General features: G+C 67.9%; 56 protein-coding genes and 1 tRNA gene (1 of these 57 running past the window's edge). 30 read left to right on the forward strand and 27 right to left on the reverse strand.

Annotation, left to right across the window (positions count from 1 at the left end; translation table 11 throughout):
- Positions 1-203 precede the first annotated feature (203 nt).
- Both ACXJKJ_RS18540 and ACXJKJ_RS18545 read right to left on the reverse strand, forming a co-directional pair.
- Positions 204-683: a peroxiredoxin gene (locus tag ACXJKJ_RS18540; RefSeq protein WP_056195593.1), complete on the reverse strand. Its 480-nt coding sequence runs from the start codon at positions 681-683 to the stop codon at positions 204-206.
- 143 nt (positions 684-826) lie between these two features.
- Positions 827-1,315: an Mth938-like domain-containing protein gene (locus tag ACXJKJ_RS18545; protein ID WP_235531919.1), complete on the reverse strand. Its 489-nt coding sequence runs from the start codon at positions 1,313-1,315 to the stop codon at positions 827-829.
- 19 nt (positions 1,316-1,334) lie between these two features.
- Between ACXJKJ_RS18545 and ACXJKJ_RS18550 the strand changes: the two genes are divergently transcribed.
- From ACXJKJ_RS18550 to speD, 6 genes are read left to right on the forward strand one after another with little or no spacing between them, the layout of a single operon-like run.
- Positions 1,335-2,561 carry a pyridoxal phosphate-dependent aminotransferase gene (locus ACXJKJ_RS18550; protein ID WP_457391531.1) on the forward strand — a complete coding sequence of 409 codons (1,227 nt, stop codon included), beginning with the start codon at positions 1,335-1,337 and terminating at the stop codon, positions 2,559-2,561.
- A 23-nt stretch (positions 2,562-2,584) separates the two neighbouring features.
- On the forward strand, positions 2,585-3,931 hold the full coding sequence (locus ACXJKJ_RS18555) for a homoserine dehydrogenase (protein ID WP_457391533.1): 1,347 nt from the start codon (positions 2,585-2,587) through the stop codon (positions 3,929-3,931).
- Positions 3,932-3,943: 12 nt separating this feature from the next.
- The gene (thrC, locus tag ACXJKJ_RS18560; protein ID WP_457391535.1) at positions 3,944-5,335 is read left to right on the forward strand and encodes a threonine synthase; all 1,392 of its coding nucleotides are present in this window, start codon (positions 3,944-3,946) and stop codon (positions 5,333-5,335) included.
- Positions 5,328-6,536: a molybdopterin molybdotransferase MoeA gene (locus ACXJKJ_RS18565; protein ID WP_457391536.1), complete on the forward strand. Its 1,209-nt coding sequence runs from the start codon at positions 5,328-5,330 to the stop codon at positions 6,534-6,536. Before thrC ends, ACXJKJ_RS18565 begins: the two co-directional genes overlap by 8 nt.
- Entirely contained in the window at positions 6,533-6,790 is a 258-nt protein-coding gene (gene moaD / locus ACXJKJ_RS18570) for a molybdopterin converting factor subunit 1 (protein WP_394326315.1), read from the forward strand. The genes ACXJKJ_RS18565 and moaD overlap by 4 nt, the downstream gene beginning before the upstream one ends.
- A 1-nt stretch (position 6,791) precedes the next feature.
- A complete protein-coding gene (speD, locus tag ACXJKJ_RS18575; protein WP_457391538.1) occupies positions 6,792-7,178 on the forward strand; it encodes an adenosylmethionine decarboxylase in 387 nt (128 codons plus the stop codon).
- Here the strand turns inward: speD and ACXJKJ_RS18580 are convergent.
- The 9 genes from ACXJKJ_RS18580 to ACXJKJ_RS18620 all read right to left on the reverse strand — a co-directional run bounded on the left by ACXJKJ_RS18580 (position 7,136) and on the right by ACXJKJ_RS18620 (position 16,655).
- Entirely contained in the window at positions 7,136-8,722 is a 1,587-nt protein-coding gene (locus tag ACXJKJ_RS18580; RefSeq protein WP_457391539.1) for a flavin monoamine oxidase family protein, read from the reverse strand. The two genes, speD and ACXJKJ_RS18580, sit on opposite strands and share 43 nt — an antisense overlap.
- 38 nt (positions 8,723-8,760) lie before the next feature.
- The gene (locus ACXJKJ_RS18585) at positions 8,761-9,018 is read right to left on the reverse strand and encodes a hypothetical protein (protein WP_056195613.1); all 258 of its coding nucleotides are present in this window, start codon (positions 9,016-9,018) and stop codon (positions 8,761-8,763) included.
- A 59-nt stretch (positions 9,019-9,077) separates the two neighbouring features.
- Entirely contained in the window at positions 9,078-10,634 is a 1,557-nt protein-coding gene (locus ACXJKJ_RS18590) for a polyamine aminopropyltransferase (RefSeq protein WP_457391541.1), read from the reverse strand.
- On the reverse strand, positions 10,631-11,575 hold the full coding sequence (locus ACXJKJ_RS18595) for a TolB family protein (protein WP_457391543.1): 945 nt from the start codon (positions 11,573-11,575) through the stop codon (positions 10,631-10,633). The genes ACXJKJ_RS18590 and ACXJKJ_RS18595 overlap by 4 nt, the downstream gene beginning before the upstream one ends.
- A 35-nt stretch (positions 11,576-11,610) precedes the next feature.
- Positions 11,611-11,958 (reverse strand): YciI family protein, encoded by a 348-nt coding sequence (locus ACXJKJ_RS18600; protein ID WP_457391545.1) that lies wholly within the window; start codon positions 11,956-11,958, stop codon positions 11,611-11,613.
- Positions 11,959-12,100: 142 nt separating this feature from the next.
- Entirely contained in the window at positions 12,101-13,438 is a 1,338-nt protein-coding gene (locus tag ACXJKJ_RS18605) for a M48 family metallopeptidase (RefSeq protein WP_082532559.1), read from the reverse strand.
- Between the two features lie 98 nt (positions 13,439-13,536).
- Positions 13,537-13,758, reverse strand: coding sequence for a DUF350 domain-containing protein (locus ACXJKJ_RS18610; RefSeq protein ID WP_056197177.1), 222 nt, complete (start codon positions 13,756-13,758; stop codon positions 13,537-13,539).
- 22 nt (positions 13,759-13,780) lie between these two features.
- Positions 13,781-15,376: a DUF4178 domain-containing protein gene (locus tag ACXJKJ_RS18615; protein ID WP_457391547.1), complete on the reverse strand. Its 1,596-nt coding sequence runs from the start codon at positions 15,374-15,376 to the stop codon at positions 13,781-13,783.
- A 250-nt stretch (positions 15,377-15,626) separates the two neighbouring features.
- Positions 15,627-16,655 carry an SPFH domain-containing protein gene (locus ACXJKJ_RS18620; RefSeq protein ID WP_056195627.1) on the reverse strand — a complete coding sequence of 343 codons (1,029 nt, stop codon included), beginning with the start codon at positions 16,653-16,655 and terminating at the stop codon, positions 15,627-15,629.
- 112 nt (positions 16,656-16,767) lie between these two features.
- Here ACXJKJ_RS18620 and ACXJKJ_RS18625 point away from each other — a divergent pair, with 112 nt between their 5' ends.
- The 3 genes from ACXJKJ_RS18625 (at position 16,768) to clpB (ending at position 20,340) form a co-directional block, all read left to right on the forward strand.
- Positions 16,768-17,241: a molybdenum cofactor biosynthesis protein MoaE gene (locus tag ACXJKJ_RS18625; RefSeq protein WP_457391548.1), complete on the forward strand. Its 474-nt coding sequence runs from the start codon at positions 16,768-16,770 to the stop codon at positions 17,239-17,241.
- Between the two features lie 82 nt (positions 17,242-17,323).
- The gene (gene crcB, locus ACXJKJ_RS18630; protein ID WP_056195632.1) at positions 17,324-17,689 is read left to right on the forward strand and encodes a fluoride efflux transporter CrcB; all 366 of its coding nucleotides are present in this window, start codon (positions 17,324-17,326) and stop codon (positions 17,687-17,689) included.
- Positions 17,690-17,748: 59 nt separating this feature from the next.
- Positions 17,749-20,340 (forward strand): ATP-dependent chaperone ClpB, encoded by a 2,592-nt coding sequence (clpB, locus tag ACXJKJ_RS18635; protein ID WP_457391550.1) that lies wholly within the window; start codon positions 17,749-17,751, stop codon positions 20,338-20,340.
- Between the two features lie 25 nt (positions 20,341-20,365).
- On the opposite strand, the gene ACXJKJ_RS18640 is transcribed toward clpB, so the two are convergent.
- The 3 genes from ACXJKJ_RS18640 to ACXJKJ_RS18650 are packed head-to-tail and all read right to left on the reverse strand — an operon-like array spanning position 20,366 to position 23,733.
- Positions 20,366-21,709, reverse strand: coding sequence for a GGDEF domain-containing protein (locus ACXJKJ_RS18640; protein WP_457391552.1), 1,344 nt, complete (start codon positions 21,707-21,709; stop codon positions 20,366-20,368).
- A 57-nt stretch (positions 21,710-21,766) separates the two neighbouring features.
- On the reverse strand, positions 21,767-22,750 hold the full coding sequence (locus tag ACXJKJ_RS18645) for a DUF2804 domain-containing protein (protein WP_457391554.1): 984 nt from the start codon (positions 22,748-22,750) through the stop codon (positions 21,767-21,769).
- Positions 22,747-23,733 (reverse strand): AraC family transcriptional regulator ligand-binding domain-containing protein, encoded by a 987-nt coding sequence (locus ACXJKJ_RS18650; RefSeq protein ID WP_457391555.1) that lies wholly within the window; start codon positions 23,731-23,733, stop codon positions 22,747-22,749. Before ACXJKJ_RS18650 ends, ACXJKJ_RS18645 begins: the two co-directional genes overlap by 4 nt.
- Positions 23,734-23,860: 127 nt before the next feature.
- Here ACXJKJ_RS18650 and ACXJKJ_RS18655 point away from each other — a divergent pair, with 127 nt between their 5' ends.
- The gene (locus ACXJKJ_RS18655) at positions 23,861-24,736 is read left to right on the forward strand and encodes a sterol desaturase family protein (RefSeq protein WP_457391557.1); all 876 of its coding nucleotides are present in this window, start codon (positions 23,861-23,863) and stop codon (positions 24,734-24,736) included.
- Here ACXJKJ_RS18655 and ACXJKJ_RS18660 read toward each other — a convergent pair.
- Together ACXJKJ_RS18660 and ACXJKJ_RS18665 are read right to left on the reverse strand one after the other, a co-directional pair.
- Positions 24,726-26,732: a S9 family peptidase gene (locus tag ACXJKJ_RS18660; protein ID WP_457391558.1), complete on the reverse strand. Its 2,007-nt coding sequence runs from the start codon at positions 26,730-26,732 to the stop codon at positions 24,726-24,728. The genes ACXJKJ_RS18655 and ACXJKJ_RS18660 overlap by 11 nt on opposite strands.
- A complete protein-coding gene (locus ACXJKJ_RS18665) occupies positions 26,729-28,711 on the reverse strand; it encodes an alpha/beta hydrolase family protein (RefSeq protein WP_457391560.1) in 1,983 nt (660 codons plus the stop codon). The genes ACXJKJ_RS18660 and ACXJKJ_RS18665 overlap by 4 nt, the downstream gene beginning before the upstream one ends.
- Positions 28,712-28,840: 129 nt before the next feature.
- On the opposite strand from ACXJKJ_RS18665, the gene nadB reads away from it, so the two are divergent.
- Both nadB and ACXJKJ_RS18675 read left to right on the forward strand, forming a co-directional pair.
- Positions 28,841-30,454, forward strand: a complete 1,614-nt coding sequence (gene nadB / locus ACXJKJ_RS18670; protein ID WP_457391562.1) for an L-aspartate oxidase — start codon at positions 28,841-28,843, stop codon at positions 30,452-30,454.
- A gap of 109 nt (positions 30,455-30,563) precedes the next feature.
- Positions 30,564-30,764 carry a putative motility protein gene (locus tag ACXJKJ_RS18675; protein WP_457391563.1) on the forward strand — a complete coding sequence of 67 codons (201 nt, stop codon included), beginning with the start codon at positions 30,564-30,566 and terminating at the stop codon, positions 30,762-30,764.
- Here ACXJKJ_RS18675 and ACXJKJ_RS18680 read toward each other — a convergent pair.
- The 4 genes from ACXJKJ_RS18680 to ACXJKJ_RS18695 form a co-directional block, all read right to left on the reverse strand.
- Positions 30,755-31,045 (reverse strand): hypothetical protein, encoded by a 291-nt coding sequence (locus ACXJKJ_RS18680; RefSeq protein WP_457325010.1) that lies wholly within the window; start codon positions 31,043-31,045, stop codon positions 30,755-30,757. The genes ACXJKJ_RS18675 and ACXJKJ_RS18680 overlap by 10 nt on opposite strands.
- Positions 31,032-31,268, reverse strand: coding sequence for a hypothetical protein (locus ACXJKJ_RS18685; RefSeq protein ID WP_457391565.1), 237 nt, complete (start codon positions 31,266-31,268; stop codon positions 31,032-31,034). Before ACXJKJ_RS18685 ends, ACXJKJ_RS18680 begins: the two co-directional genes overlap by 14 nt.
- Positions 31,265-31,453 (reverse strand): hypothetical protein, encoded by a 189-nt coding sequence (locus ACXJKJ_RS18690; RefSeq protein ID WP_457325013.1) that lies wholly within the window; start codon positions 31,451-31,453, stop codon positions 31,265-31,267. Before ACXJKJ_RS18690 ends, ACXJKJ_RS18685 begins: the two co-directional genes overlap by 4 nt.
- A gap of 241 nt (positions 31,454-31,694) precedes the next feature.
- Positions 31,695-33,590, reverse strand: a complete 1,896-nt coding sequence (locus tag ACXJKJ_RS18695) for a glycoside hydrolase (protein ID WP_457391567.1) — start codon at positions 33,588-33,590, stop codon at positions 31,695-31,697.
- Positions 33,591-33,664: 74 nt separating this feature from the next.
- On the opposite strand from ACXJKJ_RS18695, the gene ACXJKJ_RS18700 reads away from it, so the two are divergent.
- Positions 33,665-33,943, forward strand: a complete 279-nt coding sequence (locus ACXJKJ_RS18700) for a hypothetical protein (protein WP_457391569.1) — start codon at positions 33,665-33,667, stop codon at positions 33,941-33,943.
- Positions 33,944-33,993: 50 nt separating this feature from the next.
- Here the strand turns inward: ACXJKJ_RS18700 and ACXJKJ_RS18705 are convergent, their stop codons facing one another.
- From ACXJKJ_RS18705 to ACXJKJ_RS18720, 4 genes are all read right to left on the reverse strand, one after another.
- Positions 33,994-34,230 carry a hypothetical protein gene (locus ACXJKJ_RS18705; protein WP_457356012.1) on the reverse strand — a complete coding sequence of 79 codons (237 nt, stop codon included), beginning with the start codon at positions 34,228-34,230 and terminating at the stop codon, positions 33,994-33,996.
- The gene (locus tag ACXJKJ_RS18710; RefSeq protein ID WP_457391570.1) at positions 34,196-34,834 is read right to left on the reverse strand and encodes a hypothetical protein; all 639 of its coding nucleotides are present in this window, start codon (positions 34,832-34,834) and stop codon (positions 34,196-34,198) included. The genes ACXJKJ_RS18705 and ACXJKJ_RS18710 overlap by 35 nt, the downstream gene beginning before the upstream one ends.
- A gap of 451 nt (positions 34,835-35,285) precedes the next feature.
- Positions 35,286-35,362, reverse strand: a tRNA-Arg gene (locus tag ACXJKJ_RS18715).
- A 16-nt stretch (positions 35,363-35,378) separates the two neighbouring features.
- The gene (locus tag ACXJKJ_RS18720) at positions 35,379-37,376 is read right to left on the reverse strand and encodes an OPT family oligopeptide transporter (protein WP_457391571.1); all 1,998 of its coding nucleotides are present in this window, start codon (positions 37,374-37,376) and stop codon (positions 35,379-35,381) included.
- Between the two features lie 233 nt (positions 37,377-37,609).
- Between ACXJKJ_RS18720 and ACXJKJ_RS18725 the strand changes: the two genes are divergently transcribed.
- The gene (locus ACXJKJ_RS18725; RefSeq protein ID WP_056195669.1) at positions 37,610-38,002 is read left to right on the forward strand and encodes a hypothetical protein; all 393 of its coding nucleotides are present in this window, start codon (positions 37,610-37,612) and stop codon (positions 38,000-38,002) included.
- A 30-nt stretch (positions 38,003-38,032) separates the two neighbouring features.
- On the opposite strand, the gene arr is transcribed toward ACXJKJ_RS18725, so the two are convergent.
- Together arr and ACXJKJ_RS18735 are read right to left on the reverse strand one after the other, a co-directional pair.
- On the reverse strand, positions 38,033-38,449 hold the full coding sequence (gene arr / locus ACXJKJ_RS18730) for an NAD(+)--rifampin ADP-ribosyltransferase (protein ID WP_457391573.1): 417 nt from the start codon (positions 38,447-38,449) through the stop codon (positions 38,033-38,035).
- A gap of 61 nt (positions 38,450-38,510) precedes the next feature.
- Positions 38,511-39,770 (reverse strand): MFS transporter, encoded by a 1,260-nt coding sequence (locus tag ACXJKJ_RS18735; RefSeq protein ID WP_457391574.1) that lies wholly within the window; start codon positions 39,768-39,770, stop codon positions 38,511-38,513.
- Positions 39,771-39,839: 69 nt separating this feature from the next.
- On the opposite strand from ACXJKJ_RS18735, the gene ACXJKJ_RS18740 reads away from it, so the two are divergent.
- The 6 genes from ACXJKJ_RS18740 to ACXJKJ_RS18765 all read left to right on the forward strand — a co-directional run bounded on the left by ACXJKJ_RS18740 (position 39,840) and on the right by ACXJKJ_RS18765 (position 44,261).
- Positions 39,840-40,649, forward strand: coding sequence for an AraC family transcriptional regulator (locus ACXJKJ_RS18740; protein ID WP_056195678.1), 810 nt, complete (start codon positions 39,840-39,842; stop codon positions 40,647-40,649).
- 105 nt (positions 40,650-40,754) lie between these two features.
- Positions 40,755-41,597 carry a cysteine hydrolase family protein gene (locus tag ACXJKJ_RS18745; RefSeq protein WP_457391576.1) on the forward strand — a complete coding sequence of 281 codons (843 nt, stop codon included), beginning with the start codon at positions 40,755-40,757 and terminating at the stop codon, positions 41,595-41,597.
- Positions 41,594-42,790: a nicotinate phosphoribosyltransferase gene (gene pncB / locus ACXJKJ_RS18750; RefSeq protein WP_457391577.1), complete on the forward strand. Its 1,197-nt coding sequence runs from the start codon at positions 41,594-41,596 to the stop codon at positions 42,788-42,790. The genes ACXJKJ_RS18745 and pncB overlap by 4 nt, the downstream gene beginning before the upstream one ends.
- The gene (locus tag ACXJKJ_RS18755) at positions 42,787-42,978 is read left to right on the forward strand and encodes a hypothetical protein (protein ID WP_457356005.1); all 192 of its coding nucleotides are present in this window, start codon (positions 42,787-42,789) and stop codon (positions 42,976-42,978) included. The genes pncB and ACXJKJ_RS18755 overlap by 4 nt, the downstream gene beginning before the upstream one ends.
- On the forward strand, positions 42,975-44,006 hold the full coding sequence (locus tag ACXJKJ_RS18760) for a bifunctional nicotinamide-nucleotide adenylyltransferase/Nudix hydroxylase (protein ID WP_457391578.1): 1,032 nt from the start codon (positions 42,975-42,977) through the stop codon (positions 44,004-44,006). Before ACXJKJ_RS18755 ends, ACXJKJ_RS18760 begins: the two co-directional genes overlap by 4 nt.
- Positions 44,007-44,042: 36 nt before the next feature.
- On the forward strand, positions 44,043-44,261 hold the full coding sequence (locus ACXJKJ_RS18765; RefSeq protein ID WP_056195694.1) for a hypothetical protein: 219 nt from the start codon (positions 44,043-44,045) through the stop codon (positions 44,259-44,261).
- Between the two features lie 4 nt (positions 44,262-44,265).
- On the opposite strand, the gene ACXJKJ_RS18770 is transcribed toward ACXJKJ_RS18765, so the two are convergent.
- The gene (locus ACXJKJ_RS18770; protein WP_157281403.1) at positions 44,266-44,955 is read right to left on the reverse strand and encodes an N-acyl amino acid synthase FeeM domain-containing protein; all 690 of its coding nucleotides are present in this window, start codon (positions 44,953-44,955) and stop codon (positions 44,266-44,268) included.
- A gap of 460 nt (positions 44,956-45,415) precedes the next feature.
- Here ACXJKJ_RS18770 and ACXJKJ_RS18775 point away from each other — a divergent pair, with 460 nt between their 5' ends.
- The 10 genes from ACXJKJ_RS18775 to ACXJKJ_RS18820 form a co-directional block, all read left to right on the forward strand.
- The gene (locus ACXJKJ_RS18775) at positions 45,416-47,476 is read left to right on the forward strand and encodes an SPFH domain-containing protein (RefSeq protein ID WP_457391579.1); all 2,061 of its coding nucleotides are present in this window, start codon (positions 45,416-45,418) and stop codon (positions 47,474-47,476) included.
- A 13-nt stretch (positions 47,477-47,489) separates the two neighbouring features.
- Complete coding sequence (locus ACXJKJ_RS18780) at positions 47,490-48,773, forward strand: sensor histidine kinase (protein WP_457391580.1); 1,284 nt, start codon at positions 47,490-47,492, stop codon at positions 48,771-48,773.
- Positions 48,770-49,456, forward strand: a complete 687-nt coding sequence (locus ACXJKJ_RS18785; RefSeq protein ID WP_457391582.1) for a response regulator — start codon at positions 48,770-48,772, stop codon at positions 49,454-49,456. Before ACXJKJ_RS18780 ends, ACXJKJ_RS18785 begins: the two co-directional genes overlap by 4 nt.
- An 81-nt stretch (positions 49,457-49,537) precedes the next feature.
- Positions 49,538-50,032: a (2Fe-2S)-binding protein gene (locus ACXJKJ_RS18790; RefSeq protein ID WP_119042024.1), complete on the forward strand. Its 495-nt coding sequence runs from the start codon at positions 49,538-49,540 to the stop codon at positions 50,030-50,032.
- Positions 50,033-50,103: 71 nt separating this feature from the next.
- Entirely contained in the window at positions 50,104-52,251 is a 2,148-nt protein-coding gene (locus ACXJKJ_RS18795) for a molybdopterin cofactor-binding domain-containing protein (RefSeq protein ID WP_457391584.1), read from the forward strand.
- The gene (soxX, locus tag ACXJKJ_RS18800) at positions 52,251-52,616 is read left to right on the forward strand and encodes a sulfur oxidation c-type cytochrome SoxX (RefSeq protein WP_457355998.1); all 366 of its coding nucleotides are present in this window, start codon (positions 52,251-52,253) and stop codon (positions 52,614-52,616) included. The genes ACXJKJ_RS18795 and soxX overlap by 1 nt, the downstream gene beginning before the upstream one ends.
- Positions 52,613-53,023, forward strand: coding sequence for a thiosulfate oxidation carrier protein SoxY (locus ACXJKJ_RS18805; protein WP_457391585.1), 411 nt, complete (start codon positions 52,613-52,615; stop codon positions 53,021-53,023). Before soxX ends, ACXJKJ_RS18805 begins: the two co-directional genes overlap by 4 nt.
- Entirely contained in the window at positions 53,023-53,349 is a 327-nt protein-coding gene (locus tag ACXJKJ_RS18810) for a thiosulfate oxidation carrier complex protein SoxZ (protein ID WP_457324072.1), read from the forward strand. The genes ACXJKJ_RS18805 and ACXJKJ_RS18810 overlap by 1 nt, the downstream gene beginning before the upstream one ends.
- Positions 53,350-53,432: 83 nt before the next feature.
- A complete protein-coding gene (soxA, locus tag ACXJKJ_RS18815; protein ID WP_457355997.1) occupies positions 53,433-54,125 on the forward strand; it encodes a sulfur oxidation c-type cytochrome SoxA in 693 nt (230 codons plus the stop codon).
- Positions 54,126-54,169: 44 nt separating this feature from the next.
- Positions 54,170-54,911, forward strand: partial view of a hypothetical protein gene (locus ACXJKJ_RS18820; RefSeq protein ID WP_457391587.1) — the 5' portion only. The gene runs 56 nt beyond the window's last position; the window shows 742 of its 798 coding nt (coding positions 1-742); its start codon is at positions 54,170-54,172; its stop codon lies beyond the right edge, outside the window.

Consider the following 54,911-nt stretch of genomic DNA (forward strand, 5'->3'; position numbering starts at 1 on the left):
GTGGCATTTACGGCGGATGGGCGACAAGTGAACCCCACGCGATCCAGGCTCCAGAAAGCAAAAAGCCGCACAGGATGAGTGCGGCTTTGCAGTCTGTGACAAGGATTCGACCCGGGGCATGAGCTGATTATGCACATACCGCGGGGGCCCGCGATGTCAGCAAACAACGCGTTTTTCGCGCGTCATGTGGCGCCTTGTGCGGCTTAGGCGGCTTCCTTCTTGAGGCCCTTCACGGCCTTCAGCACCTCGTCGACGTGGCCGGCGACCTTGATGCCGCGCCATTCGCCCACCAGGATGCCGTTCGGGGCGATCAGGAAGGTCGAGCGCTCGATGCCCTTGACCTTCTTGCCGTACATGATCTTGTTCTTGACCACGCCGAACATGTGGCAGAGCTTTTCTTCCGTGTCGGCGATCAGCTCGAAGGGCAGCTCCAGGGCCTGCTTGAACTTCTCGTGCGAGGCCATGTTGTCGCGCGAAACACCGAGCACCACCGCGCCGGCCTTCACGAAGTCCTTGTGGCGGTCGCGGAATTGCATCGCCTCGGTGGTACAACCGGGCGTGTTGTCCTTCGGGTAGAAATACAGCACGACCGACTTGCCCAGGAAGGCATTGGCAGTGAACTTCACGCCGCCGGTGGCTTGAGCCTCAATTTCCGGCAGGGGTTTGTTGAGCGCAGGCGTCATTGGGGGGTGCAGCAGGAGTTGTGCTCACGGGGTCCCCGGTTCGTGATCGCTCTGTGAAGCCTTTCACAAAAACAATCTACGCGGGCGCCCGCAAGCAATAGCCCGTGATTATAAAGCCTCCCCGGTCTCCCGACCGGCGGAGGTCATCCCTCAATGAGCAATGCTGCCAGAACGTTGCGGCCTTCACTGGCAAGCACGTTGTAAGTGCGGCAAGCGGCTGCGTTGTCCATGACTTCGAAGCCGATGCGCGCTTCAACCAGCCCACGCCACAGGGCCGGGCTCGGGAAACGCAACCGGGCGCCGCTGCCGAAGACGACCAGTTCGGGGTTCAAGGCCTTGATCGCTTCGAAATGTGCAGGCTGAAGTTCCTCGAAGCGCGAAGGCGCCCAGGCAGCCACGTCGCCTTTCCAGGGGACCAGGACACTCGCCGTGTGCGGCCGGCCGTTGACCCAGACCCCCTGGGCGTCATGGCGCGAAATGCTGTTGCCGCCTTGCGGCTCGTCAAGCTGGAACTTCATCGGGAAAAGGTGCGAAAAGCCGGGCGCGAGTGTCGCGCAGAACGGCAGGCCGCATGCCCGGGCCTTGCTTAAACTCCAAGATCCCCCTTTTTGCACCTTCTTGCACTGCAGCATTGCTGCGCCGGAGCCCCTTTTGAAGCCCATCGCCAAGTCCAGCAAGCTCGCCAGCGTCAGCTATGACATCCGCGGCCCCGTGCTGGACAAGGCGCGCCAGATGGAGGAAGAGGGCCAGAAGATCATCAAGCTGAACATCGGCAACACGGCGGTGTTCGGCCTGACGCCGCCGGACGAGATCGTGCAGGACATGATCCGCAACCTCGGCGACGCCGGCGGCTACACCGACAGCAAGGGCCTGTTCGCGCCGCGCAAGGCGGTGGTGCACTACACGCAGCAGCAGGGCGTCAAGGGTGTGACGGTGGACGATGTCTACCTGGGCAACGGCGCCTCCGAGCTGATCCAGATGGCGATCAACGCCCTGGTCAACGATGGTGACGAGATCCTGATCCCGGCGCCCGATTTCCCGCTCTACACCGCCGTCGTCGGCTTGTCGGGCGGCAGGCCGGTGCACTACCGCTGTGACGAGGGCGCCGGCTGGCTGCCCGACCTGGCCGACATCGAGGCCAAGATCAGCCTGCGCACCCGCGGCATCATGGTCTGCAACCCGAACAATCCGACCGGCGCGCTGTATCCGGACGACCTGCTGCTGGGCATCATTGAACTGGCTCGCAAGTACCAACTCGTCATCTTTGCCGACGAGATCTACGACAAGACGCTTTACGACGGCAACACGCACACCAGCATGGCGTCCCTGGCCGACGACGTGCTCTTCATCACCTTCAACGGCCTGTCCAAGAACTACCGTGCCTGCGGCTACCGTGCCGGCTGGATGATCGTCAGCGGCGAGAAGCGCCATGCCCGCGACTACATCGAGGGCCTGAACATGCTGGCGTCCCTCCGCCTGTGCTCCAACACGCCGGGTCAATTGGCGATCCAGACGGCCCTGGGCGGCTACCAAAGCATCAAGGACCTGGTCGCGCCGACCGGGCGCCTGTGCCACCAGCGCGACCTGGCCTATGAGCTGCTGACGCAGATCCCGGGCGTCAGCGTCGTCAAGCCCAAAGCGGCCCTCTACATGTTCCCGAGGCTGGACCCCAAGGTCTATCCAATAGCCGACGACCAGCAGTTCGCCTACGAGCTGCTCGCCGAGGAGAAGGTGCTGATCGTCCAGGGCACCGGTTTCAATTGGCCCGAGCATGACCACTTCCGCCTCGTCTTTTTGCCCAATGTGGATGATCTGCGTGAGGCCATTGGCCGCATCGACCGTTTCCTGGCCGGCTACCGCCGCCGCCACACTTCCTGATTTCCTGTCCTGAGAGCCCTGCGATGAAAGCGATTCAAGTTGGCCTGATCGGCCTCGGCACCGTCGGTGCCGGCACCTTCCACGTCTTGCAGCGCAACCAGGCCGAGATTCGCGGCCGCGCCGGCCGGGGCATCGAGATCGCGATGGTGTCCGCCCGCAACGCCGAGCGCGCCAAGGCCTATCAGGCCATCGTCGGTGACGGCGTGCCCTGCGTCGGCGACGCGCAGCAGCTCGTCAACAACCCGGCCATCGACATCGTCGTCGAGCTGATCGGCGGCATCGAGCCGGCCCGCAGCCTCGTGCTGCAGGCGATTGCCAACGGCAAGCATGTCGTCACCGCCAACAAGGCCCTGCTGGCCCTGCATGGCACGGAGATCTTCGAGGCCGCCCGCGAGAAGGGCGTCGTCGTCGCCTTCGAGGCGGCCGTGGCCGGCGGCATCCCCATCATCAAGGCGCTGCGCGAAGGCCTGACGGCCAACCGCATCGAGTGGATCGCCGGCATCATCAACGGCACCACCAACTTCATCCTGTCGGAGATGCGCGGCAAGGGCCTGGACTTCGCCACCGTGCTGAAGGAAGCGCAACGCCTGGGCTATGCCGAGAGCGACCCGACCTTCGACATCGAAGGCGTGGATGCGGCCCACAAGCTGACCCTGATGAGCGCCATCGCCTTCGGCGTGCCGGTGCAGTTCGACAAGGCCCACGTCGAGGGCATCAGCAGCCTGCAGGCCACCGACATCAAGTACGCCGAGCAGCTCGGCTACCGCATCAAGCTCTTGGGCATCACGCGTCGCCGCATGGATGGAAATGGGGTCCCTGCCGGGACCAGCGGCATCGAACTGCGCGTGCATCCCACGCTGATTCCGTCCAGCCGCCTGATTGCCAATGTCGAAGGCGCGATGAATGCCGTCGTCGTGCAGGCCGATGCCGTCGGCACGACGCTGTACTACGGCAAGGGTGCCGGCGCGGAGCCGACCGCGTCGGCCGTCGTCGCGGACCTGGTGGACGTGACCCGCCTGCACACGGCCGATCCCGACCACCGCGTGCCGCACCTGGCCTTCCAGCCCGACGCGATGAGCGACACACCCATCCTCGAGATGGCCGACGTGCACACGGCCTTCTACCTGCGCCTGGTTGTGGCCGACCAGCCGGGCGTGCTGTCGCGCATCACCACCATCCTGGCCGAGCACGACATCTCCATCGATGCCGTGCTGCAGCGCGAGTCGGGCGAAGGCGAGCGCCAGACCGACCTCATCATCCTGACCCACGACACGGTGGAAGGCCGCATGAACGAAGCCCTGGCCAAGATGCAGGGCCTGCCGACCGTGCTCGCTCCCATCGTCCGCATCCGCAAGGAAGAGCTCGCCTGAGCCTGAACTGACATGAAGTACATCTCCACCCGCGGCGACCAGACCGAGCGCGGCTTCTCCGACATCCTGCTCGAAGGCCTCGCTCCCGACGGCGGCCTTTACCTGCCCAAGGCCTATCCCAAAGTCGACGCCGCAACGCTGATGCGCTGGCGCGGCCTGGCCTATGCCGACCTGGCCTTCGAGATCCTGTCGCTCTATATCGACGACATCCCCGCCGACGACCTGCGCGCCATCACGCGCAAGGTCTACACAGCCGAAGTGTTCGGCACCGAGCAGATCACGCCGCTCACCTGGCTGGGCGACCACATCGCGCTGCAAGGCCTGTCCAACGGCCCGACGCTGGCCTTCAAGGACATGGCCATGCAACTGCTGGGTGCGCTGTTCGAGTACGAACTCGGCCGTCGCGGCGAGACGCTCAACATCCTGGGCGCGACGTCGGGCGACACCGGCAGCGCCGCCGAGTACGCGATGCGCGGCAAGAAGGGCGTCAAGGTCTTCATGCTCAGCCCCAACGGCCGCATGAGCCCCTTCCAGCAGGCGCAGATGTTCAGCCTGCAAGACGAGAACATCCACAACATCGCCGTCGACGGCGTGTTCGACGACTGCCAGGACATCGTCAAGGCCGTGTCCAACGACCTCGCCTTCAAGCGCGAGCACCGCATTGGCACGGTCAACTCCATCAACTGGGCGCGCCTGCTGGCCCAGGTCGTCTACTACTTCGCCGGCTATTTCCAGGCGACGAAGAGCAACGCCGAGAAGATCAGCTTCACGGTGCCGAGCGGCAACTTCGGCAACGTCTGTGCCGGCCACGTGGCGCGCATGATGGGCCTGCCCATCAAGCAGTTGGTCGTCGCGACCAACGAGAACGATGTGCTGGACGAATTCTTCCGCACCGGCGCCTACCGCCCGCGCAGCACGGCCGACACTCACGAGACGTCCAGCCCGTCGATGGACATCTCCAAGGCGAGCAATTTCGAGCGCTTCGTCTTCGACCTGCTCGGCCGCGACGGTGGTCGCGTGAAGCAGCACTTCGGCGCCAGCCAGTTCGAGCTGGGCGGCGGCGAGCATGCCGACATCGCCGGCTTCGGCTTCGTGTCCGGCCGCAGCACGCATGCCGACCGTGTGGCAACCATCCGCCGCTGCCATGCCGAGCACGGCGTCATCATCGACCCGCACACCGCCGACGGCCTCAAGGTGGCGCTGGAGAAGCGCGATCCCAACGTCACGATGCTGGTGCTGGAGACGGCCCTGCCGGCCAAGTTCGCGGCAACCATCCACGAGGCCCTGGCCATCGAGCCGCCGCGGCCCGCCGGGCTGGAAGGCATCGAAGAACTCCCCAAGCGCGTGAAGGTCATGCCGGCCGATGTGGGCCAGGTGAAGGCCTACATTCACGCCAATGTCTGAAGCCCCCAGGAAGCCGCTGATCCCGCTGGACGAGGCGCTGGCCGCGCTGCTGGCGCAGGTCCAGCCGCTGGCTGAACGCGAAACGCTGGCGACGAGCGCTGCCGTAGGCCGCGTGCTGGCTGCGAACCTGATCTCGCCGGTGGACGTGCCACCGGCCGACAACTCGGCGATGGACGGCTATGCGCTGCGCGCATCCGATGCGGGCCAGGCATTGCCTGTCACGCAGCGCATTCCCGCTGGCAGCGTGCCCGCACCGCTGCCACCCGGCGAGGCGGCGCGCATCTTCACGGGCGCCCATGTGCCACCGGGTGCGGACACCGTCGTCATGCAGGAGTTCACCGAGCTGGTGGGCGACAAGGTCAGCATGACCCAGCCCATCACCGCAGGTGCCAATGTGCGGCTGCGTGGCGAGGACGTGCGCGTTGGCGCCGTCGTGCTGCCCGCCGGCACACGGCTGGACGCGGTTGCCGTGGGCCTGGCCGCCACGGCCGGTGCCGCCGAGCTGACCGTGACCCGCCGCCCGCGCGTGGCGCTGTTCTCGACCGGCGATGAACTCGTCATGCCCGGCGAGCCGCTGCCGCCCGGTGCCATCTACAACTCCAACCGCTTCACGCTGCGGACCCTGCTCGAAAGCCTGGGCTGCGAGGTCATCGACCTTGGCATCGTGCCCGACCGCCTCGATGCAACCCGCGCCGCGCTGCGCGAAGCCGCATCCCGGGCCGACGTCATCCTGACCTCGGGGGGCGTGTCCGTCGGCGAGGAAGATCATCTGCGCCCCGCCGTGCAGGCTGAGGGCCAGCTAGACCTGTGGGCCATCGCCATCAAGCCCGGCAAGCCCTTCGCCTATGGCCGCGTGGGTGAGGCGCATTTCATCGGTCTGCCCGGCAACCCGGTTTCCAGCCTGGTGACCTTCCTGGTCCTCGTGCGACCCTTCCTGCTGAAGTTGCAAGGCGCTGCGCGCCTGACGCCGCGGGGCTATCGGCTGGCGGCCGGCTTTGACTGGCCCAAGCCCGACAAACGCCGCGAGTTTCTGCGGGTGCGTCTGGACGAAGAGGGCGGCCTGGCGATGTTCTCCAACCAGAGCAGCGGCGTCTTGACCTCGGCGTTCTGGGCCGACGGCCTGCTCGACAACCCCGCCGGCCAGGCCTTCAAGGCCGGCGACGCGGTGCGCTTCATTCCGTTCGCGGAGCTGCTGGCGTGAGCATCACGGTCCGACTGCGGTTCTTTGCGTCGCTGCGCGAGAAGCTGGGCGAGGGCGAAGCGATCACCTTGCCTGAGGGCAGCACCGTCGCCGTGGCGCGCGAGTCGCTGCAGGCACGTGGTGGCATCCATGCTGAGGCTCTGGCATGTGGTCGCGCAGTGCGCGCAGCGTTGAACCAGAAGATGTGCGCCGAATCCGCCGTACTGTCGGACGGCGACGAGCTGGCCTTCTTTCCTCCCGTCACTGGAGGCTGACGTGCAGGGCCTGCATCTGACGGCCGACCTGCACGGCGTCGACCCGGCGCTGGCGGTCATGCGCGACGCCGACGCGCTCGCCGCGCTGTGCCGCGACGCAGTGACCCGTTCAGGGCTCACCGGCGTCGCCGAACTCTTCCACCGCTTCGCACCCAAGGACGAGCAGAGCGGCGTCACCGGCGTCGTGTTGCTGGCTGAATCGCATCTGGCCGTGCACACCTGGCCCGAGCTGGGCGGTGTGACGCTGGACGTCTATGTCTGCAACTACGGCGCCGACAACAGCGCCAAGGCCGAGGCCCTGCTCGATGCCTTGCTGAAGGCGTTCGCGCCGCGCGCGACGGCAGTTCAAAGGCTGAGCCGCGCGGCCGCCTCAATGCCCGCGGTGTAGGCCTCCTCGAACACCGAGTACCCCGCCAGGTCGCTGTGTGCGAACACGACGCGGCCGCGCTGGGCGTTCAGCGCGGCCAGCTCGGCCGAGCCACGCAGGCCAGGTGCGGGGATGCTCATCGCATGGCCGAAGCGGCAGAGGTCGATGCGCTCGAGCTTGGCCGGCAGGTCCGGGTGGGTCTGGGCCAGCTCCTGGGTGACGATCCCGGCCCAGTGCTGCCAGGGCTGCTTCAGCAGCTCGCCACGCTGGCTTTCGGGCAGGGCTAGGTAGGCCGTCAGCACCGGCGGGCGCGGCGTCGGATCGCGCGACTGGTGACGCGCGTCGACATAGCCCAGGGCCGCGCTGCCATAGCGCACGTTGTCCCAGGAGGGTGGCGCGCCGGGGCGTTGCAGCAGCGGCTCGCGAAGCGCGATGCTGGCCGTCAGCCAGGGGGCGTGGGCCTGCTTCAGCGAGCGCAGGGCGTCAGGCGGCGCGGCCAGCAGCCGGGCCGACACGAACAAGGGCGCGGCCATGACGACGGCGCGGGCGGTCCAGCGTTCGGGCGCGCCGGTCGCCTCGTTCCAGGCCAGCAGTTCGACGCCCTGGCGCTGCTCGGTCACGCGCAACACCGTGCGGCCCAGGTGGATGCGCTCGCGCAGCGGCGCGGCGATGTGGGCGCTGAGCCAGCCATTGCCTTCGGCCCATGTCAGCACCGGCTCGCGCTCGGCCGCCTCGTCACCGGGCGCATGGAAGCCATGGCGGCTGGCGAAATAGTGCAGACCGGCCCAGGCCGAGACGGTGCTGTCCCCGGCGCCGAAGTCGTCGCGGCAGCAGTAGTCGAGATACCAGCGAAGCCGGGTGTCATTCAGGCCGGCGGTGTCCAGCCAGGTGGCGAAGGTCTGGGCGTCGAGTTCGGCATGCCCGATGCGCCAGCGCGCACGGTGGCTGGGCATGGCAAAGCCGAGTTCACGCTGCGCCTGGGTGACCAGCACCGAGAAGCGCCGGTACTGCGCCAGCGACGCGGCGCCCTCCGGCGGCGGCAGCAGGCCCTCGCGCCATTCGCCGTCGATGAAGAGGCGCTCCTGCGGGCTGTGGCAGAGGTGGCGCTCGTCCCAGACCGTGCGGCCGAGTTGTTCACGGGCCAGGCCCAGCTCGTGGAGCAGTTCGTTGACTTCACGCGCCTGGGCGCCGGGCAGCGGCAGGTAGTGAGCGCCGAGGGGGCAGGGCGCGCCGGCCAGCACGTGGCCACGGCTGTTGCCGCCGGCCTGGTCTTCGAGGTCGAGCAGGGCGAAGTCGTCGATGCCGCGCCGGGCCAGCGCACGCGCGCAGGCCAGGCCGGCGACGCCAGCGCCGACGATGAGCACGCCCGTGGTCTTCAGCGGCCCGTCGGCCTTCGGTCTTTCGCCCCGCAGCCGATGGCCGCGCTCGGGATGGGTGCCGACCCAGCCGCCCTGCAGGGCCGGCGCGTCGGGCGTGCAGCCGCCGGCCAGCAGGCCGAGCAGCAGCGCCCGGCGGGAGGGGCCGGTGGTTTCGACGCGGGGAAAAGAGGGCTGGGGCGGGCGCAAGGGCGGCAGGGTAGCAGCCTGCGCCGTCGCCTCGCCCGTCAGCTCGCCACGGGCTTCACATCGTCGCCATCACTGTTTGAGCGCCATTCGCGCAGCTCTTCGGCCAATACCGGGTGGTGGTCGGCCGCGGCGCGCTGCATCAGCGCCTCGACATTGGCTTCGGTCACATGCTCGTGGCCGACGCCGTGGACGAGGTTGTCATAGATGCTGTCAATATTCCTGGCATCGGTGCCGGGCGGCGTCGAGGGCAGGTCGACCTGGGCCAGGGCTTCGGGCTTCAGGGTGGCAGTCTGCATGGGTGGCTCCTGCGCCAGCGTCTTTTGCCGGCGAGCCGATCTTCCGGCAAAAGGCGCGCCTAGTGAACCTGCCCCCACTCGGTTTCAAACTCTTGCACCAGCACCTGGTTGCTGAGGCGATTCACCTCGGTCGGCACGCGCGCCATGTCGGGCGGAAAGTCGAGGAGGGCGGGCAGGCTCTGCAGGCTGAGGAAGCGCAGGCCGGGCGGGAAGGCCGCTGGCTGCCGGAAGGGCCGCCGCGAGGCCAGCACAAAGCCCCATTCGCCAAAGCTCGGCACATGCGCGTGGTAGGGCGTGGCGGTAAGTCCGACCGATTCCAGTGTCGTGACGACGGTCCAGAAACTGCGCCGCGCGATCAGCGGCGAGGTGGTCTGCACGACGGCGTAACCGGCGGCGCTGAGGTGCTGGTCGACGAGCTCGTAGAAGCTCGCCGTGTAGAGCTTGCCGAGGGCGAAATTGGACGGGTCGGGGAAGTCGATGACGATGACGTCGAAAACCTCGGCGTGCTGTTCCAGCCAGCCGAAGGCATCGGCATTGACGATGCGCAGCTTGGGCGACGAAAGCGAATGGCCGTTGAGCGCCGCGAGCTTCGGCGTAGACGTGAACAGGCCGGTCATCAATGGGTCCAGCTCCACCAGCGTCACCTGCTCGACGCTCGAGTACTTCAGGATCTCGCGCACGGCCATGCCGTCGCCGCCGCCGAGCACCAGCACGCGCTTCGGGGCCCCCTGGGCCGCCATGGCGGGATGCACGAGGGCCTCGTGATAGCGGTACTCGTCGCGCGAGTGGAATTGCAGGTTGCCGTTGAGGAAGAGCCGCGTGCCGCCGCCGCCATCGGTGACGACGATGCGCTGGTAGGCGCTGCTCTGCTTGAAGACGATGTGCTCGCCGTAGAAGCGTTCCTCGGACCAGCGCGTCAGCGCATCGGCGCCGAGCAGGGCGGCCAGCAGCAGCACGGCCGACAGCCCGCAGGCGATGGCCTGGCTGCGGCGCGCGCGCAGCTCGGCGCGAAAGATCCACAGTGCCCAGACCGCGACGGCCACGTTCAGCAGGCCGAAGGCGATGCCCGTGCGCACCAGGCCGAGCTGGGGCACCAGCACCAGCGGGAAGGCCAGGGCCACGAGCAGGGCGCCGAGGTAGTCGAAGGTCAGCACCTGCGAGACCAGGTCTTTCAGGCCGTAGCGCGCGCTGAAGTGGCGCTTCAGGATGCGCATGACGAGCGGGATCTCCAGCCCGACCAGGGCGCCGACGAGCAGCACCAGCGCGTAGAGCAGGGTCTTGAAGGCCGCACCTTCACCCGGCGGCAGCAGGCTGTGCACGGCGAACAGGCCCGCCGGCATCAGGCCGCCGATGACGCCCACGAGCAGCTCCACCTGCAGGAAGACGCCGACGAGCTGGCGTTCGACGAAGCGCGACAGCCAGGAGCCCAGGCCCATGGCGAAGAGATAGACGCCGATGACGGTGGAGAACTGCAGCACCGAGTCGCCAAGCAGATAGCTGGCCAGCGCGCCGGCCGCCAGCTCGTAGACCAGGCCGCAGGCGGCGATGACGAAGACGCTGGCGAGCAGCAGCAGCTCGGCCAGTGAAGCGCGAGCGGTGGGCTGCTGCTCGGTCACGGCTTGAGCAGCACCGAGAAGGCCAGCCGCTTGCCGTCCGGGCTGGCGGCGATGTTGCGGATGGCGCCGCCCAGGTCGGCGAGTTCGGCAAAGGCCTGGAAGCTGCCGCCCAGCTTGCCATCCCAGCGCAGCAACAGATTGCCGCGCGCCATCAGCATCGAGCCATCGGGCAGGGCCACGAAGTACTGGCTGCGGTTGGCGTCTTTTTCGCCCTCCGGGCCGACGGGCGTCTCCACCAGCACCTGCGGCGCCTTGTCAGCTGCGCCCATCGCACAGATGCGCCAGTGGGCCGGGTCAGTCTGGTCGACGAAGAGGGCGCGCTTGCCGTCGGCCGTGCGGCCCAGCGACCGGCCGGGCTTGGCGGTCAGCAGCGTCTGCTGGCCGGTGGTGCGGCTGATGAGTACAGCCCGGTGGTTGTTGCGCTCCGGCACGTCGTCGACGATGAAGGCGGCCAACTGGTCGGGGTTGACCCAGGCGTGGTAGCCGATGCGCTTGGTCGGTACGACCGGCGCGACGGGTTTGCCGTCCCAGCCGAAGAGCCACAGCGAGGGCTCGTTCATCTCGATGCCGTAGGCCGGGTCCGCGGTGACGACGCGGATGGCCGAGAAGCCGTTGCCGTCGACCAGCGGCGTCGGCGAGTAGAGGTTCTCGGTCGTCGCGGTGACGGCCACGGTCGTGCCCTTGGCAAGGTCGTGGCGGTAGATGTTGTTGGAACCGGTGCGGCCCGAGGTGTAGACGACGGCCGAGCCGTCGTGGGTGAAGGCCGGCTGGAAGTTGTTGCCCTTGCCGGGCGTGATGTTGCGGGTGTCGCTGACCTTGCCCGTGGCGACGTCGAGCCGTGCGACGAAAATGGCCACGTCGGGTGGTGCATCGGCGGCCGAAACGGGCAGGGCGATCGCGAGGAGCAGGGCCTGGGCGAGGCCGCGGACGGAGAAGGTCATGGCTGGCCAGTGCAGTCGTTCAGCGGGCCGCGAGTCTAGAACGACACCGGCTGAGGCAGGGCCTTGCTCCAGTAGAAGATATCCCAGCCGGCGCGCAAACCGCCGGTGGTGAAGGGGTCGGTGGCGATCAGAGCCTCGACGGCGGCCTTGTCCGGTGCACGCACCACCCACAGGCCGCCAACTGGTGTTGCCTCAGGTGATTCGCGCAGTGAGCCGGCTGCACGCACCTGGGCGGCGTTCGCGGCTACCCATTCCAGATGAGCCTGCAGCAGTTGGCGCCGCAATTCGCCGGCGCCTGGCTTGTCGTGAAAGCGGATGGCGAACAGCGTCCAGTCCTCGAGGGCGTTGGCGGTCAGTGCGGCGAAGTCATGGGTCGATGGCATTGCAGTTGTCTTTGTATTGAGGCCATCCGACTCCAGTTCATCTGGCCGGCCCGCGCTGGCGATGTGCTTGCGGTTCAATACCGCAAGCATCGCCGTCCCCTCGGGAGACCGGCCAAGGTACTCCTTGGACGAGGGCTTCACGTCACGGCGTGCCCATCGCTTCGCGGTAGCGCATCGCATCCAGGATGCGGTTGCGCGTGGTCGGGTGGTGGAAGAACACGAACTCCTCCAGCGCACCGGCGTCGGCCTTGCGGTACTCCACCAGTCGCAGCTGCGCCTCGGCAAAGCCGTGCGGCTCGCGCGACAGGTTCAGGCCGAAGCGGTCGGCCTCGATCTCCTGGACGCGGGTGATGGTGTGGTTGATGGGCATGGCGAGCGTGAAGAAGATCGAGAACACGGCCACCAGCATCGGCAGGCCGGCCACGTCGTCGATGCGACTCACGCCGGTGGCGGTGGCAAAGCGCGCCAGCAGGCGCTTCATGGCCCAGGCCGCGACGGCGAAGCCGACGAAGAGCAGCGGCGTCAGCATCGCGATGTTCTTGGCCATGTGGTTCATCACATAGTGGCCCAGCTCATGGCTCATGACGGCGCGGATCTCGGCCTCGGAGGTGCGGCGCAGCAGGTTGTCGTTCAGTCGCACGGCGGCCGAGCCCAGCATGCCGGACACATTGGCGCTGATGCGCGTCGTCTGCCGGGAGGCGTCGAAGACGTAGACGTTGTCCACCGGCACGCCGTTGGCGTGGGCCATCTGCAGCACGGCCGTCTTGACGGGGCCGTCCTCGACCGGCTTGTAGGTGTTGAAGAGCGGCTGGATGAGGACGGGCGAGATGGCGATCAGCACGATGAGGGCGGCAATGCCAGCGGCTGTGCCCCAGATCCACCAGCGCTCGCCGGCACGACGGATTACGGCGTACAGCCCGGCGACAACGATGCCCATCATCAGCATGTCGAGGCCTTGTGAGAGAGCCGCCTCGCCCAGCCAGGCCAGCAGGGTCTGCGTCGACATGCCATAGGCCTGTTCGCGCCACCAGCCGCTGTAGAGGGCCAGTGGCAGGGTGATGACGGCCGAGGCGAGCACATAGGTCGCGCCGAACAGCATGTCGCGCCGCACCGGCCCGCCGCCGACGCGCAGGGCCCGGTCGCGCAGGCGCGCCGCGCGGCGCCCGCTCATCAGGATGGCCGCAACGACGAGGCCGAACAGCATCTCCCAGAGCTGCAGCCAGTAGCCGCCGGTGTAGTAGGCATCGGACTTGGCGACCACGTCGGCGGGCAGCCGGTCCATATAGGCCTGGGTGGCGGCCTCGGCATCGCGCGGCAGGGCGGCGCGCCAGGCATCGTCGACGGGGCGGATCTTGAAGCCCGAGGCCTGGGCGGTGGCATCGGCCTTCTGAGCTTGAGCTTGGGCCTGCGCGGCATCGTCTGCGGCGTGGGCCAGCGTGAGGCTGAGCGCCAGGGTGGCTGCGGTCAACCATGTCTTCATCAAGGCCTCCTGATTTGAAGCGGCGCGCGATTGTGGCGACGCTCACCGCACCCGGAGGCGCCGTGCGACAGGCTGCGTGCAGGGCAGGATGGACGGCTTCAGCCGTGGATGGCCGCCGCGACGATGTTGCCGATGGAAATGCACATCGCGCCAACGACGATGGCCAGCGCGATGTTCTTGTGCTCGACGATCTCTTCCCACAGCTTGTAGGGCGTGATCTTGTCGACGATGACGAAGGAGACCCAGAAGATGACGACGCCGATGATGGCGTACATCATGGAGCCGAGGACGATTTCGGGCTTGAGCCAGTCGAGGGTCATGGTGCTCTCCAATGAGTTGAGTTCATTTGTGGCCGCCGCCACCGCTGCTGTAGCCGCCGTAGCTGCCGCCGCTGTTGCCGATATAGGCGCCGCTGCCGCGCGAACTGGCGCGGCACTGGCGGTACTCATTGCTGTTCTCGCCAAAGCTGGTCTTGTACTGCTGGCAATCGTCGCTGGAGCAGGCACGCATCAGCGCGAACAACAGCACGATGACGAACAGGCCGATGATGATGTTGCGCAGCAGGTTGCCGCCGCTCTTGAAGGCGGAAGTGTCACGCGCGAACTGGACGGCCGGTGCAACCAGGTTGAAGGCTGTCTTCACGGCGTCGGCCGGCACCGGGCTGCCGCCGCTCCAGGTGATCTCGGGACCCTGCTGCTCGCGGCTCAGCAGGAATTGGCCGTCGCGGGTGATGTAGTCGGTGACCTGGACGCGGTCTTCCAGCTTCACGGGCCAGTAGAACTCACCCAGTACATGGGTCGTCTTGGCGCCGTAAACCCAGCGCTGCGCATAGTCGCGCCCCTGCCAGCTGGCGCCGCTGCGGCCCGAGGTGGGCGCGCCGGTGAGCGTGCGCACCAGGCTCCAGCCCTCGCGGGTGTCGACGAGGAAGGCGAAACCGGCCAGCCGGTTGTAGAGCAGATATTCGCGCCAGAAGCTCTGCTCGTCGTCGGCGTCCTCGGGGATGTCGCAGCGCTCCTGGTAGCCGACGACCGTCCAGGCTTCGGGTTTGCCGTCGACAGCCAGCGTGCCGGTACGGCCCAGCGGAATCAGCGGCGGCAGGCCGCGATCCTGCGGGGTGAAGCCGAGTGCCTTGGACTCACCCTCCGGAAGCTCGACGACGGCATTGCACTGGGCACAGACCATGCTCTTGGTCTGCGTGAGCTTGGGCTCCAGCGGTGCGCCGCAACTTGGGCAGCCGATGGCCCGGCCCTTGAACTTGGCCTCCGCGACCGACTCGCCCTCGGTCGTGGTGCGCAGGCCTTCCAGTGCCATGTCGGCGAGAAGTACATTGCGGCCAACGGACCAGCTCGGCGATTGGCCCTCGCGGTATTCCAGGCTGCCGACCTCGCCCTTGTCGTTGCGCAGCTCAATGACGCGGCCCGGCTTGGGCGGCCGTGGCAACTCGCCTTCGGCCGCACGCAGTGCCGCCTCGACGATGGCGGCCACCTGCCAGCGCTGGCCGGCCAGCGTCAGCGGCTGGCCGAGGGCGGGGGCTTCGGGCGGAGCTTCAGCGAGTGGCGCTTCCAGGCTGAGGACGAACTGGCCGTTGTCCTCGCTGAGCCAGGCCACGCGGGGTGCGTCGGCACCGGTGTCGAAGAACAGATGCCATTCGTTCCAGTTGCCCAGCTCCGAGCCACGCTGCACGCGTCCGACGACGGCAAAGCTGCGGCCCATCCAGCGGCCGGTCGTGCCGAGCTGCAGCGGTGAATAGTCTTCGAAGATCTCGGCGCTCTGGCCGATCTGGCTCAGCGCTTCACCGTCGCGCAGCAAGGTGCTGCGACAGAAGCCGCAGACGGCACTCGCAGAAGCCGCGCTCGCGAACTCGACCGGCGCGCCGCAGTTGGGGCAGGCGGCGCGCCAGCGACGCTGGGCGGCTGGCGCCTGAGGGCCTGTGGACACTACGGAAGTAGGCCGCGAAGGCCATCCGCCCGGGGCCAATCAAGGCGTACCGCGCCGCCCGCACTGATGTGCGGGCAAGCGGTGCAACGCGGAGTGGCCCCGGGCGGATGGCCTTCCCTGCGGGTTGCGGCCAGAAAACCCGCGCGCGGCGTTGCGAAGCCTCGCTTGGGGCCTACCCAAGCCTCGTTTCGCGCCTTGCTCGCGGGCTTTCTGGCCACAACGCGGTCTGCTGCCGTAGTGTTCACAGGCCCTAGCCAAGCTTCTTCAGCAGATCAGCCTTCTTGGCGGCGAATTCCTCGTCGGTCAGGATGCCCTTGGCCTTGAGGTCGCCGAGCTTTTCCAGCAGCGAGACGATGTCTTCGGGTTTGCTGGCCGCCGGTGCGGGCGCTGCGGTGCCGACGCCCGCCAGGCCCTGGCCCAGCGTCTGCGCGAGCGTCTGGCCCAGGGCCACGCCGGCGCCCAGGCCCACGGCCTGGCCGGCAATGCCACCGCCGTCGCCGCCGCCCTTGGCCATTTCGGGCAGGGCTTGCGCGGCCTGGTACTGCATGAACTGGCCCATGTTCTGGCCAATGATGCCCATGCCGATGCGCTGGTCGAGGATCTTCTGCAGCTCCTCGGGCAGGGACACGTTCTGCATCGTCACCGAGATCAGCTCCAGACCGATGGCCGAGAAGGACTCGGCAGTTGCGTTCTTCAGCGCGGCAGCGAACTCGACTTGGTTGGCGGCCAGGTCCAGGAAGGGCGTGCCGCTGCTGGCGACGGCGTCGCTGATGTGCTGCAGCATCAGGCCACGCAGCTGGCCGTCCAGGTCCTGCACCGTGTAGCGCTCGCGCGTGCCGGAGATCTGGCTGTGGAAGACCTTGGGGTCCAGGATGCGGTAGGCATAGTTGCCGAAGGCGCGCAGGCGCACGGCGCCGAAGTCCTTGTCGCGGATGGCGACCGGCTGGCTGGTGCCCCAGCGCTGGTCGATCTGCTGGCGGGTGCTGAAGAAGTAGACGTCGCTCTTGAAGGGGGACTCGAACAGCTTGTCCCAGTTCTTCAGATAGGTCAGCACCGGCAGCGTCTGGGTCGTCAGTTTGTGGGTGCCGGGGCCGAAGACGTCGGCCACTTGACCCTCGTTGACGAAGACCGCGACCTGGGATTCACGCACGACGAGCTGGCCGCCGTTCTGAATTTCCATGCCGGACATCGGGAAGCGCCAGGCCAGCACGCCATCGCCGTCCTCCGTCCACTGGATGACGTCTATGAACTGTTTCTTGATGAAATCCATCAGGGCCATGTCGATTCCTGGCTGCGTGAGAAGAAATGAGGGGCAAGTATCCGGCGGCGGGCTCAGACTTCAACGGCCAAACATGTGAATCTCACCGCGCGCCAGGGCGAGAATCTCTGCCATGCCCAGAGTTTGCATCCAGTCCGAGGACTTTGACGTCGGCGCCGAAACCTCCGCCCTGCGGATGGGGGATGGCGGCGTCGGTGCCGTCGTCGCCTTCGTCGGCACCGTGCGCGAGCACAGCAGCGGCGCGGCAGTGTCGGCGATGGAGCTGGAACACTACCCGGGCATGACGGAGGCGGCCATCGAGGCCATGGTCGACGCGGCCATGGCCCGCTTCGACATTCGCGCCGCCAAGGTCATCCACCGCGTCGGCACCCTGCAGGCCCGCGACCAGATCGTGCTGGTGCTCGTCACCAGCGCCCACCGAGGGCAGGCCTTCCAGGCCTGCGAATTCCTGATGGACTATTTGAAGACCCAGGCGCCGTTCTGGAAGAAGGAGCACACGCCGGACGGCGCCCACTGGGTGGATGCCCGGGTGGCGGACGACGAGGCGCTGGCGCGCTGGGGGATCGTCGGGGGGAATGCGGCGTGAGCCGCGTAGCGCCGGGCCGCCCCAAGCAAGCGGCCGTTCCCTCGGGGGACCGGCCGACGTATTCGTCGGACGAGGGGCAGACATGAACGCGTTGGCGGTTTCGATAGGCGCGGCTTTGGGCGCGCTGACTCGCTGGCAGGCCGGCCTGCTGTTCAACACCCGTTGGGCCGGTTTCCCGCTCGGCACGCTGCTGGTCAACCTCGTGGGGGGCCTGTTGATCGGCGTTGCGCTGGAGTGGCTGGGCCGCCATCCGAACGAATTGCTGAAACTTTTGCTGGTGACGGGCTTCCTCGGCGGGCTGACGACGTTTTCTGCCTTTTCGGGCGAGTCGCTGGCCTTGTTGCGGCATGGCGAGCTGGGCATGGCTGCTGCCCATACCCTGGCCCACGTGCTGGGAGCGCTTTTTGCCGCGTGGCTGGGGATGCGTCTCGTGCAGGCCTTGATCTAGCTCAACTTGAAAAGCGCCGGCTGGCGCCCACTTGGCTTGGCAACCGGAGGATTCCCACCATGCGTGCCGACAAGTTCACCACCCGTTTCCAGGAGGCCCTGGGTGAGGCCCAGAGCCTGGCCCTGGCCCGCGACAACCCCTACATCGAACCCGTCCACGTGCTGGCGGCCATGCTGGCCCAGGACGAAGGCCCGCGCGCTTTGATGGAACGCGCCGGCGTCAATGCCGGCGGCCTGCGTACGGCGCTGGATGGCCTGATGGCTGGCCTGCCCCAGGTCAGTGGCTCGGGCCAGACTGTGCAGGCCGGGCGCGATCTCGTTTCCCTGTTGCAGGCGGCCGAGAAGGAGGCCACCAAGCGCGGCGACCAGTTCATCGCCAGCGAGATGTTCCTGCTGGCGCTGACCGAAGCCAAGACCGACCTGGCTGGCGTCGTGCGCGGTCATGGTCTCACCCGCCGATCGCTGGAGTCGGCCATCGAGGCGGTTCGCGGCGGCCAGAAGGTCGAGTCGGCCGAGGCCGAAGGCCAGCGTGAGGCGCTGAAGAAATACACGCTGGACCTGACAGAACGCGCCCGCATGGGCAAGCTGGACCCGGTCATCGGCCGCGACGAGGAAATCCGCCGCACGATCCAGGTTTTGCAGCGCCGCAGCAAGAACAACCCCGTGCTGATCGGCGAGCCAGGCGTGGGCAAGACCGCCATCGTCGAGGGCCTGGCGCAGCGCATCATCAATGGCGAGGTGCCCGAGTCGCTGAAGGGCAAGCGCGTGCTGGTGCTGGACATGGCCCTGCTGCTGGCCGGCGCCAAGTACCGCGGCGACTTCGAGGAGCGCCTCAAGGGCGTGCTGAAGGAGGTCAGCCAGGACGCCGGCCAGACCATCCTCTTCATCGACGAGATCCACACCATGGTGGGCGCCGGCAAGTCCGAGGGCTCCATCGATGCCGGCAACATGCTCAAGCCCGCTCTTGCGCGTGGCGAGYTGCATTGCATCGGCGCGACGACGCTGGACGAATACCGCAAATACGTCGAGAAGGACGCGGCCCTGGAGCGCCGTTTCCAGAAGGTGCTGGTCGACGAGCCGACGGTGGAGGCCACCATCGCCATCCTGCGCGGCCTGCAGGAGAAGTACGAGGTCCACCACGGCGTRGAGATCACCGACCCGGCCATCATTGCCGCGGCGGAGCTGAGCCACCGCTACATCACCGACCGCTTCCTGCCCGACAAGGCCATCGACCTCATCGACGAGGCCGCGGCCAAGATCAAGATCGAGATCGACTCCAAGCCCGAGGCCATGGACCGGCTCGACCGCCGCATGATCCAGCTCAAGATCGAGCGCGAGGCGGTCAAGAAGGAAAAGGACGAGGGCTCGATCAAGCGCCTGGGCCTCATCGAGGACGAGCTGCTGAAGCTGCAGCGCGAGTACAACGACCTGGAAGAGATCTGGACCGCCGAGAAGGCGCAGGCGCAGGGTTCGGCCCATGTGAAGGAAGAGATCGACCGCACCCGCCAGCAGATCGAGGACTGGAAGCGCAAGGGCGACTTCAACCGGGTCGCCGAGCTGCAGTACGGCCGCCTGCCCGAGCTGGAGAAGCAGTTGGGCGACGCCCAGGCCAAGGAGGCCGGCAAGGCCGGCACCRACAGGCCGCAACTGCTGCGCACGCTGGTGGGTGCCGAGGAGATCGCCGAGGTCGTGGCGCGCTCTACCGGCATTCCGGTCTCCAAGCTGATGCAGGGCGAGCGCGAGAAGCTGCTGCAAATGGAAGCCAAGCTGCACGATCGCGTCATCGGCCAGGACGAGGCCATCCAGGCCGTGTCCGACGCCATCCGTCGTTCACGCGCCGGCCTGAGCGACCCGAACCGGCCGCTGGGCAGCTTCCTGTTCCTGGGTCCCACGGGCGTCGGCAAGACCGAGCTGTGCAAAGCGCTGGCCGGCTTCCTGTTCGACAGCGACGACCACATGGTGCGCATCGACATGAGCGAGTTCATGGAGAAGCACTCGGTGAGCCGCCTSATYGGCGCGCCGCCSGGCTATGTCGGCTACGAGGAAGGCGGCACGTTGACCGAGGCCGTGCGCCGCAAGCCCTACTCCGTGCTGCTGCTCGACGAGGTCGAGAAAGCCCACCCGGACGTGTTCAATGTGCTCTTGCAAGTGCTGGACGACGGCCGCCTGACCGATGGCCAGGGCCGCACGGTGGACTTCAAGAACACCGTCATTGTGATGACGTCCAACCTCGGCTCGCAGCACATCATGGCGCTGTCGGGTGAGAAGGACGAGGTCATCCGCGAGGCCGTCTGGGGCGAGGTCAAGACACACTTCCGGCCCGAGTTCCTGAACCGCATCGACGAGACGGTCATCTTCCACGCGCTAGGCGCCGACCACATCAAGTCCATCGCCCGCATCCAACTGCGGCTGCTCGAGGCGCGCCTGGAAAAGATGGAGATGAAGCTGGACATCAGCGAGGCGGCGCTGAACGAACTGGCCAAGGTCGGCTTCGACCCCGTCTTCGGCGCCCGGCCGCTGAAGCGCGCCATCCAGCAGCGCGTCGAGAATCCGCTGTCCAAGCTCATCCTCCAGGGGCGCTTCGGCCCGAAGGATGTGATCCCGGTGCAGGTCGAAGGCGGCGAGTTCTCGTTCGGGCGCGTCGTGCACTGAGCGGCGTGCGCGCCGCCCACCACGCTTAAAGCGTGGTGACGGCGTCGTGCGTGGTGTCGAGTTCGACGCGGTTGCGACCGGCGGCCTTGGCGCGGTAGAGGGCCGCGTCGGCCCGCTTGAAGGCGCGGTGGGTCGACGCTCCGGGCGGTGCCAGCGCAACGCCGAAACTCGCGGTGATGCCGAAACGGCCCTTGGTGTCGAAGTTGCCGTGTTGCACGGCATCACGCAGCTTCTCCGCCAGCCGCACCGCGTCGTCGGCATGGCGGCCCTGGCAGGCAACAAGGAACTCCTCGCCGCCCCAGCGGCCGATGACGTCACTGGTGCGCAGATTGGCCGACACGATGGCGGCCATGCGGCGCAGCACCTCGTCGCCGACGGGGTGGCCCCAGCGGTCGTTGATGTGCTTGAAGTGGTCGATGTCGAGCAGCACCAGCGCCACGCCGGCCGATTCGGCCTCGAAGTCCTCCAGCGCTGACTCCAGCCCGCGCCGGTTGAGCACCCCGGTCAACTCATCGATGGTGGCCAGGCGGCGCAGCTTGTCCTGCTCGACGCGCAGCAGCCGGGTGCGTGCCGTCAATGCGTCGATTTCGCGCTGCTGGCGCAGATGGCTGCGCCGCAGCGCGCGCCAATGCCGGCCCACAACGGTGCCGGCCGCCAACAGCCAGGCGCAGAGCAGGCCGAGGTAAAGGGTGTCGCGGGCGATCCAAGGCCCCTTGAGCGTGAGATGGCGCAGCTCGAGCTCATGGCTCTGGCCGGCGAGGCTGTCCGCCACGTCGATCGACAGGCTCGTCACATTCTCAACGCTGGGCCGGTTGAACTCGCGCGGCAGGTCGAACTGCGTGATCCACCACTCGGGCACGGTCAGCTCGGCGAGTTCGAGGGTGACCGGCTTGGTGACATCGCGCCCCCTCAGGTTGATCGACTGCATGCGGGAGCTGTTGCCGTCGGTCAGCTTGGAGAAGCGCGGGTCGAAATTGCGCAGGGCCACGCGCAGATGAGCGGCTTTGCCCTGATAGGCCAGGTCCAGTTCCAGGTTGTCGAATCCGCTCAGGTTTCTGCCGCGGGCCGGGTCATCGCCGCTCAGCACGAGGGTGATGCCACAGGCTTGTGAAGGGCTGTTGGCGGCAAAGCGGCAAACCCAGCGGCGGTGTTCGTAATCGACCCACTGCACGGGGGGCTCGCCCGACGCATCGCCCGTGGTGATCAGGAACAGGTTGCTCACAGCACCGGGGGCCGCGAGATCGATGCTGCGCTCGGGCAGCCAGGCCTGGGCCAGCACCAGTGCCACGGTCAGCGCAATGCCAGCCGCGAGGTTGCGTGTGGATGAGGAGGCGTGGAGCACGTAGGTGGGCGGCTGGAGATGCGCCATGACTGTATCGACCCGCCCCGGTATTTGAACCGACCTGCGGAGCCCGAGCGTGACGTATCACCAGCGGGAGCGGTGGTCCTCGGTCACACCCAGCAGGCCGTCGATGCGGCGCGCCGGTGCGCCGGCGCCTGCTCGTACTGTGCCGGCAAAGCAGCCGATGGGTTGCATGTAGTGGCTGGCAGCGACGAGGAGCTCGCGGTTCTCGGCACGCGCACCTTCGGGCGTGAAGACCAGGTCGAGCAGGCTGTCGTCGGTGTGCACCCGCCACGGTCGCAGCGGCTGGGTGGGGTCGAAATCGAACTGGGCATCGGCCAGCGCGATCGGCATGCCGTCCAGCCACAACACGTTTTCCCGCCCACCGAAATAGCCCTGCTGCAGGTTGAAGCCGACGTCGGCGCGGTGGGCGCTGGCCCAGCGCCAGGCGGTGTCGCGGGCGAGCAGGCCGTTGGACGCGTCGACCGCCGCCCAGGCGCCATCCAGGCCGAAATGATGGCCCTCGGCCTCGGCCCAGCCTTGCACGGGCAGGGCCGTGGTCTTTTGCGTCGCATGGACGATGCCGCCGTCGACCGGGCCGATGGCCAGTAGCGGCGGCGCCATGCGGCCGAGGTCCAGGCGGGCCTGGATGCGCAGCGCGCGCGTGGCGACCGTGAGGCGCAGGCTGTCGTCCGGCTCGTGCCAGAGCGTCAGCCGTGCGCCTGGGCCGCGGAACCAGGCGCGGGCGCCGGCGAGCGGCGCGTCGGACACGCTCGCCTGCAATCCCGGCAGGCCGTCCTGGCGCCAGTTGGCCAGCAAGGTGCGGCGACGGCGGTCGAAGAGGTAGGCGAAAGCCGTGCAGGTCCAGCCGAGGTGGACGATGGCGACCCCGATGAAGAGCTGCTCATTGCCCAGGCCGACGTAATGCCAGCGCTTGTGATGCAGCCTGTGCCAGAGCCAGGAGCGGCGCTCGCGCAAGGGTGACCAATCGATGCGCGCGATGCGGCCGACATAGCGGCCGTGCGCGGGGGCGCCGCCAATGACGACGGCTCGGGGAGCAAGATTCATCGTGAATGCTGTCTGCGCCACTGCAGCGGTGCCTGGCCCGTCCACTGCCGGAAGGCGCGCGTGAAGGCGCTTTGTTCGGAATAGCCGAGCAGCAGGGCCACTTCGGCCAACTCGACGCCGGGGTCGCGCAGATAGGCTTCGGCGAGTTGCTGGCGAGTCTGCGACAGCAAGGCCTGGAAGCTCTGGCCCTGTTCGGCCAGCCGCCGCTGCAGGCTGCGCGGGCTCATCTGCAGGCTGAGCGCCAGATCAGGCAGCTGCGTGCGGCCCGAGCGGATCAGCCCGACGAGCGCCTGGCGCCAGACGCCGACCGGCTCGCTGACGGCAGCCACCTCCTGCAGCAGGCGTTCGGCTTGATCGTCGAGCAGCGCCAGCAGGGCCGCGTCGGCGCCGCGCAAGGGCAGGGCGAGGTCGCGCAGCGCCAGCACAAGGCGTGTGCTGGGCTGATCGAAGCGCACCGGGCCGCCGAAGAAGTCCTCGTAGGGCCGCACATCGGCCGGGCGGCGGTTGACGAAGTCCACCGCCAGTGCGCGCACCGGCTTGCCCGTGAACTCACGCGTCAGTTGCACCAGGGCCGCGATGGCAGTCTCGTCGACCAGGGCGCCGGGGCGGCCGCGCTCCACGCCCCATTCGATGCAGATGCCCTCGGGGCAGGGGTGAACCTGGGCGATGTTCACGTCATAGACCGAGCGGTGATAGCGCTCCAGCCGCAACAGGGCCTCGCCCAAGGTACCGCAGGCCAGCGCCGCGAAGCCGACGACGCCGAAGTGCCGCGGCGCGATGCCGCGGGCCAGGCGCAGCGGAAACGTGGATTTCGGGCCGGGGTCGAGGTCACGTGCCCGCTCGAGCAGCGCCTGCCAGCGGCGCAGTGCGACAAAGGTCTCGACCGGCGCCGGCGGTGTGCCAAGGGCTTCGGCGCGGCCGAGCGCGCCCATGTGCTCGAAGAGCAACTGGACATAACTGGCGGCGACACGGGTCTCATCCACGGCCGGTCGATGATGCAGCAGTGCCGGCCACCGTCCTCTGCGTGATCTCCCCAGGCGTGGCGTGATCCGTCAAAAACCCGGGTTTTGCCGTCAAGAAAGCCTGGCCGTTTCGGATCAACATGGCGGCATGGACTGGCTGCTCGACCTCTACCACTGCCACGGCGACTGGCGCGACCTGACGCTGGTCATGTTGTCACCCGTCTTCGGCGTCTTCATCGCGATGGAGGCCTGGCGCTTTCGCAGGACGGGCGTCTTCGACCTCTGGGACACCTTCGACAGCATGAACAGCGGCGGCAGCTACCTGGTTGCCGACCTGGTGCTGCTYGTCGTGCTGGTGTTGCCGGCCATGGGTTGGGTCTACGACCACCGCCTGTTCACCATCGACGTCACCGTCTGGCGCTTCGTCGGCCTGTTCTTCCTCGTCGAGTTCCTCTATTACTGGTTCCACCGCGGCAGCCACCGCATCCGCTGGTTCTGGTGTGCCCATGTCGTGCATCACGGTTCGGAGAAGATGAACTTCGGCACCGCGCTGCGCCAGAGCTGGTTCTATCCGATTGCGGGCAACTGGCTGTTCTACCTGCCGGCCGTCTGGTTCGGCTTCGAGCCGCGCTGGGTGCTGTTCGCGCTGTCGCTCAACCTGGGCTACCAGTTCTTCGTGCACACYGGCTGGGTGGGCAAGATGCCGGCGTGGTTCGAGTTCATCTTCAACACGCCGTCCCACCACCGCGCCCACCACGGCCGCAACCCGCAATACATCGACAAGAACTTCGGCGGCACGCTGATCGTCTTCGACCGCCTCTTTGGCACTTTCGTGCCCGAGGAGGCGGCGGTGGACTACGGCCTGGAGCACCCCTTCTATACGCACAACCTGTTCTGGCTGAATGCGCACGAGTGGCGGGCGATGTTCCACGACATGCGTCAGGAGAAGAGCTGGGGCATGCGCCTGGCCCACCTGTGGAAGCCGCCGGAATGGCGGCGGCATTCCAACGGGTTCAAGGGCTAGTCGGGCCCAGGTACTTGGCCAGGAAGGCCTCCATGCGCTCGGCGAAATCGACGCGGTTCTTGAGCACCGCAAAGCCATGGCCTTCGCCGGGGTAGGTCACCCAGGCCGGCTCATTGCCGGCCTCGCGCATCGCCTTTCGCAGCCGCTCGCCATGGGCCAGCGGCACGCGCAGGTCGGCTTCGCCGAAGGCCAGCAGCACGGGCGCCTTGATGCGGGCCGCCTGCTTGACGGGTGAATGAGCGGCGATGAGGGCGGCGTCCTTCTCCGGGTCGCCCACCATGTCGCGCAGCTGGAACTGGCGGCCCCACTCCGGGATGTCATCGCGGACCCACCAGGACCCCGCCACATACAGATCCAGGTCGGTCACGGCCACCCAGGCCACGCCGCAGCGGTAGAGCTCGGGGTCCTTGATCAGGCCCATCAGCGTGCTGTAGCCGCCGTAGCTGGCGCCGGCGATGCAGGCCTTGTCGCTGGCGATCTTCTGTTCCTGCGCCCAGCGCAGAGCGTCCGCCACGTCGTCCTGCATGGCCTGGCCGAACTGGCGGAAGCCGGCGCGGAAATGGTCCCGGCCGTAACCGGTGCTGCCGCGAAACTCCGGCTCGATCACGGCGTAGCCTCGCGAGGCCAGGAATTGCGCATAGGCATGCCAACCCCAGGCATTGCCGCGCACCCAGGGTCCACCGTGTACGAGAACGACGGCCGGCAGCGGACCTGTGGCCTCGGCGTTCTTCGTGACCCAGACAGGCAAATCGCGGCCATCGCGTGCCTTGATGCGGTGCAGGTCCATCTGTGCCATCTCGGACGGCTCGATCGCGTTGCGCATGCGGCCCACGGGGCGCCAGACTGATTCGCCCGCGGGCGGCTGGGCCTGGTAGAGCCACAACTGGCCGGGCTCGCGGTCGCTGTAGGAGCGCACCAGCGCCACGACATCGGCCTGGCCGCAGCGTCGGCAACTGATGCTGTTGACGCGGCCCGGCATGCGCTCGTCCGCCGCCTTTTGCAGCGCCTGCATGGCGGCGTTCTGCCAGACCGTCGTCTCGGCGTCGGTCGTGACACGCACGCCCAGGGCAGTGCCCGCGGCGTCATTGAGCACACGACCGTTGAAGTCGAAACCCGGTGTCACGACCAGGGGCTTGGGGTCTGGCGCGTGACGTTCGAAGTCGTACAGGCTCAGCACCGTTTCGCTGCCGCGCTGGGTGTGCGTCACATAGAGCCGGCCGGCATCGTCGACGGCGTTGATGCCGAACGGCGCGTTCAGCAGATCGCTCTCGTACAAGGGCTGCCAGTCCTGGCGGCCCGGGCCGCGCCACAGGGCGCCTCGCCGGCCGTCGCGGCGCGTCAGCGCGACGCGCAGCTCGCCGCGGCTGTCGGTCACCCAGCCCACGGTGTCGGGTGGGGCGTTCACGCCGGTCAGCCGCGTGCGGCCGGTGCGGGTGTTGAGCCACAGCGGCGTTTCCAGGTGGCGCTCGTCGGGCGTGAACTCGGCCAGCAACACCTCTTCGTTGACCTCGTTCGGTTGTGGCCGTGGCACGGCCAGCAGGCGGTGGTTCCAGTCCAGCAGACGATCCTGCCGGCTGCCGTCAGTGAAGAATGGCCGCCCCATGCGCCGCACCAACTGTCGGATCTGGTTGCCGTCGGGGTTGATTGCAAACAAGCCAGGCGCGCCATTGGGGCGGCCGCTGCCATCGGACAGGTCCGTGACGCTGAAGACCAGGCGGTCATCGTTGACCCAGTAGGCCTGCGAGATGTCACCATCATTGAACTGCGCGGTGCGCATCGGCTTGCCGCCAGGGTTGAGGTCGAAGACCCCGAGGCCGACGCGCGGCCCGCCGAAGGTGCTCCTCACGGCGAGCTTGCGGCCCGACGGCGACAGCACGGCCTCGACGATGGTGGGGTCCTTGAAGAAGGCCTCGGCCGGCGGCGGCGCGGCCAGGACCGGGTTCGCCGAGGCGAGCGCGGCCAGCAGGATCAGTGGAGCGAGCAGGCGCTGCTTCATGGCTGGTCCAAATGCTTGGCGAGAAAGGTCTCCACCCTGCGGGCGAAGTCCAATCGGTTCTCGGGCTTGCCGAAGCCATGGCCTTCTTCGGGGTAGCTGACCCATTCCGGCGGATTGCCGGCCGCCTTCAGGGCGTCGCGCATGCGCTTGCCATGCACGATGGGCACGCGCAGGTCTGCCTCGCCGTAGGCCAGCAGCACCGGCGCCTTGATGCGCGAGGCCAGCTTCACCGGTGAGTTGGCGGCCAGCATGGCGGCATCCTGCTTGGGGTCGCCGACCATTTCGGGAAGGGTCAGCTTGCGGGCGATGCTGCTGTCATCGCTCACCCACCACGACCCCTGCACCATCAGCTCCAGGTCCGTCACGGCCACCCATGCCACGCCGCAGCGGTAGAGGTCGGGTTCCCTGGCCAGGCCCATCAGCGTGCTGTAGCCGCCGTAGCTGGCGCCGATGATGCAGGCCTTCTCGTTGGCCAACCCTTCCTTCTGCGCCCAGCGCAGCGCGTCGGTCACGTCGTCCTGCATGGCCTGGCCCCATTGCTTGAAGCCGGCGCGCAGGTGCTCCTCGCCGTAGCCGGCGCTGCCGCGGAACTCCGGCTCGATGACGACGTAGCCGCGCGAGGCCAGGAACTGCCCCCATTTGTCCCATTCCCAGACATGGCCCCGCACCCAAGGCCCGCCGTGCACCAGCACAACGGCCGGGCGCGGCCCCTTGGCATCGTCGGCGCGCGTGATCCACACCGGCAGTTCGCGTCCGTCACGGGCCTTGATGGTCTTGAAATCCATCGTCGCCATCTGCTCGGGGGTGACCGCCTCGCGCACCCGGCCGATGGAGCGCCAGTGGGGCTCTCCGTCGGGCGGTTTACCCAGGTAGAGCCAGACCTTGCCGGGGTCGTGATCGCCGTAGGACTTGATGATGGCCACCATGTCCTGCTGGCCGCAGCGAAGGCAGCTGATGCGGTTGATGAAGCCCGGCAGGCGCTTGTCGGCCTGCTGCTGGAACTTGGCCATGCGTTCATCCAGCCAGACTGTCGCCTCGCTGTCCACCAGCGCCCGCACGCCCAGCACGGTGCCGCCTTCGGTGATCAGGTGGCCGGCGAAATCGAAGCCAGGCGTTGCCACGATGGCGGCCTGAGCGGGCGCTTTCGTTTGGACGTCGTAGCGCGCCAACACGCCTTGCGGGCTTCCTTTGGGCACGTGCGTGACGTAGAGCGTGCCTTTGCTGTCGACGTCGTGGAGCCTGAAGGGCTGCTTCAGCACCGTCGTGTCGTAGAGCTGCTCCCATTGCGTGCTGCCCGGCTTGAGCCAGTAAGCCTGCAGGCGGTCGTTCGTGAAGCTCACTGCTGCGCGGGGCGCGCCGCTGGCGTCGACCAGCCACTGCTGGATGTTGTCGGCCGGTGCCTGAACGGCGACGTCGCGCGTCATGCCCGTGCGAGTGTTCAGCCACAACAGCGCCTGGGTGCGGCGCGAGTAGGAGGTCACCAGCACTTCTTCATTGGGTTCACCGGGCCGTGGCTCGGGCACCAGGCGCAGGCTGTGGCTCCAGTCCAGCAAGCTGTAGTCAGGCTCCCCCTTGTTGATCCCGAAGCGGTTGTCGCGCTCGATGAGCTTTCGCAGCCCGGTGCCGTCCGCGTTCACGGCGAACAGGCCCGGCGGCCGCCAGTTCTCGCCACTCAGGTCCGTGAGGCTGAAGACGAGCCGGTCATCGTTGACCCAATGGACCTGAGTGACATCCTCCTTGCCGAATTGCACGGCTCGCGTCAGCTTGCCACCGGGGGCCAGTTCCAGCACGACGAGGCCGACGCGCTTGGCGCCTTTGGCGGTCGTGATGGCCAGCCGCTTGCCCGAGGGCGACAGCGCGATTTCGCCGATGTCCGGATCGCCAAAGAACACCTCGGCCGGCGGTGGGGCCGCCCGCGCGGCGCTGACGAACAGCAAAAGGCCGGCAACGACGCCGGCCCAGCACTTCAATATCTCCATATCGCTCCCTGCACTGCTTCGTTGACAGCGGCGCGCAGCATAGGGGAGGGCGTGGCGTAGGCAGCCTGCGTGTGATGGCAATCCTCACCAAGGCGCGGGAGTGCCGGCGCTGCATGACAATGCCCGGCCATGACTGCTGCCCCTCCAGACGACGCGCCCGTCGTCATCATCGGCGCCGGCCTGGCCGGCCTCACCGTGGCCCTGCATCTCGCCGACAGCGTGCCCGTCGTCATCCTCGCCAAGCGGGAGCTGACCGAGGCGGCCACCGCGTGGGCCCAGGGCGGCATCGTTGGCGTGCTGGGCAGCGACGATTCCATCGAAAGCCATGTGCGCGACACCCAGGACGCTGGCGCAGGCCTCGTCGACGAAGCCGCCGCCCGCTTCATCGCCGAGCGCAGCGCTGCGGCCGTGGGCTGGCTGGTGGACCAGGGCGTGCCCTTCACGACCGACGACACCGGCCCGATGGGCCTGCACCTGACGCGTGAGGGCGGGCACGCCGTGCGCCGCATCGCCCACGCGGCCGACGCCACCGGCAAGGCCATCCACGACCAGCTGCTGGAGTTGGCCCGCAAGCACCCCAACATCACGCTGCGCGAGCGCTGGATGGCGCTGGACCTGATCACCTCACGCCATGTGCAGCGCGACGAACCTACCCGCGTCTACGGCACCTACGCACTGGATATCGACACCCAGCGCGTGGAGACGCTGGCGGCACGCGCCGTCGTGCTGGCCACTGGCGGTGCCGGCAAGGTCTACCGCTACACCACCAACCCCGACACCTCGACCGGCGATGGCATCGCCATGGCCTGGCGCGCCGGCTGCCGGGTCGCGAACATGGAATTCATCCAGTTCCACCCGACCTGCCTGTATCACCCGCAGGAGCGCAGCTTCCTCATCACCGAGGCCTTGCGCGGCGAGGGGGCCTACCTGAAGCTGCCTGAACATCTCGGGGGCACCCGCTTCATGGCCGCCCACGACGAGCGCATGGAGCTGGCGCCGCGCGACATCGTCGCCCGCGCCATCGACTTCGAGATGAAAAAGCACGGCCTGGACCATGTGTGGCTGGACGCCACCCACCTGGGAGAAGCCTTCCTCATCGAGCATTTCCCGACCATCCACGCCCGCTGCCTCAAGCTCGGCATCGACATCGCCAGGCAGCCTATTCCCGTCGTGCCGGCTGTGCACTTCACCTGCGGTGGTGCTGTGACCGACCTGCTCGGCCGCTGCGACCTGCCGGGCCTGTATGCCGTGGGCGAAACCGGCTATACCGGCCTGCACGGCGCCAACCGCCTGGCCAGCAACTCGCTGCTGGAATGCGTGGTGCTGGGCCAGACCTGTGCGGCCGACATCCTGTCGCACCCGCTCCCCGACGGGGCTCGCATCCCAGCCTGGGACGAGAGCCAGGTCGAGAACGCCGACGAGCAGGTCGTCATCGCCCACAACTGGGACGAACTGCGCCTGTTGATGTGGAACTACGTCGGCATCGTGCGCACCACCAAGCGCCTGGAGCGCGCGTTGCACCGCATCAAGCTGCTGCGCGGCGAGATTGATGACTACTACGGGAGCTTCCGAGTCACGCGCGACCTGCTGGAGCTGCGCAACCTCGTCGAATGCGCCGAGCTGATCGTGCGCTCGGCCTTGATGCGCCACGAGAGCCGCGGCCTGCACTTCAGCCGCGACTACCCGCGCACGCTGCCGGTGAGCTTCCCGACGGTGTTGATCAGCAAACGGCGCCGACGCTAGCACCGAGCGCGGATATGCCGGGCCTCAGCTCTTCACCATACAAGCTCGCCGTCGTGGCAGGCTGCTCGTTCCGACTCAAGTTCTGATCAGGCCTGCCGATACATGCGAGATGGACATCGCCAACTCCACCAGCGTCAACATCGCGTCGAGCAATACCCAAGGGGCAGCCGATGCGGTCGGCCTCCTGGTGCTGCGCAAGGCGATCGACATTCAGGCGGCTGGTGCCATGGCCCTGCTCAGCGCGCTGCCGCAGCAGCCGGCACTGGCGACCGAAGGCACGCTGGGGCGCAACGTGAACGTTTACGCCTGAGTAAGACCGGGGCGCGGTTCACGCGCCCAGAATCCCCCGACCACCGCGCATCGCCCCTCTGCCCCAACGCGAGACCCGGCGCCGGCATAGGGCATCGTGACAGGCGTGGGCGAATTGAAGGCGGCAGCCAATCGGGCGCCGAAGAGCGGGCCGGTGGCGATGGCCATCACCAGGTTCCCGTCGCCATCGCGGGCGCTGATCCTGCCGGCGGCGCTGTCGAAGGCCCAATGGCTGACGCCGGCCTCGGCGCCAAGATGGCGGTTCGCATCAAGCAATCCCATGATCGTCTCCTGCTCTGGCGGCGAACTCGGCGACGGTGTCTTGCCACTCGTTCCAGCCGCCTTCCTTCACCTCGATGGCGCACAGAAATTCCATCTCGAAGCGCTTGGCCTGAGCCTCACGCCTGAGCCTGGCTCGCTCTTCGACCCGCTTGGCCCGGGCCGCGAAACGCCGCGGCATCTTCTCTAGCAGCGCGGCGAAGCCGACAGGTTTGTTGATCATCAAAGCACCGTCCTCCGCGGGTCCAGTTCGGTGCCTTCCCAGGCCTCTTCATCGGTCGTCGGCTGCGCGGCGAGGTGCGGCGCGTATTCGGCTTCCCATGCGCGCAACTGGCTGATGGTGATGCGCAGCAGCGAGGCGCTGGCCCAGAGCGCGTCATCCGGGGCAAGTGGGGTGGATTGAGATTGCATGGCGGCTCCTGTTTTCGATGGAGCCAGTCTCGGAGCCCGCCGGCCGCGGGGGTATCGCCCTTTGGGGGTGCTGAGGGGGGATGGGCGGGCGGGCATCCCCCGTCGTATCCCTCCAAAGGGGGATGGCGGTCGACTCGAAAGCCACGGCCTCAGATGCGAGAAAGGCGCCTAGGCTGTTGATTTCGCTAGGGATTCGTGGGCCTACGGCACCGGAGCCTGCGTCTGCGCCCGGGAAGGTGTCTCAGCCAGGGTTCAGTGCCGTCGCGGGCGGGCAGAAAGTCCTGGGCAGCACCGAGCGCCCGCTGAGTCTGACGCAGTTCGGCTGCAGGCCCTGCCAGGCCCGGCTGCCGAAGTTGGCTGTCACGGCCCTGCCGTCTGCGTAGCTGACCTGCTGCACGCTGTGGTCGTCCGTGAGCCACGCGAAGGCCGTGAGCGCCACGGGTGCCGACACGCCGTGCACGGCCTGGAAGTCRTCATGCGCCGCCTTCAGCCAGGCGGCGGCACTGGCGAGGTCGCGCCGGTCAAGGTTCCACAGAGTCGGCACGCCATACAGCAACGAACGAGCGTAGCGGCGCGCTTCCTGGCCCACCACCTTGGTCAGGCTGAGTTCCCAACGATCCACGGTCACCAACGCGTCGTGATAGACCGCATCGAACAGGGGCAGGCGATCAGCGGGTTCGAACAGGGCGTGTGCTTCGTCAGCAGTGGGCGTGAAACGGCCGAAATAGATCGGAGGACGGTCTGGCGGCCAATAGCCGTTGAAGCGCTTGTCGCTGAGCAGGGGCCAGAACGCCGCCACGTGGGCTTGCCCCGTGCCGTGCGAATAATGCGTGACGTCGGCGCTCCAGGCCGTCACATTTTCCGAGCCAAGCACAAGGCCGAACTTGCGCATGCCCAGTTCCAGGCGGGCCAGGACGTTGCGGCGATCCTGCGCCTTGGTCATGCGGTGCTCGGGGCTGAAGTCGTCGTAGAAGTTGCCGAAGCCGTCCACGTCGACGAAGACCTGGCTCGCGCCGTCACGGATGTGCCCCTCGTAGCGCTGCGCCGGGACAAAGCCCGCCGGGTGCCGTGCGATGGCTTCGCTGGACATCTGGCACCCTCGGCTGGCGAAGCCCGGCACGACGGCGCCCTGCTTGTCGCGCAGGCAGCCCGACGGGTAGAGCCCAGGGCCCCAGACCGCGGCCGGCATGTCTGCAGTGTCGTCAGGCTGGCCGTTGTCGAAGGCGTCGTAGGGCCCCGCCAGGTAGCCCAGGCCATGGGCCTTCTTCAGGTAGGCCGGCCGGACCAGGTGCTTGTGCGTCTTCGGGTCCTGGTCATAGCTGATCACGAGCTTGGCGATGCCCAGCGCCTTCAAGTCATCCAGGAAAGCGAGATCGCGGCCATCGCCCCAGACGTACAGATGCGGGGCGCCAAACAGGCGGTCCAGTTCAGGCACCTGCTTGTCGGCAAAGGATCGCAACCGACCCTGCTGCCGCAGGTAGTCTCTGTAGAACAGCGCCGGTGCGAGCGGGTTGGGTGCACCGAGCTCGATCATCAGGTCCAGCGTGCTGGCGCCGTCGGCGAAGTCATGTCTCAGGCTGGCCTGCAGCCCGTTCGAGTTCTGCAGGCAAAGCTCGGACTGAAAGCCGTCGTCCAGCGCGTAGGTGATGGCCCGCGTGCCTGTGAGGTGGGTCCACGCCGGGAAGGACAACAGGGTGGTGCCGCCGAAGCACTGCGGGCGGTTGAAGACAGAGCGCCAGTAGGCATCGTTGACGCCGAAGGCCATGCCCTGCCCATCCGGCACGATCCAGGTTCCTGACGAGACTTCTGGCATGGACGCCTGCCAGCGCGTGCCGTGCTGCCCGGTGACCGACACCTTGAGCGCCCGGCCTTGTGTACTGAGGCGCACCTGCTGGCCTTCGCCGGTTGTCCAGGCCCAGGCCCCCGGGCTTGTGGTGACCGGGCTGTCATGCGCTTGCGCCTGGGGCTTGAGCAGGGGGATCGGTGCGGCATCGCCGTCGCGGGCTTCGATACGCAAGGTGGCGCTGTCGACGAGGTAGGTGACCGAGCCGGCGTGGACCTCGATCACGGCCGCCTGCGCGATGGTCGACAGAATGGCCAGCAGCAGACCGCCGAGGCCCAAGGCGCGGGACGTCATGGATTCAGATGGCTTTGTGCAGTGCGGGCGATTGTCGTAGCCACCGCCGCGTACGGAGCGGTTCGGACTTCCGCTTGTCGATTTCTGCCGTCTCGGATCGTCGTGAGGTTGTGGCGGCAGAAGCCGCAGCGACTCCCGGGCCGATGCCCCTGGCCATCAACGAAGGAATCCTTATGCGCAACGGTCTTGTTCCCGTGTCGCCGTGCCGGTGGGTCCATCTTCATGTCGCGATCGTCGTGTGTGCCGTGGTCGCCGCGTTGATCCAGTCAATCTGCGCCGTGGCGCCCATGGAAATGCAGGGTGCAACGGCTTCGACCCCTTCTAGAGACGCGCCGCAGCGCAGCGACACCTGAGTGTCGGCTGAACTGGGCACGGTGCGCAGGCAAGCCGTTGAATCATTCGGTCAGAGGACAGTTCCATGAGAAGGATCGTGTCGGTCGCTGACGGCATCGCCGGGCGCGGTGGGCGAGCGATAGCCCTGCAGGCCGAGCTCGGCGATATAGCGTCCATCCAGCGCCTGTTCGACGCAGCACAGCAGGCGTTCGGGGCGCCTGACATCGTGGTCGTCAACGCGGGCGTGGTGGTCATCAAGCCGGCGCGCCCAATCAACCCCCTTCGGCATCGAGATCAAGGAGGTCATTGACCGCCGCGTCCTGGGCATCGGCACTGCTCTTCAAGTCCAAGGCTGATTGACGCTTGTCGAGTAGCGAGACTGCGCCCGAAACGATCAGCGCCAGCATCGCAATTCCGAAGGAGAAACATCCACCGATGAAAAGCAGCACGGCGTGCGATTCAAGGTGGCGGAAATTCGCGCCGGCGTAGTACGCCGCATAGCCTGCGGCCAGTGCCATGCTGGCTAGACCGCTTCCGGTCATGACAATGGCCACGAGAAGCAGGAACCAGCAGACAAGCATTCCGGCGAGGGGAACCCGCCGCGCGCTGTGGATATCGACAACCTTCTCAGAGAACGTGATTGATGCGACGAGGATGGCGACCAGAATTGTCAAAAAACTCTTTGCCAAGTCCTTCGACTCCGCGTAGTCCTTTTCCAGAAACAACTTCGCGTTGCGCTCGATGCAGTCAGCGAACTTGGCATCCGTCGACTGCAAGACCTGGTCCGAGCCATCCACGCAGATGGTCAAGGAGCCGGGCGCTTGGAACCACGGGAGGGTCAATTGCCTGGCAGCGAAGATCGCTAAGACAGCAATACCAACGACTAAGAACCAGCGAATTGATTTGGTCATGGCTCCGTGTACAGGCGCAGGGAGGCATTGGATCGCCCTCAAGCAGTCGCACGTTCGCACGCAGGTCCAACCGAGCGAATCATCAGATGTGAGGAGGAAGATCGTTCGCATATCGGACGGTCACGCTTTTCCGTTCGACAGCTTGGCCCAAGGCGCGACGCCGAGCCGGCCGATGCATCGAAGCCGACGGCGAATTGCATCAGATGGCCGCCGGCATACTTAAAGAAGCGACGGGAAGGCGAGGATAAAAGCGACTCAATGGGTCGAGGTCATCGCGCTTGCCGTGGCCCGCCGCTGCCAAAAGCAAACATGCTCCGTCTCTCGCGGCCCGGTCCGCGATGCCATTAGTCCCGTGCCACTCGGTCAACCGCCACCTGACACGAAAAAAGCGCCTAAGCCCTTGTGGAACTTAGGCGCCTGATCGGCAGTGAGTTCTCGTGAACTCTTGATTTGGCCTGCCCGGAGGGACTCGAACCCCCGACCTGCTGCTTAGAAGGCAGCTGCTCTATCCAGTTGAGCTACGGGCAGACAGAACAGGTGATTATCAGATCAGCACGCCGATGATCGCGTCGCCGATGCCCATCAGGGCGGCGCCGGAGATCAGCCCGGCGCAGATGGGCTCCATGCCTTCGACCCAGATGCGGTGGCCGCGGGAGTCGGCGGGGGCGTTCTTGTACTTCTTGGCCATGTACCAGAACATCAGCGCGCCGACGAACATCATGAACGTGGCTTGCGGCGGCAGCGTGACGCCCAGGCCGATGGCCACGGCCGACAGGCCCGATTTGCCCTTGGTGACGATGCGCGCCACTTCGATGGCAATGGCCGCCATGGCCGCGACGGCCATGGAGATCAGCGCGGAGGTGGGCAGGCTTTTCAGCCCCTTGGCGATGATGTCGGCCACGCCCTTCCACTGCAGCGCGGCAGGGAAGCCGAACTGGTCGGACACCATGTTCGCCGCGCTGGCAGCGCCGTTGGCATCAGGCTTGATGAACAGCAGGAAGAACAGCGGCACGCAGACCAGCACGCCGGCCAGGTTGCCGATGATGTGGCCGATGGCCTGGTGGCGCGGCTTGCCGCCGAGCATGTAGCCGGGCTTGATGTCGGACAGCAGGTTGGCCGCGTTGGAGGCGATCTCGGCCGTCATGCCCGCAGGCAGCAGGTTGGAACCGGGGTTGGTGCGGTCCAGCGCGCCCATCGTGAACTGCGTGATCTTGGACAGGGACCCGGTCGGCGTCCACGACGTCAGCGCCATGGAGTTGGTGCAGATCACGGTCAGCACGAAGATCAGCGGCAGCGACACGATGGCCAGCCACAGCGGCACGCCGAAGAAGGCGTGCGTGGCGTAGCAGCCCATCAGGCTGACCACAGGCACGCCGATCCAGCTGATCCACAGCGGCACCTCGATGTCCTTGAGCAGGTCGCTCTTGGGCTCGGCCTTGGCCGCCACTTGTGCAGGCGTCTTGCGCTTGAACGCACTCGTGAAGATCTCGGGCTTGGCCAGCAGCGACACCAGCGCGCCCACGACCATCATCGTCACGCCCCACCACAGCGACCATTGGTTGACGATCTCGACGCGGTTCAGCGGGATGAGCACGCCATTGGCACCCAGGCGAGGTGCAATGTCACCGGCCTGGATCATCAGCGGCGCCAGGACGACGAAGTTGACGATCACGCCGACAAAACAGCTCGCCGCCACCGCGAGGCCCATCAGGCCCCCGGTGCCGATCAGCGCGGCGTCCACCACCAGGCGCAGGCCCAGGGTGCGGAAGTCGGTGCCCAGGATGCTCGGGATGAAGCCATGCGCCTTGACGGCCCAGGCGTAGTAGTAGTCGTCGATGCGCTCGTGCAGATGCCAGGGCTCCGCCATGCCGGCCCACTTGTCCATGGCCAGCAGCTTGAACTGGATCAGCTTCATCCAGCCTTCGCCGCAGATGCCCTGCAGCAGCGCCGCGCCGCCGGCCACCCAGCCCAGCAGCTTGGCCTTGAACATGCCCTCGCTGCCCTTGCCGTGGTACAGCGAGTCGAGCACCACGCCGCAGGCACGGCCTTCCGGGAAGGGGGCCTGGTCTTCATTGATGAAGCGGCGCTTCAGCGGGAAGGCCAGCAGCACGCCCACCAGCGACACCAGGAACATCCAGATGGCGATCTGCCACCACAGCGGCACATGGCCCGTCACCAGCATGTAGGCCGGCAGGCTGGAGATCAGCGCCGTGGTCACATAGCCCGACGCCGTGGCGATGGACTGGGTGCAGTTGTTCTCGAGGATGGTGTAGTCCTGGGCCAGGCCGGCTGCGTGCAGCGCGCGGAACAGCGCAAAGGCCAGGATGACCGAAGTGAGGCCAACGCCGAGGGAAATGCCCGTCTTGGCACCGATGTACAGGCCGGTGGAGGAGAGCACACCGCCGAGCAGGAAACCGGTGATACCGGAGCGCAGCGAAAGCTGGGCCATGTCGCCGCGGAAGACGTTCTTGAACCACCACTCGTCCTTTTGGGCGCGTGACATGGTGGCGATCTGCTCGTCGGTCAGGTGTTGGAGTGCCATGAGATCAGGGCGGCGCTTGTGACGCGGCCTGGTTAAAGCAAAGCTGGCGATTGTCCCGGCCGACCGCTCGGTCGGACTTTGGGATATGCCCTGGGTCGAAGCCCCTGGATGCGGGGGCTCAAAAAAATACCGCCACGGCAAGGCCAGCGGCGGCGCATCGGTCAGAAGCGGGCGCATTTTGCCAGCTTTCCCGAACCGGGCCGCGCCACAATGCGGCGGCTCCAGGCATTGGCATGACAGCTCCCATTTCTCCCCTGATCCACGCACTGCGCCTGCTCAAGGCCGAACTGGCGCAGGCGCGCCATTCGCCGTCGCAACGCCAGGCAACGGCCGGGGCCTCGGCTGGCTTGGTCAATCGGGCCGCGCCACCCGCGGCCGTGACGGCATTGCAGGGGCTGACCGCCAAGCTCAAGGCCGCCCGAGCTCAAGGCGGTGCCATCCCTCGCGCCAAGGCCTTGCGCCTGTTCGTCGAGGCTGCGTTGCTCGATGAACTCGGCGGCGAGCTGCAACTGGATCCGGCGCTGGAAGGCCTGGTGGAGCGCACCTGCCGGGCCATCGAGCAGGATGCCGGCAGCGCGGCCTTGTTGGACGAAGCCTTGCAGGAGCTTCAGGCCCTGGTTGACTGAGCCTCACCGGCTGGGCCGCAGGGCCTATTGCTATTCCTGGATGGCCTCGATGCCGAGTTCGCGCATCCGCTGCACATGCGCCAGCATGGTTTGCAGCTGCTCGGGGGAGTGGCCCTGCCATTGCATGACTTCGCCCGTCACCCGCAGCCCCGCCTTGCAGCGGTAGGACTTGGTTGGATTGCCGGGGAACTTGCGGTCAGTCAGGTTGGGGTCGTCTTCGATGGGGCCGGTGGGCTCCACGATGTAGATGCGGCCGCGGTCCTCGCCCACGGCCAGCTCTGCGCCCCAGATCGCGGCTTCCAGCGTCGCGGACAGATAGACGTAGTTCGCCTTCTTGCGCTGGCCGTAGTTGGACACGTAGCCAGGCTGGATCAGGTCACCGGCCTGCAGGTCGGCCTTGGTGCCGTGGTAATACGGTGGAGGGCTTGGAGCGTCGGTGCTTGTCATCGGGCCGTTAGGGGCGAGGGCGCGACAGTGCCCATGACAGAGGCAATCTCGTGAAGCCCCGTCACGCCTGGGCCGGCACCGCCGCCGTCCTGCGGCTCAGGCCCAGCCCCACCAGGCCTGCCGACGCAATGCCCATCATCAACGCCGCCGCCGAGCCCGCGAACACGCCGCGCGGCATGCCCTGGTCCAGGATGGCCCCGAACACGGGTGCGGCAATCGCAAAGCCGATGTCGAGGCCCGAATACACGGTGCCATAGACCCGGCCGGTCGCTCCCGGCGGCGAGGCGCGCTTGATCAGCATGTCGCGCGACGGGCCGGCCAGGCCAGTGCCAAAACCCGCCAGCGCAGCCACGATGGCCGCCAGCCCGCCGTGCAGCCAGCCGGTCGCCGTCAGCAGCAGCAATGCGGCGGCAAAGGCCATGGCAAACGCAATCGTGCGCTCCAGCCGCTCGGCCTTGGCGACCAGGAAGCCGCCGCAGACCATGCCCGCCGCGCCGGCCAGCATGTAGCCGGTGACGACATAGGCCGTCAGTGCCAGCGGCAGGCCGTAGATCTGGTGCAGGGCCGGGCTGGCAAAGCTCTGGATGGCCGACAGCGCCGCCGTGCTCCAGAAGAAGAAGGAAAAGCACAGCCACACCGAGGGCAGCTTCAGGAAAGCCATGGGGTGCTCGGCCTTGACGCCGGCCGCCGGCTTCGCGTGTCCCCACGACCCTTGGCGGTCGTCTATTGCCGAGCGCTGCCAGAACAGCAGGGCCATCACCGAAAGCGCAACGAGGGCGGTGCCGACATAGGCGAAACGCCAGTTGCCCGTCGCCTCGGCAATGCCGATGGAGAACACCGGCGCGAAGGCCCAGCCGAGGTTGCCGCTGATGCCGTGCACCGAGAAGGCGTGGCCCAGGCGTGGTTGCGACACGCGCTTGTTCAGGATGGTGAAGTCGGCCGGGTGGAAGGGGGCGTTGCCGACGCCGGCGAGTGCTGCCGCCAGCATCAGCCCGCCAAAGCCCTGGGCCAGGCCCGCAGCGATGGAGGCGAGAAAGAAGCTCGCCATCGCCGCGAACAGCACCGGCCGCGCACCGATGCGGTCGACGATGAAGCCCGACAGCGCCTGCCCGGCGCCCGAGATGACGAAGAAGGTCGTCACCAGCAGGCCCAGTTCCGAATAGCTCAGGCCAAAAGCCTGGATGAAGGCCGGGAACAGCGGCGGCAGCAGCATGTGGAAGAAGTGCGACGTGCCGTGGGCGACACCGATGGTCGAGATCGTCGTGACGTCGCGCCGGCGCTGCAGGCCGGCGTCGAGGGAAGAGGCGAGGGCGGTATCCATGCCCTCAATGTAGGCAGGGCAGCGTCGGCGTTGTTACGATGGTTCGTCAACTTCTGTCGAAATTCAGCCATGGCCAGCCGTCGCAGCTTTCCTGCCTTCTCGCCCGAGCTCTTCGCGCCGACGCCCGAGCGGCCGCTGCGCGCCAAATCGCGGCTGCTGGAGCACCTGGCCGACATCCAGCCGCACCGGCACGACTGGGCCCAGCTCGTGTTCTCGATGACGGGCGCCGTGCGCGTGAACACCGAGGCGTCGACCTACATCGTGCCGCCGTCGCGGGCGGTGTGGATTCCGCCTGGCGTCGTCCACGCGGTCACGGCCATCGAGCAGTGCGACCTGCGCACCCTCTACCTCGGCCCCGAGCTGCTGGCGGGCGAGGCCTGGCAGGTGGGGCGGGTGCTGGAGGTGTCGCCGCTGCTGCGCGAGCTGGTGCTGGCCCTGCCCGCCATGCCCGATCCCGCACCCCCGGAGAGCCGCGACGACGCCGAGCGCCGCGGCGCCATGGAGCGGCTGGTGCTCAGTGAACTCCAGCGCGCCCGCCCATTGGCCCTGGGCGTTGCCCTGCCTCAGGACGCGCGGCTGCGCAAGCTCTGCGAGGCCATGCTGCGCGAGCCCGGCCGCCACGCCGGCCTGGACGAATGGGCCGCCGAGGCGGGCGCCAGCCCGCGCACGCTCAGCCGGCTGTTCCGCGAGCAACTCGGCACCAGCTTCGCGCAATGGCGCTCGCAACTGCTGCTGGCCCACGCGCTGACCCTGGCGGCGCGCGGCCGGCCCATGAGCCATATCGCCAGCGAGCTCGGCTATGCCAGTGCCAGCGCCTTCACGGCCATGGTGACGCGCACGGTGGGCATGCCACCAAGCCGGTTCTTTGCAGAGGCGTGATCAGGCGTTCCGCCCGCACCCCACCCGTCGCAGCGCCGGCCGGAATTCATCCATGAGTCGATAGAGTTGCGCCGGCCTGGAGGCACACAACAACAGGACACGCCCATGAAGACGCATCTGCTGCTGATCGACCCTCAGAACGATTTCTGCGACCTGCCGGTGGACTGGCTGCCGCGCTCGCCCGTGACGGGAGAACTCATCCAGCCCGCGCTGCCGGTGGCCGGTGCTCACGCCGACCTGCAGCGCGCCGCTGGCCTGGTGGAGCGCCTACGCGGCCAGATCGACGCCATCACCGTGACGCTGGATTCGCATCACCGCATCGACATCGCCCACCCTGGCTTCTGGCAGGAAACGGCCAGCGGCCGCCACCCCGGGCCTTTCACGCCCATCACGGCCGCCCAGGTCCGAGGCGGCGAGTACCAGCCGCGCGACGCGGCCCACCTCGACCGCGCGCTGGCCTATCTGGATGCGCTGGAGGCCGCCGGCCGCTACACGCTGATGGTCTGGCCGGTGCACTGCCAGATGGGCAGCTGGGGCCATGGCGTGCACGCCGGCCTGCAGGCTGCGCTGGACGCCTGGGCGGACAGGCAAGGGCGCTCGGTGGCCGTCGTCACCAAGGGCGAGAACCCCTGGACCGAGCACTACAGCGCGCTGCAGGCCGAGGTGCCCGACCCATCCGACGAAAGCACCGCGCTGAACCAGGCGCTGCTGGCCGAGCTGGACCGCTTCGACCGCGTGCTGATCGCCGGYGAGGCCGGCAGCCACTGCGTGAGAGCCACCGTCGAACACCTGGCCGACCATCTGCCGTCGCGGCAGTTGGCCAAACTGGTGCTGCTGACCGATTGCATCAGCCCCGTGGCGGGCTTCGAGGCCCAGCAGGCCGGCTTCCTGGCCGCGATGCGGGCACGCGGGTTGCAGTTGTCCACCAGCACGGATATCCAGGCATGAGCACCCCCGTCATCACCAGCCTGCTGGACACCGACCTCTACAAGTTCACGATGTGGCAGGCGCTGCTGCATCGCCACCCGCAGACGCAGGCCGAGTACCGCTTCGTCTGCCGCAACCAGCCCGGCTACCCGCTGGCCGAGCTGAAGGCCGACGTCGAGCGCGAGCTGCAGGCGCTATGTTCCCTGAGCTTTCGCGCCGATGAGCTGGCCTATGTGAAGGGCCTGCGCTTCATCAAGAGCGACTTTGTCGACTTCCTGCGCATCTTCCGGTTCCAGCGCGATTTCGTCGAAGTGACGACGGACGGCGCGCAGCTCAACATCGTCGCGCGCGGCCCGCAGGTGCATGTGATGGGTTTCGAGATTCCGATACTGGCCATCGTCAACGAGCTCTATTTCCGCCGGCTGGATACGCCCGAGGTCCGCGCCGAAGGACAGCGCCGGCTGAACGCCAAGATCGCCACGCTGCAGGCCTTTGCCGCGGAGCCCCTGCCGCAGCGCCACCCCTTCGACCTGTTCGACTTCGGCCTGCGCCGCCGTTTCTCCGGCGCCTGGCAGCGCGAGGTAGTGACCCGGCTGCGCGACGCCTTGCCCCAGCATTTCAAGGGCAGCTCCAACGTGCTGCTGGCCAAGGAGCTGGGCCTGGTGCCCATCGGCACCATGGCGCACGAATACCTGCAAACCTACCAGGCCCTGGGCACCGTGCGCTTGCGCGACCACCAGAAGGCGGCGCTGGAGGACTGGGTGCAGGAATACCGCGGCGACCTCGGCACGGCGCTGACCGACGTCGTCGGCATGGACGCCTTCCTGGCCGACTTCGATCTCTACTTCGCCAAGCTCTTCGACGGCCTGCGCCATGACAGCGGCGACCCGGTCGCCTGGGGCGAGAAGGYCCTGGCCCACTACGCCAGGCTGCGCATCGACCCGCACACCAAGCGCCTGGTGTTCAGCGACGGCCTGACCGTGACCAAGGCCATCGAGCTGTACCGCCGCTTCGCCGATCGCGTGCAGCTGGGCTTTGGCATCGGCACCCACCTCAGCAACGACCTGGGGCCCACGCCGCTGAACATCGTCATGAAACTGACCCACGCCAACGGCCAGCCCGTGGCCAAGCTCAGCGACAGCCCCGGCAAGACGCTCTGCGACGACGAGACCTTCCTCGCCTATCTGCGACAAGTGTTTGGCATCAAGCCATGATCAAGCTCACCCTCGTCCCGGTGCTGGACGAACTGCTCAAGCTGCTCATTGAACGCGTCACCCGCATGGTCCAGCGCCGCGGATACAAGCGCCGCCAGGCGCCACCGCTGATCCGGCTGCGCGCGGGCGCTTTCGGCCAGGGGCGGCAGATGCCCATTGCGGCGGTTTTTCCCGGAGTGCTGTCATGACCTCTGCCGCCGTCGTCATCGGCCGCTTCCAACCGGTTCACAACGGCCACGTCAGCTTGTTGCGCGCGGCACTGGCCGAGGCGCCCCGCGTCATCGTGCTGCTCGGCTCGGCCCACCAGGCGCGTTCACCGCGCCATGCCTTCAGCTGGACCGAGCGCGCCGAGATGCTGCGCCTGGCCCTGACCGACGCCGAGCGTGAACGCGTGGAGGTCGTGCCGCTGCGCGACCTCTACGACGAGGCGCGCTGGGTGCAGGCCGTGCGTGCGGCCGTGCAGGAGCGCGTGGGCGACGCCGACGTCACGCTGGTCGGCCACTTCAAGGATGCCACCAGCGACTACCTGCGCCGCTTCTCGCCCTGGCGCCTGCTGAGCCTGCCGCGCCAGCACCGCGTGGACGCCACCGACCTGCGCGCCGCGCTGTTCGAGGCCGGGCTCGAGGCCCTGGACGGCGTGCTGGCCAGCTGGGTCGATCAGGTGCCGCCGGGTACGCGCAGCTTCGTGCAGGCCTGGGCGCATCTGCCCTACCTGGCGGCGCTGCGGCGCGAATGGGCCATGCTGAAGGCCTACCGGCAGGCCTGGGCGGCGGCGCCGTATGCGCCGGTCTTCGTCACCGTGGACCTGGTGCTGCGCTGCGCCGACCATGTGCTGCTGATCCAGCGTGCCAAGGACCCCGGCCAGGGGCTTTGGGCCCTGCCGGGTGGCTTCGTCGAGCCGCGTGACACGCTCCACCAGTCCGCCGTGCGCGAACTCGAAGAGGAAACCGGCTTGCGACTGCTGCCCGAGACGCTGGCGGGCGCGCTGCAGGGCGTGGCCGTCTTCGACCACCCCGACCGCAGCCAGCGCGGTCGCACGATCTCGCACGCCCACCACTTCGATCTGGGGGATCGCGAGTTGCCCGAGGTGCTGGGCGCAGATGACGCGGCCCAGGCACGCTGGGTGCCGGTGGCTGAACTGGTGGCGATGGAAGAGCAGTTCTTCGACGACCACTTCCACATGCTGGACCGCTTCCTGAGCTTGCTGCCGGCATGACGATTGCCGGAGGCTGCTCACAGCCAAGGAACAGCCATGAACAACCCTTTGCGCCACGTGGGGCAGACGGCGCGCCCGGAGGATCCGCAGGCGCCTGCCGCTCAGCCCGGCGATGCCGCCGCCCAGTCGCTTCCGCAGCATCCGACGGAGAAATCGGACCCGGCTGATGCGCAGCTGCCGACGCCCGCCGGGAAGAAGGACATCCCCGACCTCAAGCCCGGCGAGCCGCCACCGGAATCCAGCGCAGGGTCGTAAGTCCTCAGGACAGCCGGGCCAGCATCATGGCTTCGGTGGCTTCGTCCCAGGCCAGCGGGTAGAGGCTGCGCGCCGAGGCCAGGGAGTCCGGGTGGCCGCCCCACAGCGAAATCTGCTCGCGGATGTCGGCGAAGGCAATGCTCATCAGCACGGCCGGCGCGTCAACACGCGGATTGTGGCGTTCCGCGGTGTAGGGCACGAGGCCCAGGCAACGCCGGTAGAAGCCCACGTGGCGCGGGTTGACCTCGATGACGAGGCGCGCGCAGCGGGCACGGCGGTGGGCGTGCAGATAGCCCAGGTGGAAGATCTGTGCCAGCACGCGCTTGGGGTCATGGGAATGCCTGTCAACGGCCAGGCCGCCGAACTCGCAGAGCTTGTCGCCCGCGGCGCGCCATTCGTCCAACTCTTGCTTGAACAACAGATCGGCGTGAAGGCCGCCGCTGCCGTCGAAGCGCACGGACAGGGTGCCGACGATCTGATCGCCGTCGCGCGCGGTGCAGACGATGTCGCCATCCTGGTTGCGGCTGCTGTAGCGCTCGCGTGAGATGACCAGCCCGCGGTCGCCATAGCGGCGCTCGACAAGGCCCAGGGCCTCGCCATCGAGCGCGCCGAAGTCGCTGTTCAAAGCCAGTGCGGCAGCGCCCGAGAAACTGGGCGACGACGCACTGTGCCGCGTTTGCATGGCAGGGGTCATGGACTGCATCCTTCTTTCCGCGCCGAACGCGCGAGCGGCGCAGTCTAGGAAGGACACCCCCCAAATGGGGGGAGTCTCACAGACCGATACACCGGTCGCATTCAGGGCATGAGATTTCTCACGGGGTACCGGTTGCAAGCCGTGCCCTTTGTTAGCGCATGTTTCTCGCTGGTGCGGCGTCGTCCTACAGCGCGGCCTTCGCGCCGGGGCTAACGTTGCGTTCGTCTGCTTCTCCCTCCCTGAGCAGACCGCTGGCAGCCTCGCAGGCGTGCAAGTGATTGCCCCGGCCACTGGCCGGGGCATTTTTTTGGGTGCTACGTGTTTGGGTCCCTGTTGGCACCGGCCGCCTGACGGCCCTGCGTAGCGCTCGCCCGGTCGAACTGACCGAGGAAGGGCGCCCTTATGCGGCGCTAACGCCGCCCCGCACACAGTGGAGGCCTCTTCACCACTCGTGCTCCTCATGGACGCCCTGTTCACCCTGTTCGCCCATCCCCTGCTGACGGCCGCCGGCCTGCTTGGCATCGTGGCGCTGGTCTTCTACAAGCGCACGCTGCGCCTGTTCGGCTTCGTCATCGTGCCCGACGACTCCATCGGCACGGTGACCAAAAACTTCGTTCTGTTCGGCCGCCACCGCGAGCTGCCGCCCGGCCGCATCGTCGCCCTCTACGGTGAAGCCGGCCTGCAGGCCGACACGCTCGCCCCGGGCCTGCACCTGGGCCTGTGGCCCTGGCAGTACGAGATCGAGCTGGTCAAGTTCACCGTCATTCCCGATGACGCCGTCGGCCTCGTCGAGGCCTGCGATGGCCTGCCCATGCCCGACGGCCGCGTGCTGGCCCGCCATGTCGACTGCGACCACTTCCAGGATGCCCGCACCTTCCTCGCCGCTGGCGAGCGCGGCCTGCAGATGGCCGTTGTGCCCCCGGGCGCCTGGCGCATCAACACGCTGCTGTTCACCGTGCACCTGGAGCGCATGACCGTCATCGAGCCCGGCAAGATCGGCATCGTCGAGGCCCGCGACGGCAAGCCGCTGGCCGGCGGCCGCGTCATCGGCCGCACGGTGGCCTGYGACAGCTTCCAGGACGCCCGCGCCTTCATGGCCGGCGGCGGCGAGCGTGGCCCGCAGATGACCGTCATCCCGCAAGGCAAGTACCGCATCAACCCGCGCTTCTTCAAGGTCGTGCAGGTGCCGGTCACCGACGTGCCCGACAACAAGGTCGGCATCGTGACGACCCGCGAGGGCACGTCCCTCACCACCGGCGAGATCGCCGGACCGGAAGTGCCCGGCCACAACCTGTTCCAGGAGCCGCATGCCTTCGTCAACGCCGGTGGCACCAAGGGCCTGCAGGAGCAGGTGCTGCTGGCCGGCCGCTACTTCATCAACCCGATGTTCGCCACTGTCGAGATCATCGACATGACCGAGGTGCCCATTGCCTCGGTGGGCGTCGTCGTCGCCTTCGTCGGCAAGCCCGGCGTGGACGTGACGGGCGAGGGCTTCCGCCATGCCAACATGGTCCGTCGTGGCGAGAAGGGCGTGTGGGTGGACGTGCTCGACCCCGGCAAGTACGCCATCAACACCTACACCCACAAGGTGCGGGTCGTACCCACGGCCAATGTGGTGCTGAACTGGGCCACCGGCAAGACCGAGGCCCACCGCCTGGACGCCAACCTGTCCACCATCACCGTGCGCTCGGCCGACGGCTTCACCTTCAACCTGGACGTGAGCCAGATCATTCACATCCCGCGCAACGACGCGCCCAAGGTCATCGCCCGCTTCGGCAGCATGGAGGCCCTGGTCACGCAGGTGCTGGAGCCCACCATCGGCAACTACTTCCGCAATGCCGCGCAGAACTCGGACGTCATCGACTTCCTGAAGAAGCGCAGCGAGCGCCAGGCCGAGGCCAAGGCCGCCATCGCCGTGGCGTTGAAGGCCTATGACGTCGGTGCGGTGGAGACGCTGATCGGCGACATCGTGCCGCCGGCCGAGCTGATGAAGACGCTGACCGACCGCAAGCTCGCCGAGCAGGAGAAGGTCRCCTTCACGACGCAGATGGAGGCCCAGGGCGTGCGCCAGCAGCTCGAGCAGGCCACAGCCCTGGCCCGCACCCAGGCCCAGGTGGTGGATGCCGAGCGCAAGGTCGCCATCGCCGAGTTCAGCGCGCAGGCGGCGGTGAAGACGGCCGATGGCGCGGCGCGCTCGAAGAAGATCACGGCGGAAGCCGATGCCGAGGTTACGCGCGTGACCGGCCAGGCCGAGGCCGGCCGCACGCTGGCCATCGGCGAGGCCGAGGCCGAGGTCATCCGCCAGAAGATCGGCTCCATGGAATCGGGCAACTACGCCATCGTGCAGGTCGCCCAGGCCCTGGCTGGCGCCGGCGTGCAACTGGTGCCCGAGGTCGTGGTGGGTGGTGGTCAGGGCGCGGGRCAGGGCGGCACCCTGGTGGACGTGCTGCTGGCTGGCCTGGTGAAAGATCGCCTCGACAAGCCGGTGCGGCCGCAGGTCGAGGTGGTGGAGGCCTCCTAAACTCCGCCGCCTCATGATCCCTCGTCCCGTTGTCCAATTCCTGCCCTGGATCGCCGTCGGCTCGCTGATGGGCCTGGCCTGGGCGGGCTGGCGGCTGCGCCTGGCCTGGCAGGGCCTGCAGGCTGCCCAGCGCGCCGCTCAGCTCGAGCGCGCGCTGCGCGAGTTCGGCGACTTGATGCGTGACGCTGACCTTCCCGAGGTCCATGTCCACGAACTGTTGCAGGCGCTGGCCGGCAACACCGGCCTGGCCACGGCGGCACTGCTGCGGCCGTCGCCCGGCGCGCAGGACATCGTCGTCGGCGAGCCGGATGCGAATGCGCTGGCCGGCCTGCAGCTGTGCGCCGATGGCGGCCGGGCGCTGGGCCCCGGCACCGACCATCACGCCGAGGAGCCTGACCTCTATCTGCCGCTGCGCGGCCGCGATACGGCCCTGGGCGCCGTCACGCTGCGCGGGCTGGGCACCGAGGCCTTGGCCGTGGACCAGCTTGCGCACGCCCAGGCCCTGTGCGACCAGATGGGCCTGGCCCTGCAGCGCCGCCGTGTGCAGGATGAGGCCCGGCAATCGGCCGAACTGGCCGAGACCCAGTCCACCCGCAACGCCATGCTGGCCGCGATCTCGCACGACTACCGCACGCCGCTGGCCACCATCATGGGTTCGGCTTCTGCCCTGCAGACCCAGGGGGACCGGTTGACGACGGCGCAACGCAGCGAGCTGGCCAGCCGCATCGTCGACGAGACCGCCCGCCTGGTGCGACTGACCGACAACACGCTGCAGCTCGCTCGCCTGGGCGCGCCCGGCGTGGCGCTGCGCTGCGACTGGGAGTCGGCCGAGGAGATCGTCGGCGCGGCCCTGCGCCGCGTGCGCCGCCGCCCGGACGGCGAGCGCGTGAAGGCGCGAATCGAGCCGGAGCTGCCGCTGCTGTGGTGTGATGCGGCCCTGATGTCGCAGCTGCTGGACAACCTCATCGACAACGCCCTGAAATACAGCCCGGCCGAGGCCGTCGTCGAACTCGTCGTGCGCCGCCTTGGCAGCGAAGTGATGTTTGCCGTGCGCGACCGCGGCCCCGGCATCGACCCGGCCTGGCGCGAGCGCGTCTTCGACGCCTTCCAGCGCGGCGACCTGGCTGCCTTTGCTCAGCGCCCGCCGGGCTCGGGCGTGGGCCTGGCCTTGTGCCGCGCGATTGCCGAGGCGCACGAGGGGGTGCTGAGCCTGCGCCCGCGTGGCCACGGTGGCTGCAGCTTCGAGTTGCGCCTGCCTTTGCGCGACGCGCCTGAGCTGCCGGAGGCCGCGACGTGAAACTGCTGCTCGTCGAAGACGACCGCGAACTGCGCGTGACGCTGCGCGAGGCCTTGGTCGTCGAGGGCTACGAGGTGCTGACCGCCGCCAGCCTGGCCGACGCGATGGCCCAGCTCGCCCACGCCGGTCATCTGGACGCCGTGCTGCTCGACCTCGGCCTGCCCGACGGCGATGGTGAGGAACTGCTGCAGGCCCTGCGCCGAGAGCGCTCGACGCCGCTGATCGTCATTTCGGCCCGCCAGGTCGAAGGCCAGAAGATCCGCCTGCTCGATGCCGGTGCCGACGACTACCTCGTCAAGCCCTTCGGCATCGGCGAGCTGCTGGCACGGCTGCGCGTGGCCCTGCGCCACCGCGGCACCGTGGCCCAGCCGGCCATCACGATGTACCGGCGCGCCGGCCTGGAAGTCGACCTGGCCGCCCACCGCGTACGTCGCGATGGCGCCGACGTGCGCCTGACGCCCACCGAGTTCAAGCTGCTCGCCCGCCTGGTGCGCCAGGCCGGCCAGGTCGTCACCCACCGCCGCCTGCTGGCCGACGTCTGGGGCGCGGACGCCACCGAGCAGACCCACTATCTGCGCCTGTACATGGGCCAGCTGCGCGCCAAGCTCGAGGTCGAGCCGGCCGAGCCCTGCGTGCTGCTGACCGAGCCGGGGGTTGGTTACCGCATCGCCGAGCCGGCTTGAGGATGCCCGCAGTGGCACGCCGCCGCCGACCCTGCTAGCCTCTCGCGCGCCGCAAGTGGTGGCGGGAACGGGAGCAACGGCATGGCGGAGTTGACGGTCAACGGCAAGCGGATGCAGTTCGAGGCGGAGGCCGACACGCCGCTGCTGTGGGTGCTGCGTGAGCAGCTCAGCCTCACGGGCACCAAGTACGGCTGTGGCGTCGCCCAGTGCGGCGCCTGCACCGTGCACATCGACGGCGCGCCGGTGCGAAGCTGCGTGATGCCGGCCTCGGCGCTGACGACGGCGCAGAAGATCACCACCATCGAGGGCCTGGCGCCCAACGCCTCGCACCCGCTGCAGAAGGCCTGGGACGCGCTGGACGTGCCGCAGTGCGGCTTCTGCCAGAGCGGCATGCTGATGGCCGCCGCGGCGCTGCTGAAGGCCAAGCCCAAGCCGACCGATGCCGACATTGACGCGGCCATGACCAACATCTGCCGCTGCGGCACCTACAACCGGGTGCGCGCCGCCATCCATCTGGCCGCGGGCCAGGTGCAGCGCAAGCAGATCCCCATCGTCATCGAAGGGGGCCAGGCATGAGCCCCGCACGGCCGCCCGAAGGGGCTCAACTCCCGCTTGGCGGGACAGCGCGCAGCGCGAAGGGTGCACCAATGAGCGCGGTTCTTTCCCGTCGAAGCTTTCTGCACACGAGCGCCGCCGCCGGCGGGCTGATGGTGGGCTTCCACGTGCCAGGCCTTGCCGAGGGTGAAGCCACGCCCGAGCTGAACGCCTGGGTGCAGATCCTGCCGGACGAGAGCGTCGTCATCCGCATCGCACGGTCGGAGATGGGGCAGGGCACGTTGACCGGCCTGGCCCAGCTCGTGGCCGAGGAGCTGGAGTGCGACTGGGCCAAGGTGAAGACCGAATACCCGACGCCCGGCCAGAACCTCGCGCGCAACCGCGCCTGGGGCAGCATGAGCACGGGCGGCAGCCGTGGCGTGCGCGAGTCGCACGAGTACGTGCGCAAGGGCGGGGCGCTGGCGCGGGCGCTGTTGATCCAGGCGGCGGCCAACCAATGGCAGGTGTCGGTGGTGGAGTGCACGACCTCGGCGGGCTGGGTGGTGCATGCCGGCAAGCGCTTGAGTTACGGCCAGCTCGCCGCCGAGGCCGCCAAGCTGGCCGCGCCGGCCGACATCCTGCTCAAGCCGGCCAAGGAGTGGACGTTGGCGGGCAAGCCGATGAAGCGGCTGGATACCCGCCCCAAGCTCGACGGCTCGCAGGTCTACGGCATGGACCTGCAGCTGCCCGGCATGCTGAATGCGGCGATCAAGGACTGCCCGGTCTTCGGCGGCAAGCTCAAGAGCTTCGACGCGGCGGCCATCGAGGGCCGGCCGGGCGTGAAGAAGGTGGTGAAGGTGGGCGACTCKGCCGTGGCCGTCGTGGCCGACACCTGGTGGCGGGCCAAGACGGCGCTGGACGCGCTGCCCATCGTCTGGGACGAGGGCGCGAACGTCAACCAGAGCAGTGCCGACACGGCCGCCACGCTGAAGGCCGGCCTGGACGCCGCCGAGGCCGCGGTGGGCAGCAGCCAGGGCGATGTGAAGGCCGCGCTGGCGGCTGCCGCGAAGAAGGTCGAGGCTGTCTACAGCTACCCGCACCAGAACCACGCGACGATGGAGGTCATGAACGCGACGGCCAGGTGGACACCCGAGCGTTGCGAGGTTTGGACGCCGACGCAGAACGGCGAGGCCGCGCTGGCCGCCGCTGCTGAATCGTCTGGCCTGCCGCCCTCGGCCTGCGAGGTCTACAAGCTGCATCTGGGCGGTGGCTTCGGCCGGCGCGGCGCCGTGCATGACTGGGTGCGCCAGGCCGTGGCCATTGCCAAGGAGCTGCCGGGCACGCCGGTCAAGCTGATCTGGAGCCGCGAGGAGGACATGACCCACGGCCGCTACCACCCGGTCACGCAGTGCAAGCTGATGGCAGGCCTGGACGCGGCGGGCAAGCTGACGGCCCTGCACATGCGCATCTCGGGCCAGAGCATCATCGCGGGCATCTTTCCGCAGAACATCAAGGATGGGAAGGACCCGGTCGTCTTCCAGGGGCTCAACCTGAGCGGCGCGGAAGGGTCGATCGGCTATGCCGTGCCGCATCTGCTGATCGACCATGCGATGCGCAACCCGACGGTGCCGCCGGGCTTCTGGCGCGGCGTGAACCTGAACCAGAACGCGGTCTACCTGGAGTGCTTCATCGACGAAGTGGCCCATGCGGCCAAGCGCGACCCGCTGGAGCTGCGCCGCGAGTTGCTGGCCAATTCGCCCAAGCACCTGGCGGTGCTGAACGCGGTGGTCGCCAAGGCAGGCTGGGGCAAGCCACGAGCGAAGGGAAGATATCTGGGCCTGGCCCAGATCATGGGCTTTGGCAGCTATGTGGCGGCCTGCGCCGAGGTGTCGGTCGGCAAGAAGGGCGAGCTCAAGATCCACCGCATCGTCGCCGCCACCGACCCCGGCCACGCCGTCAACCCGCAGCAGATCGCGGCCCAGGTCGAGGGCAGCTTCGTCTATGGCCTGTCGGCGGCGCTGTTCGGCGAGATCACCGTCAAGGATGGGCGCGTCGAGCAGCAGAACTTCGACACCTACCCGGTGCTGAAGATGGAGCACATGCCGGCCGTCGAGACCATCGTCATGCCCTCGGGCGGCTTCTGGGGCGGCGTGGGTGAGCCCACCATCGCGGTGGCGGCCCCGGCCGTGCTGAATGCGATCTTCGCGGCGACCGGCAAGCGCATCAGGGACCTGCCGCTCAGCAAGAACAAGCTCGCGTGATGCGTGCGCTGCTGGCACTCGTGCTGACCGCCAGCGCGCATGCCGGCGACGTCGAGCGTGGCCGGGCGCTGGTGGCCGACCGCACGCAGAGCCTGTGCCTGCTGTGCCATGCGCTGACGGCCTCAGGAGATGCCAACCAGGGCAATCTAGCGCCGCCGCTGGATGCAGTGGCGACGCGTTTGAATGCGCAGGGCCTGCGCGATCGCATCGCCGACATGCGCCGCTTCAACCCCGCCACCGTCATGCCGCCGTTTCGCTCCACGGAGGGGCTGCGCGATGTGGCGCCCGCCTGGGCGGGCCGGGCGGCGCTGACCGAGCAGCAGCTCGACGACATCGTGGCCTATCTCGGCACGCTCGCGAAATGAAGCGGCGCGAGTTCACGCTGGCCGCCGCGGCGCTTGCGCTGCTGCCGGAGGCTCGCGCGTCCGACGAAGTCATGCGTGCAGCCATCCGTGCCTGGGCCGGTCGCGACCCCGAGCCCGGCGTGCTGAAGATCGAGATGGCCGAGCTGGTGGAGAACGGCAATGCGGTGCCGGTGCGTGTGGCCGCCAGCGAGGCTGTCGTGGGCCTGGCGCTGTTCACGCCGCTCAACCCTGAGCCCGAGGTCGTGCATGTCGCCTTGAGCGCGCACAGCCCCAAACCTGAGTTCAGCACCCGCATGCGCCTGGCGCGCAGCCAGCGTATCGTCGCCGTGGCCAAAGCGGCCGACGGGCGCTGCTGGCAGGCGAGCGTGGATGTCATCGTGACGCTGGCCGCCTGCGTGGAGCCCTGATGGCGACGCGCGCTGTCATCACCCTGCCTGCTGCCATCAAGGCCGGTGAGCCTTTCGAGGTGCGCGTGACCGTCGCCCATGCGATGGAGACCGGCTACCGCAGCAGCGACGAAGGCGCCCGCCTGCCGCGCGACCTGGTGAGGCGCTTCGAATGCCGCCTGGACGGCGAACTGGTGTTTGCCGCCGACCTGTTTGCGGCTGTTTCGGCCAACCCCTATCTCGCCTTCTGGCTGCGGGCTGAAAGACCTGGCGAGTTGAGCTTTGTCTGGCGCGGCGACAACGGCTTCGAGCACCGTGAGACGCGATCACTGAACGTCGGCCCATGAACACAGCCACAGAGGCACAGAGGCACAGAGGCCAGGCGCTTGCACGAGTTCTCTGTGTCTCTGTGCCTCTGTGGCTGTGTTGCTTGACAGCTCATTCCGACGAGCGCCGCTCCGGCCGCGACACCATGAGCCCGGCATTGCGAACTCTGCAGGCCGACGACGCTCAACACCCCGCCCAGCTCGGCCTGGCCTTCGGGAGAGATCTGTGGAGCCAGGGGGCCAAGTCCTGCGCCAGCTGCCATGGCGAGCCCGAGAAGCTGCGCGGCGCGGCGGCGCGCTACCCGGCGTGGGACCAGGGCCTGCTCGACCTTCCCGCCCGCATCCAGCGCTGCCGCGTGCGCCACCAGCAGCAGCCGGGCTGGGCGCCCGACGCCGAGCCGCTGCTCGCGCTGACCGCTCTCGTCGCCCAGCAGTCGCGCAGCATGCCGCTCAGCCCGCCGCGCGGCCCCGAGCTGGACGCAGCTGCCAAGCAAGGCCAGCGTCTTTACACGGCCCGCATCGGCGCGCTCAACCTGTCCTGCGCCCAATGCCACGACGAGCGTGCGGGCCTGCGCCTGGGCGGCAGCCTCATTCCCCAGGGCCATGTCGACGACTACCCCGTCTTTCGTCTGGAATGGCAGTCGCTGGGCAGCCTGCAGCGCCGCCTGCGTGGCTGCCTGAGCGGCGTGCGCGCGACAGTGTGGGACTGGGACAGCGCCGAACTGCTGGCGCTGGAGGTGTATCTGTCGCGCCGCTCGGCTGGCATGGCGATGCAGCCGCCGGGTGTGCGCCCCTAACAAGCAGGGTGACTGTTACACCGCGTCCTTCCTAGTATGGGGCCATGGCAGTCACGACAACAAGGCGCGAACCGACACTGGAGCGTCTGCGGCTGTCGGTGGGCGAAGCGCTGGTTTTCATCGACCTGGCCAGTGGCGACCTCATCACGACGGGTCTGCGCTGCAGCCTGGTGCAGCGTGGCGGTGGCCGGCTGCTCGGTCGTTCGGTCGTCACCCCGTCGGGCCTGCATGTGTGGCCGGACCTGCCCGAGCGCTGGCGCCAACCGCAGGAGGGCGTCTGTGCCGACGTGCTGGTGCGCGATGAACTGCAGCGTTTCCAGCCCCTGAACCTGCCCTGGCCGCTGCCGGTCCGACCGGTGGGCCAGATCCTCAGTGACCGGGTGCTGGGAGGCATGCGCATGATGCGGGTGGGCTTGCTCAGCGCACCGACACGCAGGCCGCCGCCGGGTGTCTGCAGCGTCTACGGTCTGCTCACCTGGCAGGGCGACGGCGAGCCGGCGGCCTGGGCCCGCGTGTGCCTGATCGATGGCGAAGGCCGTGTGCACGAAGGCGCGAGCGATGCTGAGGGCAGGCTGGCCTTGCATCTGCCGCCGCCTCGCCCGGGCGGCGTCGGAGCGACAGTGCTGCAGGTCTTCGCCGATCCGACGCTGGGCTTGGCTTCAATGGGCTTGGGCGCGCCCGATGTGATGGCCTTCGCCGACCAGCCGGCGGTGGTCGCGCTGGCCGACGTCGAAGGGCAGGCGGCTTTTGTGCCGGGCGTCGTGGCGGCGCACGAGCCCCTCATCC

Source organism: Roseateles sp. P5_E1 (assembly GCF_054049335.1).

Excerpts from the sequence above, each read along its gene's own strand:
- ACXJKJ_RS18540 (WP_056195593.1), bottom strand. The coding sequence starts at position 683 with ATGACGCCTGCGCTCAACAAACCCCTGCCGGAAATTGAGGCTCAAGCC.
- ACXJKJ_RS18545 (WP_235531919.1), bottom strand. The coding sequence starts at position 1,315 with ATGCTGCAGTGCAAGAAGGTGCAAAAAGGGGGATCTTGGAGTTTAAGC.
- ACXJKJ_RS18555 (WP_457391533.1), top strand. The coding sequence starts at position 2,585 with ATGAAAGCGATTCAAGTTGGCCTGATCGGCCTCGGCACCGTCGGTGCC.
- thrC (WP_457391535.1), top strand. The coding sequence starts at position 3,944 with ATGAAGTACATCTCCACCCGCGGCGACCAGACCGAGCGCGGCTTCTCC.
- ACXJKJ_RS18565 (WP_457391536.1), top strand. The coding sequence starts at position 5,328 with ATGTCTGAAGCCCCCAGGAAGCCGCTGATCCCGCTGGACGAGGCGCTG.
- ACXJKJ_RS18585 (WP_056195613.1), bottom strand. The coding sequence starts at position 9,018 with ATGCAGACTGCCACCCTGAAGCCCGAAGCCCTGGCCCAGGTCGACCTG.
- ACXJKJ_RS18595 (WP_457391543.1), bottom strand. The coding sequence starts at position 11,575 with ATGACCTTCTCCGTCCGCGGCCTCGCCCAGGCCCTGCTCCTCGCGATC.
- ACXJKJ_RS18600 (WP_457391545.1), bottom strand. The coding sequence starts at position 11,958 with ATGCCATCGACCCATGACTTCGCCGCACTGACCGCCAACGCCCTCGAG.
- ACXJKJ_RS18605 (WP_082532559.1), bottom strand. The coding sequence starts at position 13,438 with ATGAAGACATGGTTGACCGCAGCCACCCTGGCGCTCAGCCTCACGCTG.
- ACXJKJ_RS18610 (WP_056197177.1), bottom strand. The coding sequence starts at position 13,758 with ATGACCCTCGACTGGCTCAAGCCCGAAATCGTCCTCGGCTCCATGATG.
- ACXJKJ_RS18620 (WP_056195627.1), bottom strand. The coding sequence starts at position 16,655 with ATGGCCCTGATGGATTTCATCAAGAAACAGTTCATAGACGTCATCCAG.
- ACXJKJ_RS18625 (WP_457391548.1), top strand. The coding sequence starts at position 16,768 with ATGCCCAGAGTTTGCATCCAGTCCGAGGACTTTGACGTCGGCGCCGAA.
- crcB (WP_056195632.1), top strand. The coding sequence starts at position 17,324 with ATGAACGCGTTGGCGGTTTCGATAGGCGCGGCTTTGGGCGCGCTGACT.
- ACXJKJ_RS18640 (WP_457391552.1), bottom strand. The coding sequence starts at position 21,709 with ATGGCGCATCTCCAGCCGCCCACCTACGTGCTCCACGCCTCCTCATCC.
- ACXJKJ_RS18645 (WP_457391554.1), bottom strand. The coding sequence starts at position 22,750 with ATGAATCTTGCTCCCCGAGCCGTCGTCATTGGCGGCGCCCCCGCGCAC.
- ACXJKJ_RS18660 (WP_457391558.1), bottom strand. The coding sequence starts at position 26,732 with ATGAAGCAGCGCCTGCTCGCTCCACTGATCCTGCTGGCCGCGCTCGCC.
- ACXJKJ_RS18665 (WP_457391560.1), bottom strand. The coding sequence starts at position 28,711 with ATGGAGATATTGAAGTGCTGGGCCGGCGTCGTTGCCGGCCTTTTGCTG.
- nadB (WP_457391562.1), top strand. The coding sequence starts at position 28,841 with ATGACTGCTGCCCCTCCAGACGACGCGCCCGTCGTCATCATCGGCGCC.
- ACXJKJ_RS18675 (WP_457391563.1), top strand. The coding sequence starts at position 30,564 with ATGGACATCGCCAACTCCACCAGCGTCAACATCGCGTCGAGCAATACC.
- ACXJKJ_RS18680 (WP_457325010.1), bottom strand. The coding sequence starts at position 31,045 with ATGGGATTGCTTGATGCGAACCGCCATCTTGGCGCCGAGGCCGGCGTC.
- ACXJKJ_RS18690 (WP_457325013.1), bottom strand. The coding sequence starts at position 31,453 with ATGCAATCTCAATCCACCCCACTTGCCCCGGATGACGCGCTCTGGGCC.
- ACXJKJ_RS18705 (WP_457356012.1), bottom strand. The coding sequence starts at position 34,230 with ATGACCTCCTTGATCTCGATGCCGAAGGGGGTTGATTGGGCGCGCCGG.
- ACXJKJ_RS18710 (WP_457391570.1), bottom strand. The coding sequence starts at position 34,834 with ATGACCAAATCAATTCGCTGGTTCTTAGTCGTTGGTATTGCTGTCTTA.
- ACXJKJ_RS18720 (WP_457391571.1), bottom strand. The coding sequence starts at position 37,376 with ATGGCACTCCAACACCTGACCGACGAGCAGATCGCCACCATGTCACGC.
- ACXJKJ_RS18725 (WP_056195669.1), top strand. The coding sequence starts at position 37,610 with ATGACAGCTCCCATTTCTCCCCTGATCCACGCACTGCGCCTGCTCAAG.
- arr (WP_457391573.1), bottom strand. The coding sequence starts at position 38,449 with ATGACAAGCACCGACGCTCCAAGCCCTCCACCGTATTACCACGGCACC.
- ACXJKJ_RS18735 (WP_457391574.1), bottom strand. The coding sequence starts at position 39,770 with ATGGATACCGCCCTCGCCTCTTCCCTCGACGCCGGCCTGCAGCGCCGG.
- ACXJKJ_RS18740 (WP_056195678.1), top strand. The coding sequence starts at position 39,840 with ATGGCCAGCCGTCGCAGCTTTCCTGCCTTCTCGCCCGAGCTCTTCGCG.
- ACXJKJ_RS18755 (WP_457356005.1), top strand. The coding sequence starts at position 42,787 with ATGATCAAGCTCACCCTCGTCCCGGTGCTGGACGAACTGCTCAAGCTG.
- ACXJKJ_RS18760 (WP_457391578.1), top strand. The coding sequence starts at position 42,975 with ATGACCTCTGCCGCCGTCGTCATCGGCCGCTTCCAACCGGTTCACAAC.
- ACXJKJ_RS18765 (WP_056195694.1), top strand. The coding sequence starts at position 44,043 with ATGAACAACCCTTTGCGCCACGTGGGGCAGACGGCGCGCCCGGAGGAT.
- ACXJKJ_RS18770 (WP_157281403.1), bottom strand. The coding sequence starts at position 44,955 with ATGACCCCTGCCATGCAAACGCGGCACAGTGCGTCGTCGCCCAGTTTC.
- ACXJKJ_RS18780 (WP_457391580.1), top strand. The coding sequence starts at position 47,490 with ATGATCCCTCGTCCCGTTGTCCAATTCCTGCCCTGGATCGCCGTCGGC.
- ACXJKJ_RS18790 (WP_119042024.1), top strand. The coding sequence starts at position 49,538 with ATGGCGGAGTTGACGGTCAACGGCAAGCGGATGCAGTTCGAGGCGGAG.
- soxX (WP_457355998.1), top strand. The coding sequence starts at position 52,251 with ATGCGTGCGCTGCTGGCACTCGTGCTGACCGCCAGCGCGCATGCCGGC.
- ACXJKJ_RS18805 (WP_457391585.1), top strand. The coding sequence starts at position 52,613 with ATGAAGCGGCGCGAGTTCACGCTGGCCGCCGCGGCGCTTGCGCTGCTG.
- ACXJKJ_RS18810 (WP_457324072.1), top strand. The coding sequence starts at position 53,023 with ATGGCGACGCGCGCTGTCATCACCCTGCCTGCTGCCATCAAGGCCGGT.